This is a genomic window from Serratia sp. HMSC15F11 (genome assembly GCF_001808215.1).
Classification (GTDB): domain Bacteria; phylum Pseudomonadota; class Gammaproteobacteria; order Enterobacterales; family Enterobacteriaceae; genus Serratia; species Serratia nevei.
The window spans coordinates 88,580-145,584 of the sequence record NZ_KV792503.1 but is presented as its reverse complement, the minus strand read 5'-3'; the positions used below and the strand labels follow the sequence as shown (position 1 = coordinate 145,584).

General features: G+C 60.7%; 49 protein-coding genes (2 of these 49 running past the window's edge). 26 read left to right on the top strand and 23 right to left on the bottom strand.

Features of this window, described 5'->3' with window-relative positions:
• Nucleotides 1–1,719 carry the 5' portion of a carbon starvation CstA family protein gene (locus HMPREF3138_RS22625; RefSeq protein WP_070559346.1) on the bottom strand. Its footprint begins 348 nt before the window's first position, so the window shows 1,719 of its 2,067 coding nt (coding positions 1–1,719); the start codon lies at nt 1,717–1,719; the stop codon falls past the left edge of the window.
• Nucleotides 1,720–2,104: 385 nt separating this feature from the next.
• Here HMPREF3138_RS22625 and HMPREF3138_RS22620 point away from each other — a divergent pair, with 385 nt between their 5' ends.
• Both HMPREF3138_RS22620 and HMPREF3138_RS22615 read left to right on the top strand, forming a co-directional pair.
• Complete coding sequence (locus HMPREF3138_RS22620; protein ID WP_038880419.1) at nt 2,105–3,262, top strand: M20 aminoacylase family protein; 1,158 nt, start codon at nt 2,105–2,107, stop codon at nt 3,260–3,262.
• 30 nt (nt 3,263–3,292) lie between these two features.
• Nucleotides 3,293–4,603, top strand: a complete 1,311-nt coding sequence (locus HMPREF3138_RS22615) for an MFS transporter (protein ID WP_038880415.1) — start codon at nt 3,293–3,295, stop codon at nt 4,601–4,603.
• A gap of 65 nt (nt 4,604–4,668) precedes the next feature.
• On the opposite strand, the gene HMPREF3138_RS22610 is transcribed toward HMPREF3138_RS22615, so the two are convergent.
• Nucleotides 4,669–6,603, bottom strand: a complete 1,935-nt coding sequence (locus HMPREF3138_RS22610) for an exoribonuclease II (RefSeq protein WP_038880413.1) — start codon at nt 6,601–6,603, stop codon at nt 4,669–4,671.
• A 187-nt stretch (nt 6,604–6,790) separates the two neighbouring features.
• On the bottom strand, nt 6,791–7,318 hold the full coding sequence (gloA, locus tag HMPREF3138_RS22605; RefSeq protein ID WP_038880410.1) for a lactoylglutathione lyase: 528 nt from the start codon (nt 7,316–7,318) through the stop codon (nt 6,791–6,793).
• A gap of 99 nt (nt 7,319–7,417) precedes the next feature.
• Here gloA and HMPREF3138_RS22600 point away from each other — a divergent pair, with 99 nt between their 5' ends.
• Nucleotides 7,418–8,272: a LysR family transcriptional regulator gene (locus HMPREF3138_RS22600; RefSeq protein WP_038880407.1), complete on the top strand. Its 855-nt coding sequence runs from the start codon at nt 7,418–7,420 to the stop codon at nt 8,270–8,272.
• Nucleotides 8,273–8,287: 15 nt separating this feature from the next.
• Here the strand turns inward: HMPREF3138_RS22600 and HMPREF3138_RS22595 are convergent, their stop codons facing one another.
• Entirely contained in the window at nt 8,288–10,594 is a 2,307-nt protein-coding gene (locus tag HMPREF3138_RS22595) for an FdhF/YdeP family oxidoreductase (protein WP_038880397.1), read from the bottom strand.
• Nucleotides 10,595–10,876: 282 nt separating this feature from the next.
• Here HMPREF3138_RS22595 and dacD point away from each other — a divergent pair, with 282 nt between their 5' ends.
• The gene (dacD, locus tag HMPREF3138_RS22590) at nt 10,877–12,046 is read left to right on the top strand and encodes a serine-type D-Ala-D-Ala carboxypeptidase DacD (RefSeq protein ID WP_038880393.1); all 1,170 of its coding nucleotides are present in this window, start codon (nt 10,877–10,879) and stop codon (nt 12,044–12,046) included.
• 64 nt (nt 12,047–12,110) lie between these two features.
• Nucleotides 12,111–13,016, top strand: a complete 906-nt coding sequence (locus HMPREF3138_RS22585) for a LysR family transcriptional regulator (RefSeq protein ID WP_025303008.1) — start codon at nt 12,111–12,113, stop codon at nt 13,014–13,016.
• Nucleotides 13,017–13,059: 43 nt separating this feature from the next.
• Here HMPREF3138_RS22585 and HMPREF3138_RS22580 read toward each other — a convergent pair whose 3' ends face one another.
• Nucleotides 13,060–14,244 (bottom strand): CMD domain-containing protein, encoded by a 1,185-nt coding sequence (locus tag HMPREF3138_RS22580; RefSeq protein ID WP_038880391.1) that lies wholly within the window; start codon nt 14,242–14,244, stop codon nt 13,060–13,062.
• Between the two features lie 399 nt (nt 14,245–14,643).
• Complete coding sequence (locus HMPREF3138_RS22570) at nt 14,644–15,636, bottom strand: GlxA family transcriptional regulator (RefSeq protein WP_038880389.1); 993 nt, start codon at nt 15,634–15,636, stop codon at nt 14,644–14,646.
• Between the two features lie 105 nt (nt 15,637–15,741).
• Between HMPREF3138_RS22570 and HMPREF3138_RS22565 the strand changes: the two genes are divergently transcribed.
• Nucleotides 15,742–16,272, top strand: a complete 531-nt coding sequence (locus tag HMPREF3138_RS22565; RefSeq protein ID WP_038880387.1) for a Tautomerase enzyme — start codon at nt 15,742–15,744, stop codon at nt 16,270–16,272.
• A gap of 30 nt (nt 16,273–16,302) precedes the next feature.
• On the opposite strand, the gene sapF is transcribed toward HMPREF3138_RS22565, so the two are convergent.
• From sapF to sapA, 5 genes are read right to left on the bottom strand one after another with little or no spacing between them, the layout of a single operon-like run.
• Nucleotides 16,303–17,115 (bottom strand): putrescine export ABC transporter ATP-binding protein SapF, encoded by an 813-nt coding sequence (gene sapF, locus HMPREF3138_RS22560; RefSeq protein ID WP_038880384.1) that lies wholly within the window; start codon nt 17,113–17,115, stop codon nt 16,303–16,305.
• Between the two features lies 1 nt (nt 17,116).
• A complete protein-coding gene (sapD, locus tag HMPREF3138_RS22555) occupies nt 17,117–18,109 on the bottom strand; it encodes a putrescine export ABC transporter ATP-binding protein SapD (protein WP_019452674.1) in 993 nt (330 codons plus the stop codon).
• Nucleotides 18,109–18,999 (bottom strand): putrescine export ABC transporter permease SapC, encoded by an 891-nt coding sequence (gene sapC / locus HMPREF3138_RS22550; protein ID WP_004930580.1) that lies wholly within the window; start codon nt 18,997–18,999, stop codon nt 18,109–18,111. Before sapC ends, sapD begins: the two co-directional genes overlap by 1 nt.
• On the bottom strand, nt 18,986–19,951 hold the full coding sequence (gene sapB / locus HMPREF3138_RS22545; protein ID WP_038880380.1) for a putrescine export ABC transporter permease SapB: 966 nt from the start codon (nt 19,949–19,951) through the stop codon (nt 18,986–18,988). Before sapB ends, sapC begins: the two co-directional genes overlap by 14 nt.
• The gene (gene sapA, locus HMPREF3138_RS22540) at nt 19,948–21,597 is read right to left on the bottom strand and encodes an ABC transporter substrate-binding protein SapA (RefSeq protein ID WP_038880377.1); all 1,650 of its coding nucleotides are present in this window, start codon (nt 21,595–21,597) and stop codon (nt 19,948–19,950) included. The genes sapB and sapA overlap by 4 nt, the downstream gene beginning before the upstream one ends.
• 204 nt (nt 21,598–21,801) lie before the next feature.
• Between sapA and folE2 the strand changes: the two genes are divergently transcribed.
• The 3 genes from folE2 to zigA are packed head-to-tail and all read left to right on the top strand — an operon-like array spanning nt 21,802 to nt 24,476.
• The gene (folE2, locus tag HMPREF3138_RS22535; RefSeq protein WP_038880374.1) at nt 21,802–22,728 is read left to right on the top strand and encodes a GTP cyclohydrolase FolE2; all 927 of its coding nucleotides are present in this window, start codon (nt 21,802–21,804) and stop codon (nt 22,726–22,728) included.
• Entirely contained in the window at nt 22,718–23,278 is a 561-nt protein-coding gene (locus HMPREF3138_RS22530; RefSeq protein WP_025303003.1) for an LbetaH domain-containing protein, read from the top strand. The genes folE2 and HMPREF3138_RS22530 overlap by 11 nt, the downstream gene beginning before the upstream one ends.
• A gap of 10 nt (nt 23,279–23,288) precedes the next feature.
• Nucleotides 23,289–24,476 (top strand): zinc metallochaperone GTPase ZigA, encoded by a 1,188-nt coding sequence (zigA, locus tag HMPREF3138_RS22525; protein WP_038880371.1) that lies wholly within the window; start codon nt 23,289–23,291, stop codon nt 24,474–24,476.
• 192 nt (nt 24,477–24,668) lie between these two features.
• Here the strand turns inward: zigA and pspF are convergent, their stop codons facing one another.
• Nucleotides 24,669–25,676 carry a phage shock protein operon transcriptional activator gene (pspF, locus tag HMPREF3138_RS22520; RefSeq protein WP_038880368.1) on the bottom strand — a complete coding sequence of 336 codons (1,008 nt, stop codon included), beginning with the start codon at nt 25,674–25,676 and terminating at the stop codon, nt 24,669–24,671.
• Nucleotides 25,677–25,860: 184 nt separating this feature from the next.
• Between pspF and pspA the strand changes: the two genes are divergently transcribed.
• From pspA to tyrR, 7 genes are all read left to right on the top strand, one after another.
• Nucleotides 25,861–26,526 carry a phage shock protein PspA gene (gene pspA / locus HMPREF3138_RS22515; protein WP_025303000.1) on the top strand — a complete coding sequence of 222 codons (666 nt, stop codon included), beginning with the start codon at nt 25,861–25,863 and terminating at the stop codon, nt 26,524–26,526.
• A gap of 63 nt (nt 26,527–26,589) precedes the next feature.
• The gene (gene pspB, locus HMPREF3138_RS22510) at nt 26,590–26,817 is read left to right on the top strand and encodes an envelope stress response membrane protein PspB (RefSeq protein WP_038880365.1); all 228 of its coding nucleotides are present in this window, start codon (nt 26,590–26,592) and stop codon (nt 26,815–26,817) included.
• Nucleotides 26,817–27,176: an envelope stress response membrane protein PspC gene (gene pspC / locus HMPREF3138_RS22505; RefSeq protein WP_004930552.1), complete on the top strand. Its 360-nt coding sequence runs from the start codon at nt 26,817–26,819 to the stop codon at nt 27,174–27,176. The genes pspB and pspC overlap by 1 nt, the downstream gene beginning before the upstream one ends.
• A 96-nt stretch (nt 27,177–27,272) precedes the next feature.
• On the top strand, nt 27,273–27,539 hold the full coding sequence (gene pspD, locus HMPREF3138_RS22500; RefSeq protein WP_071605347.1) for a phage shock protein PspD: 267 nt from the start codon (nt 27,273–27,275) through the stop codon (nt 27,537–27,539).
• A complete protein-coding gene (locus HMPREF3138_RS22495) occupies nt 27,520–28,917 on the top strand; it encodes a YcjX family GTP-binding protein (RefSeq protein ID WP_038880359.1) in 1,398 nt (465 codons plus the stop codon). The genes pspD and HMPREF3138_RS22495 overlap by 20 nt, the downstream gene beginning before the upstream one ends.
• On the top strand, nt 28,914–29,975 hold the full coding sequence (locus tag HMPREF3138_RS22490; protein ID WP_004930545.1) for a YcjF family protein: 1,062 nt from the start codon (nt 28,914–28,916) through the stop codon (nt 29,973–29,975). The genes HMPREF3138_RS22495 and HMPREF3138_RS22490 overlap by 4 nt, the downstream gene beginning before the upstream one ends.
• Nucleotides 29,976–30,289: 314 nt before the next feature.
• Complete coding sequence (gene tyrR / locus HMPREF3138_RS22485) at nt 30,290–31,861, top strand: transcriptional regulator TyrR (protein WP_038880356.1); 1,572 nt, start codon at nt 30,290–30,292, stop codon at nt 31,859–31,861.
• Nucleotides 31,862–31,918: 57 nt separating this feature from the next.
• On the opposite strand, the gene tpx is transcribed toward tyrR, so the two are convergent.
• Nucleotides 31,919–32,422, bottom strand: a complete 504-nt coding sequence (tpx, locus tag HMPREF3138_RS22480; RefSeq protein ID WP_004930536.1) for a thiol peroxidase — start codon at nt 32,420–32,422, stop codon at nt 31,919–31,921.
• A 225-nt stretch (nt 32,423–32,647) separates the two neighbouring features.
• Here tpx and ycjG point away from each other — a divergent pair, with 225 nt between their 5' ends.
• Nucleotides 32,648–33,622 (top strand): L-Ala-D/L-Glu epimerase, encoded by a 975-nt coding sequence (gene ycjG, locus HMPREF3138_RS22475; protein ID WP_038880354.1) that lies wholly within the window; start codon nt 32,648–32,650, stop codon nt 33,620–33,622.
• A gap of 3 nt (nt 33,623–33,625) precedes the next feature.
• Here ycjG and mpaA read toward each other — a convergent pair whose 3' ends face one another.
• Nucleotides 33,626–34,333, bottom strand: coding sequence for a murein tripeptide amidase MpaA (gene mpaA / locus HMPREF3138_RS22470; RefSeq protein ID WP_038880352.1), 708 nt, complete (start codon nt 34,331–34,333; stop codon nt 33,626–33,628).
• 206 nt (nt 34,334–34,539) lie between these two features.
• On the opposite strand from mpaA, the gene HMPREF3138_RS22465 reads away from it, so the two are divergent.
• Nucleotides 34,540–34,890, top strand: coding sequence for a hypothetical protein (locus HMPREF3138_RS22465; protein ID WP_038880349.1), 351 nt, complete (start codon nt 34,540–34,542; stop codon nt 34,888–34,890).
• A gap of 159 nt (nt 34,891–35,049) precedes the next feature.
• Nucleotides 35,050–36,684, top strand: coding sequence for a peptide ABC transporter substrate-binding protein (locus HMPREF3138_RS22460; protein WP_070559344.1), 1,635 nt, complete (start codon nt 35,050–35,052; stop codon nt 36,682–36,684).
• Between the two features lie 159 nt (nt 36,685–36,843).
• Here HMPREF3138_RS22460 and HMPREF3138_RS22455 read toward each other — a convergent pair whose 3' ends face one another.
• Together HMPREF3138_RS22455 and HMPREF3138_RS22450 are read right to left on the bottom strand one after the other, a co-directional pair.
• Entirely contained in the window at nt 36,844–37,092 is a 249-nt protein-coding gene (locus HMPREF3138_RS22455; protein WP_004930507.1) for a hypothetical protein, read from the bottom strand.
• 194 nt (nt 37,093–37,286) lie between these two features.
• A complete protein-coding gene (locus HMPREF3138_RS22450) occupies nt 37,287–38,309 on the bottom strand; it encodes a hypothetical protein (RefSeq protein ID WP_038880456.1) in 1,023 nt (340 codons plus the stop codon).
• A gap of 228 nt (nt 38,310–38,537) precedes the next feature.
• Between HMPREF3138_RS22450 and zntB the strand changes: the two genes are divergently transcribed.
• Complete coding sequence (gene zntB, locus HMPREF3138_RS22445; protein WP_038880345.1) at nt 38,538–39,521, top strand: zinc transporter ZntB; 984 nt, start codon at nt 38,538–38,540, stop codon at nt 39,519–39,521.
• Nucleotides 39,522–39,739: 218 nt separating this feature from the next.
• Here the strand turns inward: zntB and HMPREF3138_RS22440 are convergent, their stop codons facing one another.
• The 4 genes from HMPREF3138_RS22440 to nifJ all read right to left on the bottom strand — a co-directional run bounded on the left by HMPREF3138_RS22440 (nt 39,740) and on the right by nifJ (nt 46,170).
• A complete protein-coding gene (locus HMPREF3138_RS22440) occupies nt 39,740–40,138 on the bottom strand; it encodes a VOC family protein (protein WP_038880343.1) in 399 nt (132 codons plus the stop codon).
• Nucleotides 40,139–40,284: 146 nt separating this feature from the next.
• Nucleotides 40,285–41,223: a tRNA 2-thiocytidine(32) synthetase TtcA gene (gene ttcA / locus HMPREF3138_RS22435; protein WP_038880341.1), complete on the bottom strand. Its 939-nt coding sequence runs from the start codon at nt 41,221–41,223 to the stop codon at nt 40,285–40,287.
• 250 nt (nt 41,224–41,473) lie between these two features.
• Nucleotides 41,474–42,394, bottom strand: coding sequence for a GNAT family N-acetyltransferase (locus tag HMPREF3138_RS22430; RefSeq protein ID WP_038880339.1), 921 nt, complete (start codon nt 42,392–42,394; stop codon nt 41,474–41,476).
• 242 nt (nt 42,395–42,636) lie between these two features.
• Nucleotides 42,637–46,170: a pyruvate:ferredoxin (flavodoxin) oxidoreductase gene (gene nifJ / locus HMPREF3138_RS22425; protein WP_038880337.1), complete on the bottom strand. Its 3,534-nt coding sequence runs from the start codon at nt 46,168–46,170 to the stop codon at nt 42,637–42,639.
• A 237-nt stretch (nt 46,171–46,407) separates the two neighbouring features.
• On the opposite strand from nifJ, the gene ssmE reads away from it, so the two are divergent.
• Nucleotides 46,408–46,740, top strand: a complete 333-nt coding sequence (ssmE, locus tag HMPREF3138_RS22420; protein ID WP_004930487.1) for a multidrug efflux SMR transporter SsmE — start codon at nt 46,408–46,410, stop codon at nt 46,738–46,740.
• A gap of 499 nt (nt 46,741–47,239) precedes the next feature.
• The gene (locus tag HMPREF3138_RS22415) at nt 47,240–47,494 is read left to right on the top strand and encodes a DUF333 domain-containing protein (protein ID WP_015377999.1); all 255 of its coding nucleotides are present in this window, start codon (nt 47,240–47,242) and stop codon (nt 47,492–47,494) included.
• 29 nt (nt 47,495–47,523) lie between these two features.
• Here the strand turns inward: HMPREF3138_RS22415 and hslJ are convergent, their stop codons facing one another.
• Nucleotides 47,524–47,952, bottom strand: coding sequence for a heat shock protein HslJ (hslJ, locus tag HMPREF3138_RS22410; protein ID WP_038880335.1), 429 nt, complete (start codon nt 47,950–47,952; stop codon nt 47,524–47,526).
• A 50-nt stretch (nt 47,953–48,002) separates the two neighbouring features.
• On the bottom strand, nt 48,003–48,995 hold the full coding sequence (locus HMPREF3138_RS22405) for a 2-hydroxyacid dehydrogenase (RefSeq protein WP_038880333.1): 993 nt from the start codon (nt 48,993–48,995) through the stop codon (nt 48,003–48,005).
• Nucleotides 48,996–49,463: 468 nt separating this feature from the next.
• On the opposite strand from HMPREF3138_RS22405, the gene HMPREF3138_RS22400 reads away from it, so the two are divergent.
• From HMPREF3138_RS22400 to HMPREF3138_RS22390, 3 genes are read left to right on the top strand one after another with little or no spacing between them, the layout of a single operon-like run.
• Nucleotides 49,464–52,076: a YdbH family protein gene (locus HMPREF3138_RS22400; protein WP_038880330.1), complete on the top strand. Its 2,613-nt coding sequence runs from the start codon at nt 49,464–49,466 to the stop codon at nt 52,074–52,076.
• Complete coding sequence (locus HMPREF3138_RS22395; RefSeq protein WP_038880327.1) at nt 52,073–52,270, top strand: YnbE family lipoprotein; 198 nt, start codon at nt 52,073–52,075, stop codon at nt 52,268–52,270. Before HMPREF3138_RS22400 ends, HMPREF3138_RS22395 begins: the two co-directional genes overlap by 4 nt.
• A gap of 8 nt (nt 52,271–52,278) precedes the next feature.
• Entirely contained in the window at nt 52,279–52,602 is a 324-nt protein-coding gene (locus HMPREF3138_RS22390; protein WP_038880325.1) for a YdbL family probable chaperone protein, read from the top strand.
• Between the two features lie 118 nt (nt 52,603–52,720).
• Here HMPREF3138_RS22390 and azoR read toward each other — a convergent pair whose 3' ends face one another.
• Nucleotides 52,721–53,326, bottom strand: a complete 606-nt coding sequence (azoR, locus tag HMPREF3138_RS22385; RefSeq protein WP_015377994.1) for an FMN-dependent NADH-azoreductase — start codon at nt 53,324–53,326, stop codon at nt 52,721–52,723.
• Nucleotides 53,327–53,595: 269 nt separating this feature from the next.
• On the opposite strand from azoR, the gene hrpA reads away from it, so the two are divergent.
• Nucleotides 53,596–57,005, top strand: partial view of an ATP-dependent RNA helicase HrpA gene (hrpA, locus tag HMPREF3138_RS22380; RefSeq protein ID WP_071605346.1) — the 5' portion only. Its footprint extends 478 nt past the window's final position; only the first 3,410 of its 3,888 coding nucleotides appear in the window; its start codon is at nt 53,596–53,598; its stop codon lies off the right edge, out of view.

The window sequence follows — 57,005 nt, the reverse complement described above, 5'->3', positions numbered from 1 at the left end:
GTAACGCTGTTTTTTCATCTTGAACAGCACCACGGTGCCGAGGATCAGCGCCATTGACGCCAGCATCTGGTTGCCGATGCCGAACAGCGGCCACAGGGTATTGATGCCGCCGAGCGGATCGACCACGCCTTGATACACGAAGAAGCCCCAGCCGGCCACCGCCACCGTGGTGCCCGCCAGATTGCCGAACCAGGAACGGTTGTTGGCCAGCTGCGGCACCGCCACGCCCACCAGATCCTGCACCATAAAGCGGCAGGCGCGGGTGCCGGCGTCGACGGCGGTCAGAATGAACAGCGCTTCGAACAGAATGGCGAAGTGATACCAGAAGGCCATCATCGCCCGGCTGTTGAACACCTCGCTGATGATGTGCGCCATGCCCACGGCGAAGGTTGGGGCACCGCCAGCGCGCGACAGGATGGAGTTCTCACCTACCTCTTTGGCGATCAGCGCCAGCGTTTCCGGCGTGACGATAAAGCCCCAGCTGTTAATGACCTGCGAAGCATTTTCCACCGTGGTGCCGATTAGCGCCGCCGGCGAGTTCATGGCGAAGTAAACGCCCGGATCCAGCACCGAGGCGCAGATCAACGCCATGATGGCGACGAAAGACTCCATCAGCATGGCGCCGTAACCGATAAAGCGGATGTGGCTTTCACGTTCCACCAGCTTGGGCGTGGTGCCGCTGGAGACCAGCGCGTGGAAGCCGGAAATGGCGCCGCAGGCGATGGTGATGACCAGGAACGGGAACAGGGCGCCGGCGAACACCGGGCCGCTGCCGTCGATGAAGCGCGAGACCGCCGGCATTTTCATCTCCGGCATGGCGAAGACGATGCCGATGGCCAGGCCGATGATGACGCCGATTTTCATAAAGGTGGAAAGGTAGTCGCGCGGCGCCAGCAGCAGCCATACCGGCAGCACCGAAGCGACGAAGCCGTAGATCACCAGCACCCAGGTCAGGGTGGTGCCGTGCAGCGTGAAGAACGGCCCCCAGTAAGGATCTTGCGCCACGTTGCCACCGTAAATGATCGCCAGCAGCATCAGCACGAAGCCAATCACCGAAATTTCAGCGATCTTGCCCGGGCGGATAAAGCGCATGTAGATGCCCATGAACAGGGCGATCGGGATGGTGGCGGCGATGGTGAACAGCCCCCACGGGCTGTCGGCCAAGGCTTTTACCACCACCAGCGCCAGCGCCGACAGGATGATGATCATCACCCCCAGCGCGCCGAGCATGGTGATCACCCCGGCGAATGCACCCAGCTCTTGCTTGGCCATTTCCCCCAGCGAACGTCCGTCGCGGCGTGTGGAGATGAACAGCACCAGGAAATCCTGCACCGCGCCGGCCAGCATAACGCCGACCAGGATCCAGATGGTTCCCGGCAGGAAGCCCATCTGCGCGGCCAGAATCGGCCCCACCAGCGGCCCGGCGCCGGCGATGGCGGCAAAGTGGTGGCCGAACAGCACCCATTTGTTGGTGGGCACATAGTCCAGGCCGTCGTTGTGACGTTCTGCCGGGGTCAGACGGCGGTCGTCCAGTTCAAAGACCTTGTCGGCAATGAACCTGCTGTAGAAGCGATAGGCGATGCTGTAGCAGGCGACGGCGGCGACCACCAGCCAAACGGCGTTGACATGTTCGCTGCGGCTGAGCGCCAGCATGGCGAAGGCGAAGGCGCCGACCAACGCCACCAGCAGCCAGATAAGTCCTGACCTGATGTTTTTCATGAAACAACTCCTTGGCGTACAGAGGTAAAAATCGACGTTGTTATTAGGAATGACGTTTTAACAGTAGAAGTTTTGCCGCCGAACTGCGGCAGGTCGGATGAGAAATGTGAAGCAGGTGGGGTTTTAGTGTAAAAACAACGTGATGAAACCGCGTTGGCGCAGGCTGCCGCCCACGCAATCCCCGGCAGTTATTCATTCTGCATTTTCACGGCGCGTACAGCGAATCATCGTCGTTTTTTATCAGGGTACGGCGTCTGGCGAATTATTATTTTATCTGTCGAGGCGTGCCGAAATAAAATCATCCGTGCCGTGTTATACCTTTATTTCAACCCGCAGGTTTAATCATTCATAAAATAAATAATAAAGTCACGAAAGGAATTTAATTATGATAAATGAAATCATCGAAGGGTATTTACCGCAGCTCACGGCCATTCGGCACGATATTCATCAACACCCTGAACTGGGTTTCGAAGAGTTTCGCACCAGCGATCTGGTGGCGGATTATCTGAATGCGTGGGGCTATGAGGTGCACCGCGGATTGGCGGGCACCGGCGTGGTGGGCACGCTGCGGGTGGGCGATGGCGTTAAACGCCTCGGGCTGCGCGCCGATATGGACGCCTTGCCGATCGAGGAGAACAACGGCAAGCCCTGGAGCAGCAGCGTGGCCAACCGCATGCACGCCTGTGGCCATGACGGTCACACCACCATGCTGCTCGGTGCCGCTCGTTACCTGGCGCAAACGCGCAACTTCAACGGCACGCTGCATCTGATTTTCCAGCCGGCGGAAGAGATGCTGAACGGCGGCGCGCGCATGGTGGAACAGGGGCTGTTCGAGCGTTTCCCCTGCGACGCCATCTTCGCCATGCACAACATGCCGGGGATGCCGCTCGGCGAATTCTTCTTCCAGCACGGCCCGTTTATGGCCTCGATGGATCAGTTCAACGTGCGGGTGCAGGGGCGCGGCGGCCACGGTGCCATTCCGCAGCTGACGGTCGATCCGGTGCTGGTGGCTTCGCATATCACCGTCGCGCTGCAGAGCATCGTTTCGCGCAATATCGATCCGCTGGAGGCGGCGGTGATCACCGTCGGTAGCATCAAGGCCGGTGAGGCGGCCAACGTGATCCCGGACAGCGCGGAGATGAAGCTCAGCGTGCGCTCGCTGGATCGCCAGGCGCGCGCCACCTTGCTGGCACGCATTCCGGCGCTGATCGAGACGCAGGCGGCAAGCTTCGGCGCTCACGCGGTGGTGGAACACGTTAACGGCACGCCGGTGCTGGTCAACGACGAAGCGATGACCCGTTTCGCCCACCGCGTGGCGGAACAGCAGTTCGGCGATGACCGCGCGCACTACGGCGCCCGGCCGCTGATGGGCAGTGAAGATTTCGCCTTCATGCTCGATGCGCATCCGCAGGGCTGCTACCTGATCGTTGGCAACGGCGATGGCAGCTGCATGGTGCATAACCCGGGATATGACTTCAATGACGGCTGCCTGGCGGCCGGTAGCCAGTATTGGGGAGCCTTGGCGGAAGCGTATTTAAAATAAACACCAAAAATAATAACAGGGAAGGTAATGATGAGTGAAAATACGGCTGAAACCCAGGCGGCAATAATATCGACCCCGAAGGCCGGCGGCAAAAAGGTCATATTCGCCGCCTCCTTCGGCAATGCGCTGGAGTTTTTCGATTTCGGTATTTATAACTTCTTCGTTATTTACATCAGCGTATTGTTCTTTCCGCCGTCCAGCGATCCGCATCTGGCGTTGCTGTTGGCGTTTGCCACGTTCGGCGTCAGCTTCTTCATGCGGCCGCTGGGCGGCATTCTGATTGGCGCCTATGCCGATCGCCATGGCCGCAAGCCGGCGATGATCCTGACGATTTCCTTGATGAGCCTGGGCACGGCGATGATCGGCTTTGCGCCGACCTACGCCAGCGCCGGCTACTGGGGGACCGTCACGCTGGTGGTGGCGCGCCTGATCCAGGGCGTGGCGGCGGGCGGCGAGGTGGGGGCATCGATGTCGTTGCTGGTGGAGTCGGCGCCGCCCAACCGGCGCGGCTTCTATTCCAGCTGGTCGCTGGCGACGCAGGGCATCGCCACCGTGGTTGGCGGCGTCACTGCGCTGGCGCTCAGCGCGGCCTTGCCGGTGCTTTCCGGTGAGCCGAACGCCATGGCCGAGTGGGGATGGCGCATTCCTTTCTTTATCGGCGTGGCGCTGGCGCCGCTCGGTTGCTGGCTGCGCCTCGGGTTGGAGAGCGATCGGCCGTCTGCGGCGCGGGCTCACGAGCCGCCTGCGCAGTTGCGCAAGCACTCGCGGGCGGTGGTGCTCGGCGTGATGTTGACCATCGGCGCCACCGTCGCCACTTACATCTCGATGTATTATCTCGGCACCTACGCGGTGAAATACCTGGGGATGGCGCAGGCTTACGGCTATGCCGCGATGCTGCTGGCGGGGCTCGTCACCTTCGGCGGCAGTCTGCTGGTCGGGCACTGGTGCGATCGTTACGGCCGTCTGCCGCTGATCCGCGGGTCGCGGATCGCGATTCTGATCGTGGCCCTGCCGGCATTTTGGTGGCTGAGCGCGGTACCGCATCCGGCGGTGCTGCTGCTGATTGTCGCGGTGCTGGTCGGGTTGACCACGCTCGGTTCGGTGCCGACCATGCTGATGATTTCGGAGCTGTTCCCGCAGCGCATTCGGGCGCTGGGGTTTGCCTTGGTCTACAGCCTCGGGGTGGCGATTTTCGGCGGCTTCGCTCAGTACATCGCTTCGCAGTCGATCGCGCTGAGCGGTTCGCTGCTGGCGCCCGCCGTCTATCTGATGCTGGCGACGCTGGCTTCGCTGGCGGTGCTGCCGCTGCTGCGTGAAACCGGCGGCGAGCCGCTGCGCTAGCCGAAAAAAAACGCCGGCGGTTTTCACCGTCGGCGCTTTGCGTTGCGGCCGTTTCAGACGGGCGTTCAGGCCGCCGGACGGGCGATCACGCTGCGGGTTTCCATGCGCACTTCGGCGATGGTGACCTGCAAGGTGTCGCTCTGGCGGTAAACCACTTCACCCTTGATCTGCACGGTGCCGGTTTCCTGGCTGCACTGCATCTCGTCGCGCACCGCGTGAATAAACGGTGCCGGGATGAAGGCAACGGCGCCGTTGTCCAGCAGGCGCACGCGCAGGCCGCCGCGGGTCACGTCGATGATCTCGGCGTTGAAGCGGGTATCGGTACCGGCCTTGTCCTGCAGGAAGCGGGCGTACAGCCAGTCGCCGACGTCGCGCTCCGCCATGCGGTTCAGGCGGCGGCGTTCCGCCAGCTGCACCGTGACGTCATCCTGCGGCTTTTCTGCCGGCTGCTGGTTGATGATCGCCTTCAGCAAGCGATGGTTGACCATATCGCCGTATTTACGGATCGGCGATGTCCAGGTGGCGTAAGCCTCCAGACCCAGACCGAAGTGTGGCCCCGGCGTGGTGCTGATCTCGGCGAAGGTCTGGAAGCGGCGGATGCGGCTGTCGAGGAACTGGGTCGGCTGCGCATCCAGGTGGCGGCGCAGTTCGCAGAAACCGTCGAGGGTCAGCAGCTTCTCGGCTTCGGCTTCCACACCGTTGGCCTGCAATACGGTGACCGCTTGCTCGACGAGAGCAGGATCGAAACCGGTGTGCACGTTGTACACGCCGAAGCCCAGGCGATCGCGCAGCACGACGGCGGCGCAGACGTTGGCGGCGATCATGCACTCTTCAACGATGCGGTTGGCGCTGCGGCGCTGCTCGGTAACGATCTCGAGTACGTCGCCTTTTTCACCCAGCACGAAGCGGTAGTCCGGGCGGTCTTTGAACACCAGCGCATGCCGGTGGCGCCAGGCGTTGCGCGCGTCGCAAACGCGCTTCAGCAGGGTGATTTGTTGCGCGATGGCATCGCTCGGCGGCTGCCAGCCGGCAATGCCTTCCAGCCAGTCGGAGACTTCGTCGTATACCAGCTTGGCTTTGGATTCGATCTCGGCGGCGAAGAACTGAATATCCTCGCCCAGCGCGCCGTCGGCGGCGATGGTTACGCGGCAAGCCAGCACCTGGCGGCGCTCGTTAGGGCGCAGCGAGCACAGGTTGTCCGACAGATCGCGCGGCAGCATCGGGATGTTGAAGCCCGGCAGGTAGTTGGTGAAGGCGCGCACGTGGGCGATATCGTCCAGCTTGCTACCTTGCTCAACGTAGGCGGTCGGATCGGCGATGGCGATGGTCAGCTGCAGCGAACCGTCACCGTTGTCAGTCACATACAGCGCATCGTCCATGTCTTCGGTGCTGGCGCTGTCGATGGTGACGAATTCGAGTGCGGTCAGGTCTTCACGCATCAGCGCAGCGGCCGGCTCGCTGAGGGCCTGCATCTCCGGCGCCTCTTTCTCCAGGTTGTGACGCGCCAGCGTCACCCACCACGGGGCGAAATGGTCTTCACCTTCGGTGATAAAATGGGTCAGATCGGCGTTAAAGCCGCGATCGCCTTTCAGCGGGTGACGGCGCATTTCCGCCACCGCCCAGTCACCGGCCTGGAAGTTGTGGGTCAATTCACGCACCGGGCGGCACGGAATCGCATCTTTCAGCAACGGATGATCGGGCACGATGGACAAGCGATCGTCGCGTTTTTGCACGCGGCCGACAAAGCGCGACAGGAACGGCTCGATCAGGGTTTCCGGTTCGGCGATTTCGCGCTCTTTCTCGGTGTGCAGGGTGGCGATAATGCGATCCCCGTGCATGACTTTCTTCATGTACGGCGGCGGAATGAAGTAACTTTTTTGACCGTCTACTTCAAGAAAGCCAAAGCCTTTCTCAGTCCCTTTCACTACGCCTTCAACGCGCGGGGTCTGAGAGTGAAGTTGCTGTTTAAGCTGCGCCAGCAGCGGGTTATCTTGAAACATATCGTCCAGTGAATGGGTTGTGAGTGGCAAGATTTGCGGCTGACAGTTTTACGCGAATCACCCGCTGCGAGCAAGCCTAACGTCACGGAACCCCGCGTTGCCACGCGATTTTGCGCAAGAATGGTCAATCGGAGTGCTATCGAGGGAAAACCCCGGCGCGAAGGCCGAGGTGAAGGGCGGGTGGCGATCAGTCCCGCAGCGGCATCGGCTGCAGAATTTCAATCCAGTAATCGTCCGGATCGCGAATGAACGCCACGTAGTTCATGCGGCCTTCATGCAGGCGCTTTTGGAAGGTGACGCCGAGGCGCTCAAACCGCTCGCAGGCGGCGCGCACGTCCGGCACCGTGACGCACAGGTGGCCAAAGCCGCGCGGTTCACCGTTGCCGTTGTGGTAGTGGAAATCCGCCTGATTTTCGGTGCCGTGGTTATGGGTCAGTTCGAGAATGCCCGGCTGGCTCAGCGCCCAGCGTTTGCGCTCGTCGTCGTCCTGCGGGATCTGTTCACGCGGGCTGCGCGTCAGGTAGCAGATGGTAAAAGCGGCTTCTTCGAACCTTTCCCGATAGACCGGGGTAAAGCCCAGCACGCGGGTGTAGAAATCCAGCGCTTTGGTCAGATCCTTCACGCGGATCATGGTGTGGTTGAACACGTAACCGTCGGTTACCGCCTCCGGTTGGGCCGCCACGCCGGGCAGCGTCAGTAGATCATTCAGTGGCATCAGAGATCCTCCTCAGGGTGTCGGCAGACTGTAGGTGAAATCGATGCTAATCTAAAGTGATTGTTTTTAACTAAAACACTAACTAAAAGTGAATGATAGATGAAGCTGAGCCAGCTGAAGTTTTTCTGTACCGTGGTGGAGTGCAAAACCATCGCCGCCGCCGCGCGCGAGCTGCACTGCGTGCCTTCCAACGTCACGCTGCGGCTGCGCGAACTGGAGGAGTCGCTGGGCGGCGAGCTGTTTTTCCGCGACAAGAACCGGCTGTACGTCAATCCCAAAGGGCGACTGTTCTATCAGCAGGCGCGCGACATTGTGGCGCAGGCGGAGCGCAGCAAGCAGCTGTTCGCCGGCGAGCATCAGCATGGGCTGCTGAACCTCGGGGCGCTGGATTTCTCGCTGGTCAGCCATTTACCGGCGCGCATTGCCCGGCTGCGCCGTTTACAGCCTCATCTGCACATCAACGTGCTGAGCCGCGACTCGCTGGTGCTGGAACGCATGCTGATCGACAGCGATCTCGACCTGGCGATCACCGACGGCCCGATTGAACATCCGCTGCTGGCCAGCCAAAAGGCATTCGATGAACGGCTGGTATTGCTGATGCCGGCCGATGCCGGGGAACCCGACGCCGCCACGCTGGCGCCGCTGGAGTTTTACACGTTCAGCCGCGAATGTTCGTTTCGCCTGAAGGTGGATCACTGGCTGGCCTCGCGCGGGCTGAAACCGCGCATGACGCTGGAAATGGAATCTTATGCCGCGATGGCGGCCTGCGTACAGGCCGGTTGTGGTGTCGCCTGCGTCCCCGGTTCGTTGCTGCCGCTGATCATGCCGGCACCGGGGCTGAAGGTGGTGGAAATGGGCGAAGAGGGGCTGAGCGACCTGTACTTCGTCTGGCGACGGCATCAGCTGTCGGACGAGTTGCAGACCATCCTGGGGATATTGGCGCACCCGGCGTGAACCGGGCGCGCGTTTTCAGGCGATGCGCAGCGAAGGTTGCCGTTCGCTGCGGCGGATCGCCACCGGGATCGACTTCGAGGTCGGGGTACCGGTACCGTCGCCGAAGCTGGCCAGCGGCACCAGCGGGTTGGTTTCCGGGTAGTAGGCCGCCAGGTTGCCACGCGGAATGTCGTAACTCACCAGCTTGAACCCGTCCACTTTACGCACCACGCCGTCGTTCCACAGGGTTTCTATCTCTACCCGTTCGCCATCCTGCAGGCCCAGCGCCGCCAGATCCTCCGGATGGATGAACAACACTTCACGCTGACCGTAAACGCCGCGGTAGCGGTCATCCAGACCATAGATGGTGGTGTTGTACTGATCGTGCGAGCGCAGCGTTTGCAGGGTGAACGGCGCTTTTTCGCTGCCCAGCTGTGGGAACAGGGTGGTCGGCAGCGCGGCGGCGCTGAACTCAGCCTTGCCGCTCGGCGTGGCGAAGCGCAGTTCGGCGGCGGCATTGCCGAGGTAGAAACCGCCGGGCTGGTCGCAGCGCCGGTTGAAATCTTCGAAGCCGGGAATGGTGGCGGCGATGTGATCGCGGATCAGCGAATAGTCGTCGGCCAATTCCAGCCAGTCCAGCTGCTGGGTGCCCAGCACCGCGTCGGCGATGCCGCAGACGATCGCCGTCTCCGAACGTTGGGTCTCCGCCAGCGGCTTGCCGATGCCTTCCGAGGCGTGGACCATGCTGAACGAATCCTCGACCGTAATGTACTGCGAGCCGCTGGCCTGCATGTCCAGCTCGGTGCGGCCGAGCGTTGGCAGGATCAGCGCATCTTTGCCGGTCACCAGGTGGCTGCGGTTAAGCTTGGTGCTGATATGCACCGTCAAATCGCAGTTACGCAGGGCGCGGGCGGTGCGTTCGGTGTCCGGCGCCGCGGCGGCCAGGTTGCCGCCCAGCGCGATCAGCACTTTCACTTCGCCGCGCAGCATCGCTTCGATCGCTTCCACCGTGTTGTGGCCCAGCGCGCGATTGGCGGTGAAGTTAAAGTGGCGCTCCAGGCTGTCGAGCAGCGCCTTCGGCGACTTCTCGTCGATCCCCATGGTGCGGTTACCCTGGACGTTGCTGTGGCCGCGTACCGGGCACAGGCCGGCGCCCGGTTTGCCCAACTGCCCGAACAGCAGCTGCAGGTTGGTGATTTCACGTACCGTCGCAATAGAGTGTTTATGCTGAGTCACGCCCATCGCCCAGGTGCAGATCACCCGTTCGGCGCCCTGATAGGTGGCCGCCGCCTGGCGCAGCTGCGCTTCGCTCAGGCCCGACTGCGCGGTAATGGTCTGCCACTCGGTGGCGTCTACCTGCGCCAGGTAAGCCTCTACGCCGACGCTGTGCCGCTCGATAAACGCCAGGTCGAACAGGGCGGGCTCGCCGGCGGCCAGGCGCTGACGGTGGGTTTCCAGCAGGGCTTTCACCATGCCGCGCACCGCCGCCATATCGCCGCCCAGATTCGGCTGGTAATAGGAAGAGCTGATCGGCGAGGATTTTGGCGTCAGCATCTGTACCGGATCCTGCGGATCGGCGAACCTTTCCAGCCCGCGCTCGCGCAGGGTGTTGAAGCTGACGATACGCGCGCCGCGTCGGGCGGCGTTCTTCAGGCTGTGCAGCATGCGCGGGTGGTTGGTGCCTGGGTTTTGGCCAAACACGAAGATGGCGTCGGCCTTTTCGAAGTCATCGATGCGGATGGTGCCTTTGCCGACGCCGATGCTCTGCTTCAGCCCAACGCCGCTCGCCTCGTGGCACATATTGGAGCAGTCGGGGAAGTTGCTGGTGCCGAGCATGCGGCCGAACAGCTGATAAAGGTACGACGCTTCGTTGCTGGCACGGCCCGAGGTATACAGCTCGATCTGGTTCGGGTTGTCCATGTCGTTGATGTGTTTGGCGATCAGCGCCAGCGCGTCCGGCCAATGGATAGGTTCATAGTGGTCGGTTTCGGCGTTGTAGCGCATCGGATGGGTGAGGCGACCCTGATACTCGAGGAAATAGTCGCTCTGCTGCTGCAGCGTGCTGACGCTGTGGGCGGCGAAAAACTCAGGCTCCACGGCGCTGCGCGTCGCTTCCCAACTGACCGCTTTGGCGCCGTTTTCGCAGAAGCTGAAGGTGCTGTGATTGTCGTCGCCCCAGGCGCAACCGGGGCAGTCGAAGCCGCGAGCCTTGTTGACGCGCATCAGGTTGCGCATGTTTTTTAGCGTTTGTTTACTGTCGAGGACAAAGCGGGTGGTGGCTTCAAGTGAACCCCAGCCGCCCGCCGGGCCGGTATAAGGCTTGATTGACGGTTTGAATTTCATGGTGACACTTCGCAGGTGGTTGTAGCTAAAAAGTAAACGCTTTTTTATGCGTCTTGCGTATTTATGTCACAAGTTTAGGGGCGCTGCGGGGTGGCGTCTAATCGAATGGGACAATGGCGGCATAGAGCGCATCTATCGCCGGCGGGCGGTGCCGTAAACAAATGGTTGCATAAAGACACCCGCTGCAAAAGAGTAATGGTTTCGTATGAAAGTGAATTCATGCAGTCTATCTCGCGGATTATATTGGCATTTTATTCAGCCTGCGGGCCTGAGGAACACAGCGTGAAGCGTTCAGTATCAGTGGTAATCGGTGGCATATTGCTGCCTTTAGCGGCGCAGGCGGCGGAAACGACGCCTAATTTTCCTACCATGACCCCGCCGGCGATAGACGCCGCCTCTTACGTTTTGATGGATTACACCACCGGCCAGGTGTTGGCCGCCGGCAATGCCGACGAACGGCGCAACCCGGCCAGCCTGACTAAACTCATGACCGGGTTGGTGATCGACCACGCGCTCGACCAGCACAAGATTGGCCTCGACGATGTCGTCACCGTGGGGAAAGACGCCTGGGCGCAGGGCAACCCAGTGTTCAAAGGATCTTCGTTGATGTTCCTGAAGCCAGGTGACAGGGTCACGGTACGCGATCTCAGCCGAGGTATCATCATCGATTCCGGCAACGACGCCTGCGTGGCGATGGCGGACTATGTGGCGGGCAGCCAGGCCAACTTCGTCAAGCTGATGAACGAGAAGAGCGCGCAGCTGGGCCTGCAGAACACCCATTTCGAAACGGTACACGGGCTGGATGCGCCGGGGCAGTTCACCACCGCCGGCGATCTGGCGGTGATTGCGCGCGCCATCATCATGAGTGAACCGGCGGAATACCATATGTACAGCGAGAAGTCGCTGACCTGGAATGGCATCACGCAGCAGAACCGCAACGGCCTACTGTGGGATAAGACGCTGCACGTCGATGGGCTGAAAACCGGGCACACCGCCTCGGCCGGCTTCAACATCATTGCCTCCGCTACCGAAGGGGATCGCCGCCTGATCGCCGTGGTGATGGGCGGCAAAAGCTCTAAAGGGCGTGAGGAGCAGGCGCGTAAGCTGTTGACTTGGGGGCTGCGTGACTTTGCCACCGTACACCTGTTCAGCGCCGGCCAAAGCCTGGGGGAAGAGCCGGTTTGGTACGGCGAGAATCACCGGTTACCGGTCGGTAGCGCGCAAGAGCAGTCGCTCAGCCTGCCGAGAAGCGAGGCGGACAAGCTGAAGGCGCAGTACGTGATCAATACCGCACGACTGGAAGCGCCAATTGGCAAAGGGCAGACCGTTGGCGAGATCCGCATCAGCGACAATGGCCAGGTGGTGAAAACCTTGCCGCTGGTGGCGCTGCAGGCGGTGCCGCAGGGCGGCGTGTTCTCGCGCCTGGTGGATTACGTGAAGCTGAAGCTCTGACTCGCCGGGCGGATGACGGTGCCCGGTGGTATACTGGTGCGAATGCCGATCATTGAGCCGCGCTATGGATATTAAACAACTGATTTATTTGTGTAATTTAGAACGAGAACGTCACTTCGGCCGGGCGGCGGAGGCCAGCTTCGTTAGCCAGCCGACGCTATCCATGCGATTGAAAAATCTGGAAAAAGAGCTGGGCGTTTCGCTGATTAACCGCGGAAACCATTTCGGCGGTTTTACCGCCGAAGGCGAGCGGGTGCTGGCGTGGGCCCGTGAGATCGTCTCGGTTTACCAGGGGCTGAAGCTGGAGGTGGAGTCGCTCAAGCACGGCTTGCACGGCACGCTGCGCCTTGGTGTGGTGCCGCAGTGCAGTATCTCGGTATCGGAAATGCTCAAGGCGGTCAGCGAGCGTTACCCGCATCTCGATTACCGGCTGGCGGTGCTGAGCGCCGATCAACTGCTGGAGGCGCTGACGGCGCATACCGTCGACATCGGCATCGGCTTTTTCGAGCTGTCGACCTTAAAGGAGCTGCATTTCCAATCGCAACCGCTGGTGGAAACCGGCGTCGAGCTGGTATTTCATCCACAACACTTCCCGAAGCTGGTGGGCGATACGCCGTTGCCGCTGGAGGCGGTTGCCGCTTTGCCGCTGTGCCTGGCCGAGCCGACGCGTTATTTCCGCCGCTATCTCGATCAACACTTCCGCGACGCCGGGTTGACGTTGCACACGCGGCTTGAGACTGCCTCGATCTTCCAACTGCTGGAGGGGATTTTCGTCGGCCTGGGCTGCGGGCTGTTTCCGCGCGGCCAGCTGCAATCGCCGCTGATGCCGGCGTTGCAGCGCCGTCCGGTGGCCATCGGCGCCATGCCGCGTCATGCGGCGGTGGTGGTCGATATGGCAGAGCGCGCCACGCCGTTGGCGCAAAAATTCTTCGACGCCGCCAGCGAGTGGCTGCGTCAGCAGAATGTCTAAAACGCGGCGTATCGCGGCCGGTAATCAGGCCGCGTAGCGGTCTTCAGTCGGCGGCGATGAAAGATTCGGCATCGCCCAGCGTTTGGCGCAGGCGATTTTCCCAGGCGTAGAGCGCGGTGGTGAGGATCACTTCCAGCGCCTGTGCCTGATTCAGGCCGCTGTTGAACAAGGGCTGCACGCTCTGCGGGGTGAATTTCTCCGGTGCGCGCGTCAGCTCGGCGGCGGTGTGGATCACCGCGCGTTTGACCGTGTCCTCGGTAAACGCCAATCCCTGAGGCAGCCCGGCGAACAGCGCCTGCGCCAGTCCGTCATCCTGTAGCTCTTGTGCCACCGTAGCCGCGCAGTAGCGGCTGCCGTTGATGCGCGAGACCGCCAGCGTCGCCAGCGCTTTCAATCGGCTCGACAACCCGTACCCTTCGGCATTGATGCCGTTAAACACGCCGTTGCGCTCACGCAGTGCGGCGGCATCGTGCGCCAGCAGCAGGTAATAAGATTCGGCGCGCGCCTGCGGGTGGCTTTGATCCAGCACGTCAAGCTGTTCGGCGGCGGCGGCTTCCGTGTCGATTGGCGGCAGGCGTGCAGTCCAGCTTAACTCTTCGGTGCTGAAGGTGACGCCATCGGCGTCTTCGACATTCGGGAAGCCGGGCACCACTACCGCCGGTCGGCCGGCCAACGCCGCTATGCCCGCCACCACGCGCGCTTGGTAGCTGACAAAACCGATGATTTGCGAAAAGGTGACGATATCCGCCGGGCTTAGCCCGACGTCGCCAAGCTGCTGCAGCGCTCTGCGGCAAATCAGCGTGGGCTGGCTGGCGAGCTGGCGGGCGTATTGGGTGATCTGGGCGAGGCGGATATTGCTTTCACGGGAGGCGTCCGGGCTGTGCAGCGGGGCGAGGCGGGCGGCGTAGTGGCTACAGAGCGACTGCACGCCGGTCACCTGAGCGACGGTCAGCGCGGTACTGAGGCGATCATAGGGTGACAGTGTCACGTATCGTGATAGCGACACCTGGTCGGGAAACAGGGCGTGGTAACCGGCCAGCGAGGCGTTGAATACCCCGGCGCGGGCGCCGAGCGCAGCGTTTAACGCTTCATCGGCGAAGGCGCCCAGCCCCAGCAGAAAACGATCGCGCAGGGTAGCCGCCTGCGGCTCCAGCGGCGCATCGCCCCGCACGCTGCTTTGGGTTTCGTGATACCACTGGGCATTATGTTGTCGACGGAGTCGTTCCATAGGGTCAATCCTTAATCATGAGCAACAGCCACCGGTGCGTGCGGCAGCGGCGGCTGGACAAAGAGTCAACATGCCCGCAGGCGGGGCGAAGGCGGATTTAGCGCAGCTCATCGCAGCACAGCGCGTGGCCGTAAACAGAGAAACCGGCGGCCAGCGTGAGCAGAAACTGCGTGAGGCGGCGATGGCGAAGGCTGTTCATCAGTGCGATATCCTGTCGTATGAGAGGCTCAACGTAGGGGATATCCTCACCGATCGCCCTGGCGAGATAAAATAATGTTACGGACTAATCAATAACTGAAAGGAATAAAATATAAGGATATATAACAAGAATGTAATTTGTATGTGCGCTTTCTGGCTAAGCGCGGCGAGCAGCCGGGAGTAAGGTCGGCCGCACTTCGTTTAGCGAGATGCCGGTGGCGAAAGGGCAAAACGCTGCTGATAGGCGCGCGGTGATAATCCGGTTTTACGTTTGAAAAGTTGTCTGAAGGTGCTGAGATCATGGTAACCGATGCGCTGCCCGATAGCGGCGAGCGAAAGGTGGCCCGATTCCAGCAGGCGTTTGGCGACCTCCACGCGCAGCGTCTGCAGATAACCAAGGGGAGACAAACCGGTCGCCTGCTTGAAATGCCGGTTTAACGTTCTTTCGCTGACGGCGAGATGGGCGGCGAGGTCCGGCAAGCTGAAGCGTTGTGGCAACGTGTTCTGCATGCGCTGTTGCGCCCGCGCCACCAGACGATCGGCGTGTTCGTTTTCTGCTACCAGCGTAGCATAGGCGCTCTGGGCGATACGCTGGGTATCGATCAGAAGCAGCCTGGCGGTTTTCACCGCCCGCGCCGTACCTAAGCAATGTTCGACCAGCCGCACGGCGAGCGTCAGGCAAGACGTCACCGCACCGCCGCACAGAATGCCGTCTTGCTCCGTTAACACTTCATTGGCCCGCAGTTCTACCCGGGGATAACGGCGGGCGAAATCCGCTGCTTTGTTCCAATGGGTCGTGGCGATCCGCCCGTCGAGTAAGCCGGCTTCGGCGAGCAGGTAGCTGCCGGTGCAATAGGCAGCCAACAGCGCGCCATCGGCATGTCGGCTTTGCAAGGCGCGGGAGATCGCCAGAATCCGTTCGCGCTGGGCGATAAACGCTTCCATATCGCCGACAAAGGGCGCGGTTAACAGAATGATGTCACCGTGCCCACGAGCGGCGATTTTGCCGTCCACCGCGATCGTTTGGCCGGATGCGGCGCGCACCGGTTGGCCGTCGAGGGACTCCACGCGCCAATGTAGCTTTGGGCCGTCGCTGCCTTCGAGCTTGACGCTATTGGCCGCGTGAAAAACGTCTATCGCCCCGGCGACGCCGGAGGCCAGCACGCCATCGTAGACCCAAATCCGAATCATCATCTTGTCCGTTTATCCTCTGATAATGGCGATACTGCCACTTTCAGCGCCGGCTGTTAAGGCTGATGATGCGCCTGTCGATAAACTGAATTTGACAGGAGATGAACGATGCCGATGATAGATGCCTATATTCCGGAAGGCGCGTTGCAACCGGAGGCGGAAGCGATGTTGTGCAAATCGCTGACGGATATTCTGTTACGAGCGGAAGGTTTCGACCCCTCCAACCCGATCGCCCAGAGCGTTTCCGTGATTTTTCTCCATCGCCCGGCGGCGATTTTCGTCGGAGGCGTCCGCTCTAGCGTGCCTTACTACCGAATCGTTCCTTCGGTGCCGGAAGGACAATACGATAATCTTTCAAGACAGACGCTGGTGAAAGCCGTGACCGAGGCCGTTGCTCAGGCCGAAGGTAGCGTCTTCGAGGAGGTAGCGGCGCGTGTTTGGGTGTTCCCGACGGAAGTCACGGACGGCGAGTGGGGTAGCCGCGGCGTGATCCGCCACCTGCCCGATATTCAGGCGTTTATCGCCGGTGAACACCAGCGGCAGGTGGGTAACGACCGGCTCGCCAAACGACGTCGCGACAAGGCCTTGCTGATGTTAGCAGCGATGCTGGACGCTACAGGGTGCACTCGCGGGTCATGACCCGCCACCCCGTACTTGCCGGGATGGCCTTCAAAAACGGCCGCCGTCGCGTCGCCAGGCGTCGGCGGTCAGCGCCTCGCCGAAGTGGCTGGCGATAAGCCGCTTGGTCAATTCGTGCAGCGGCGCTGCCAATACCTCGGCGGTGCTGCCGCGTTCGACGATTTCCCCTTCGTGCATCACCAACACCTGGTCGCTGATATGCTTCATCATGCCGAGGTGCTGGGTGACATAGATATAGGCAATACCGTGTTTTTCCTGCAATTCCAGCATCAGGTTGATGATTTGCGAGCGCATCGACATGTCCAGCGAAGCCAGCGCCTCATCGGCGACGATCACTTTCGGCTGCAGGATCAGCGCACGCGCCAGCGCGACGCGCTGTTTCTGCCCGGAAGCCAGCATGTGCGGATAATAGTAGGCGTGATCCGGCAGCATGCCGACCTGGCGCAGCGTCTGGTTGATGCGCTGCTCGCGCTCGGCGGGTTCCAGACTGGTGTTCAGCCGCAGCGGCGCGTCCAGCAGTTGGCCGATGCGCTGGCGCGGGTTGAGCGAGGTGCTCGGATCCTGAAAAATCATGCGAATGCGCTGGCTACGGTAGCGATAATCGCCAAATTCCAGCGGGTGATCGTCGATCAGCAGTTCGCCGGCGGTCGGTTCCACCATGCCGGAGAGCATCTTCGCCAGCGTGGATTTGCCGGAACCGTTCTCGCCGATCACCGCCAGCGTCTGGCCTTCGCGCAGGGTAAAGCTGACCGATTTCACCGCCTCGACGTGCTGGCGGCGGAACAGCCCGGTGCGGTAGCGGTAGGTTTTGCTCAGGTTGCGCACTTCCAACAGCGTTTCCATGTTATTGCTCCTCCATGTTCAGCGGGAAGTGGCAGGCGAAGAAGTGGTTTTTGACCGGGCGCAGGCGCGGCGTTTCGATGCACTTCTTCTGTGCGTAAGGGCAGCGCGGCCCCAGGCGGCAGCCGATCGGCAGGTGTTCCAGCGAAGGAATGGCACCCGGCAGCGTGTTCAACCGGCTCTTGTGCGGCAGCGAGCGGCCGAAGTCCGGCATAGCGCGGATCAGCGCCTGGGTGTAAGGGTGGTGCGGCGCCGCCAGCAGCTCTTCGCACTGGGCGCTTTCCACCGTTTGCCCACAGTACAGCACGTTCACCCGGTCGGCCCACTTGCTCATCATCTGCAAATCGTGGCTGATCAGCAAAATGGTGGTGTTGTTGTTCTGGTTGAGGCGCGCCAACAGGCGGAAAATCTGCGCCTGGGTGGTCGGCTCCATGGCGTTGGTCGGCTCATCGGCGATCAGCAGGCGCGGCTGGTTGGCCAGCGCGATGGCGATCATCACTTTCTGGCACTCGCCTTCGGTCAGCTCGTACGGGAAGCTGCCCATGATGTCGTCGTGATCCTTGATGCCGACGCGGTGCAGCAGTTCGATGGCGCGGCGTTTGCGCCAGTTGAAGCGCTGCCACCAGCGGCCCTTGTAGGTCCAGCCCGGAATGGCCTGCGCCAGCTGGCGGCCGATGCTTTCGGAAGGATCGAGACAGGACTGCGGCTCCTGGAAAATCATCGAGACGTTGTGGCCCACCAGCCTGCGCCGCTCACGCGGGCTCAGCTGCAGCAGATCGATGTCGTCGAAGCGGAAGCGATCGGCGGTGACGCGCCAGTTGTCTTTGGTCACGCCGCAGATGGCTTTGGCGATCAGGCTCTTGCCGGAGCCCGATTCGCCCACCAGGCCGCGCACCTCGCCCTCGGTCAGCGTCATGCTGACGCGATCGACCGCCTTGACCGGCCCTTCGGCGGTCATAAATTCAATCGTCAGATTGCGGATATCGAGTAACGGCATTATTCCACCCCGGCATTGATTGCGCGGCGCATACCGTCGCCTAACAGGTTAACCAGCAGCACGCTGACGAGGATGGCCGCGCCGGGCAGCATCACCGTCCAGGGCGCGACGTACACCAGCTCGAGCGAATCGCCGAGCATCGCTCCCCATTCCGGCGAAGGCAGCTGCGCGCCGAGATCGAGGAAGCCGAGCGCGGCGATATCCAAAATGGCCATCGACAGCGCGCGGGTGAACTCGGTCACCAGCACCGCCGCAATGTTCGGCATCACTGCGTACCACAGGATCTGCAGCGTGGAAGCGCCGTCGAGCCGCGCTGCCACCACGTACTCTTTCTCCAGCTCGTCGTGCACCGCGCTGTAGATGGTGCGCACCATGCGCGGCAGCAAGGCGAGCCACACCGCCAGCATGGCGTGTTCAAGTTTGGGGCCGATAAACGCCACCACCACGATCGCCAGCAGCAGCGACGGGATGGACAGCAGGGTATCGAGAATGTGGTTGAGCACCGCCGAGCGCAGCCCGTGGGTGACGCCGGCGAACACGCCGAGGATCACCCCGCAGAACGCCGCGGCCAGCGTCACCGCCAACGCAGAGCCGAAGGTGGCGGCGGTACCGGTCAACAGACGGCTGAGGATGTCGCGCCCGAGATCGTCGGTGCCGAGAAAGAACGACACGTTGCCGTAGCGCGACCAGGACGGCGGCAGCAGCTGATAGCCGAGGAACTGCTGATCCAGCGCATAGGGCGCCAGCAGGCTGCCGAACAGCGACAGCAGCAGCAGGGCGATCACCCCGTAAAAACCGATCATCGCCAGCGCGTCGCCATAGAAAATCCGCCAGGTGTAGCGCAGCGGGCTTGGCATCTTTTTCTCGCGGTATACGTTATCGAAGGGCATACCATTCCTTATGTTTCAGCGGGTTGGTTGCCGCACCCAGAATGTCGGCCAAGACGTTAATGGTGATCACCAGCGTGCCGACCACCATGACGCCGGCGGAGATCGCCGCATAGTCCTGTTGGCGAATGGCGTTGATCAGCCACCGTCCGAGGCCCGGCCAGCTGAACACCACTTCAGTGATCATCGCCAGCGTGAGCATGGTGGAGAACTGCAGCCCCAGTTTGGGGATGATCGGCGGCAGCGCATTGTGCAACACGTGGCGGCGAATGATGGTGAAGCGCGACAGGCCGCGGGTGGCGGCGGCCTTGATGTAGTTTTGGCTCAGCACGTCGTCGGTGCTGATGCGCATCAGGCGCACCACTTCGGTGGTGGGCGCCACCGCCAGCGCGGCGATCGGCAGGATCATGTGGCGCAGGGCGCTGCCGATCATCTCGGCGCGGTACGGCGAGTCCGACAGCCAGGCGTCAATCAGCGCGAAACCGGTGATCGGCTTCACCTGATACAGCAGGTCGAAACGGCCGGAAACCGGCAGCCAGCCCAGGTGCAGCGAGAAGAACAGCATCAGCAGCAGCGCCAGCCAGAACACCGGCATCGAAAAGCCCAGCAGCGCGAAGGTGCTGATGGCGGTGTCCTGCCACTTGCCGCGCAGCACGCCGGCGATGATGCCCAGCGGAATGCCGATAAACAGCGCCAGAGCGAAGGCCAGCAGGCACAGTTCCATGGTGGCCGGGAACACTTCGCGCAGCTGTTCGCTGATCGCCTGACCGTTGATGCTGGAGACGCCGAAGTCCCAGTGCAGCAGGCTGACGAAGTAGAACTGATAGGCGTCCAGCAGGGCGGCGCCGTTCAGCGGCGCGCGCGGCGTGAAATAACTCAGACTGAAGCTGACCAGCGTCAGGAAGAACAGCGTGATCAGCAGCAGCAGAATGCGGCGCAGGGTAAAGATAATCACTTTTTCACCTCCGGCGCGGATTCACGGTACACCCCGGCGAACGAGGCGTTGCCGAACGGGCTCAGCACCAATCCCTTGATGTCGTAGCGGTAGGCCTGCAGCCGCAGGGAAGAGGCCAGCGGCAGCACCGGCAGTTGCTGCTCGAGGATTTTCTGCGCCTTGCGGTAATTGTCGATGCGCTGAGACAGCTGCTGCGACAGCAGCGCGTTCTGCAGCACCTCATCGAAGCCCGGGTCACACCAGTGAGCATAGTTGGTTTGCGAACGGATTGCCGCGCAGCTCAGCAGCGGCCGGAAGAAGCTGTCCGGGTCGTTGCTGTCGGTGGCCCAGCCGGTCAGGGTCAGATCGTGGCTCATCTCCATCAGGCGCGCCTCCTGGAAGCGGCCCTCTACCGGCACGATGGTGACGTTGATGCCCACCTGGCCGAGATCGGCCTGGATCAGCTCGGCGGTTTTCAGCGGGCTCGGGTTGTAAGACTGCGAGGCGGTCGGCACCCACAGCTTCAGGTTCAGCTGGCCGACGCCGGCCTGCCGCAGCATCTCGCGCGATTTGGCCGGATCGTACTCGGTGACGTGCGCGTCGTTGTCATAGGCCCAGGAGGCGCGCGGCAGGATCGAGGCAGCGGTTTCCGCCGTGCCGTAGTAGATCGACTGCATCAACCGCTGGTTGTTGATCGCCAGCGAGATCGCCTGGCGCACGTTGAGGTTGTCGAGTGGCGGTTTGCGGGTGTTGAACGCCAGGTAGGCGATGTTCATCCCCGGGCGCAGCGTCAGGCGCAGGCGCGGATCGTCGCGCAGGATAGACAGCTGGCTGGCCGCCGGATAGGCCAGCACGTCGCATTCGCCGGTCAGCAGCTTGGAGAGGCGGCCGGTACCGCCGGCGCCCAGGTCGATCACCACCTGCGGCATGCGCGGCAGCCCTTTCCAGTAGGCGGCGTTGCGCGCCAGGCGAATATATTGCCCCGAGCGGTATTCGTTGAGCAGGAACGGGCCGCTGCCGACCGGCTCGCGGTCGATCAGCTCCTGATGGCCCTCACGCGTCAGCAGATCGGCGTACTCGGCGGACAGCACCGGCGCATAGTGGGTCGCCAGGTGCCACAGGAAAGAGGCGTCCGGCGACTGCAGGCGAATCTCCACCGTATAGTCGTCGAGCTTTCTCACGCTCTGCACCGAATCGCCGAACTGCAGGCTGTCGAAATAGGGGTATTCGCCGCCGTTCACGTCGTGATAAGGGTGTTTCTGATCGAATACGCGGGCGAAGCTGAATACCACGTCGTCGGCGTTCATCTTGCGGGTAGGCGTGAACCAGGCGGTGGTCTGGAACGGCACGTCCTTGCGCAGATGGAAGCGGTAGGTGGCGCCGTTGTCCAGCACCTCCCAGCTTTGCGCCAGCTCGGGGATCAGCCGGTAGGTGTAGGGATCGACGTCCAGCAGGCGATCGTACAGCTGGGCGGCCAGGGTATCCACCGTCAGGCCGCTGCTGGCCATTTGCGGGTTAAAGGTATTCAGTATGCCGCTGACGCAATAGACAAAGCCGCTCTGGCGAATGTCCGGCAGCGGCGCCGCGGCGGGCGCGGGCGGTGTTGTCGCGGCCAGGGCAGAGCCCGTCAGGCACAACGACAGTATCCAAAAGGGTAAACCACGCATAGAGGCTCATGGGTTAATCAGCAATAGCGTTAGTGTATCGCACTCTGACCGGCAGCCCAATCCATTGAGCAAAATCGCTGAGTTTTCTGCGACTTGATTAATCATCCCTTTCAGGGGCAAGAAAAAAGTTTTTCATGTTATGTTATAATATAACAAAATCATGTTACCGTTCCCCGGCAAAGTCACAATAACGCAAGGGGATGTATGAACGAAGTTGCACTTCCACCACGCCGTTCGCTGCCGGACGCTCAGGCATGGCGCGGCGAAATGAGTGATGTCGGGCTCGATTGGGTCGGGATGCAAGGGATCGCACTGCCGCTGGAGCTGGCCGGCAAGCCACTGATGGCCAAAGTCGACGCCTGCATCAACCTGCGCGCCGAAGCGGCGGGCGAACGTGGTATTCACATGTCGCGCCTGTATCTGGCGCTGGATGAATTGACGCAGGGCGAGCTGACGCCGCAGCGCATCGGCCGAACGCTGCAGGCCTTTCTGGATTCGCAGCCGGAACACAGCGATCGCGGCAAACTGGCGATCGGCGGCGAGCTGCTGCTGTCGCGCCCGGCGTTGCTGTCGCCGCAGCGCGGCTGGAAGGCTTACCCGCTGCGCATCGAGGCAACCCTGACGAACAGGCTGACGCTGGCGCTGACCGTCGGCGTGCCTTACTCCTCTACCTGCCCGAGTTCGGCGGCGCTCAGCCGTCAGTTGGCGCAGCAACAGTTTCAGTTTGATTTTGAACAGGCGGCGGAGCGGGTCAGCCAACGGCAGGTGAGCGAGTGGCTGTTGGAGCAGGGAATGCCGGCCACCCCTCACAGCCAGCGCAGCTGGGCCTGGGTCACCGTGACACCCGAGAATGAACGGGCGTTCGAACCGGTGAAATTGATCGACCGCATCGAACACGCGCTGGGCACGCCGGTACAAACGCTGGTGAAACGCCGCGACGAGCAGGCCTTCGCGCTGGCCAACGGTCAGAACCTGATGTTTTGCGAAGATGCGGCGCGTCGTTTGTATCGCATGCTGCGCAGCCAGTGCGATTACCGCGCCTTCTCGCTGCGCGTCGAGCATCAGGAGAGCCTGCATGCCCACAATGCGGTGGCTGAGCTGAGCTGGCGGGGAGAAAATCATGCTGCGTAAAAATCCCAGCGGCCATCTGCCGCAGGTCTCGCCGCTGGCCTACATCGACCCCACCGCCATTATTTGCGGCCGGGTGATCGTCGAAGATTTCGTCTACGTCGGCCCTTATGCGGTGATCCGCGCCGACGAGTTGAACGCCGCCGGCGACATGGAGCCGATCGTCATCGGCTCGCACTCCAATATTCAGGACGGCGTGGTGATCCACTCCAAGAGCGGGGCGGCGGTCACCATTGGCCGTTACAGCTCGATCGCCCACCGCGCCATCGTCCACGGCCCGTGTCGCATCGACGATCGGGTGTTTATCGGTTTCAACAGCGTGCTGTTCAACTGCCACATCCAGTCCGGCTGCGTGGTGCGCTACAACGCGGTGGTGGACGGCGTGACGCTGCCGGAAAACCGCTATATCCCCTCGACCGAGCGCGTAGGGCCGGACAGCGACCTGTCGCGCTATCGCCAGGTCGATCGCGGCGCGCTGCAGTTTTCGGAAGAAGTGGCCGCCACTAACGTCGAGTTGGTGCGCGGTTACCAGGCATTACGCAATGAATTTTAATGAGGCTCCCATGAAACAACTTCCCGTGACCGTGCTTTCCGGCTTTCTCGGCGCCGGCAAAACCACGGTGCTGAACCACATCCTGAACAACCGGCAGGGCATGCGCGTGGCGGTGATCGTCAACGACATGAGCGAAGTGAACATCGACGCCGCGCTGGTGGAAAATGCCGTGCATCTCGATCGCCAGGAAGAGAAGCTGGTGGAGATGAGCAACGGCTGCATTTGCTGCACGCTGCGCGAAGACCTGCTGGTATCGGTGCGTGAGCTGGCGCAGGACGGGCGTTTCGATTACCTGCTGATCGAATCGAGCGGCATCTCCGAGCCGCTGCCGGTGGCGGAAACCTTTACCTTTGAGGATGAAAAGGGCGAAAGCCTGTCGCAGTTCGCCCGGCTGGATACCCTGGTGACGGTGGTCGACGGGGTGAATTTCATCCAGCAGTACCAGCAGGCGCAAAGCCTGCAGGAGGCCGGCCAAAGCCTGGGCGAGGACGATCTGCGCAGCGTGGCGGATCTGCTGATTGAGCAAATTGAGTTCTGCGACGTGATCCTGGTCAGTAAGACCGATCTGTTGACGCCATCCCAGCAAGGCGAAGTGATGGCGCTGCTGGCCAGCCTGAACCCCGATGCCCGCATTATGCCGATCGCGCCGGGCAAACTGCCGCTGGAGGCGGTGCTGAATACCGGCAGCTTCAGCTTTGAAAAGGCGCAGCAGGCGCCCGGCTGGCTGAAAGAGCTGCGCGGCGAACACGTGCCGGAAACGGAAAACTACGGCATCAGCAGCTTCGTCTATCAGGCGCGGCGGCCGTTTGCGCCGGACAAGTTTTACCGCGTGATCAACGGCGACTGGGGCGGCGGCAAGCTGCTGCGCTCGAAAGGCTTTTTCTGGCTGGCGACGCGGCCGCGGCAGGCCGGGCAGTGGAGCCAGGCAGGGGGCATCGCCCACTACGGCCTCGCGGGCACCTTTTGGCGCGCCATCCCGCAAGATAATTGGCCGCAGGATCCCGAAGCGCGGGCGCACATTCAGGAAAAATGGGTGGAGCCGTTTGGCGATATGCGCCAGGAACTGGTGTTTATCGGCCAGCATCTGCAGCAGGCGACGATCGTGCGTTTGCTGGACGACTGCCTGCTGAGCGACGATGAAATGGCCGCCGGCGTGGATTATTGGCTGGACATGGCAGACCCGTTCCCTGAGTGGTAATTGCGCAATCTTCGTGTGGTAATGAGAAAAATTCTCAACAAAGTGCTTTACAGACGATACTGATAACTATTATCATCGCCTGGCAGTTCACGGAAGGCCACAGTTTGCGGCTCTGATGTGGAAGGCACGACATTGCTCACATTGCTTCCAGTGTTTTTTAAGCCAGCTCGGGTGCTGGCTTTTTTTTGCCTGTTATTCCTCGTCCGCTTCGCCGTTTTGCAGCAGCGCATGCTTTTTCAGCATGCCGCGCAGCTGGTGATAGGTGAGCCCCAGCAGCTGCGCCGCCTTGCGCTGATTGAAGCGCCCCTGCTGCAGCGCCGCTTCGATCAATGCCTTCTCCTGCTCAAGCTGCCAGTGTTTCAAATCCAGCGGCAGCGGTGGTAACGCGCCGGCGCCTTCAGGAACGGGCGTGACCGGCGTGGCCTCGCGTGGCGCAAACGGGTTGATGACGATGTCGTCCAGCGGGCTGTCGCTGTCGCCGTGGCGATAAACCGAGCGCTCCACCACGTTTTTCAGTTCGCGCACGTTGCCCGGCCAGCCATACTCGAGCAACGTTCTCCTGGCATGCTCGGTAAAGCCGGGAAACAGCGGCAGCGCCAGCTCGCGGCACATTTGAATGGCGAAATGCTCGGCCAACAGCATGATATCGGGCCGCCGTTGGCGCAGCGGCGGCAGCTGCACCACGTCGAACGCCAGCCGATCCAGCAGATCGGCGCGGAACTTGCCCGCCGCCGCCAGCGCCGGCAGATCGTCGTTGGTGGCGCACACCAGGCGCACATCCACCCGCAGCGGCTGGCTGCCGCCCACGCGCTCCAGCTGGCCGTATTCGATCACCCGCAGCAATTTCTCCTGCACCAGCATCGGCGCGGTCGCCAGCTCATCGAGAAACAGCGTGCCGCCGTCGGCGCGCTCGAAGCGCCCCAGATGGCGCTTTTGCGCGCCGGTAAACGCGCCGGCCTCGTGGCCGAACAGCTCGGAATCCAGCAGGTTTTCATTCAGCGCCGCGCAGTTAAGCGAGATGAACGGCCCTTGCCAGCGGTTGGAGAGGTAGTGCAGACGGTGGGCGATCAGCTCCTTGCCGGTGCCGCGCTCGCCGATCACCAGCACCGGCTTGTTCAGCTTGGCGACCTGGGAGACTTGCTCCAAGACTTCGACAAAGGCGTTTGCCTCGCCCAACAAATTCTCTGGCTGTTCGTTCATGATGAAATTCGCCAATGTTTGGTGAAAATAATCACTCTACAGCAAGCGTGCAGAGAGTCAAAAAATAATATTCGTTATTTTTCAGTGATATAAAAGTTGGCACGGGTTTTGATTATATCTTTGGGCAAGCTGTACGACTTAACGCGGCGCTTCAGACGCCATCAGAACCAAGAGGAAGTGAATTATGGGTATTTTTTCTCGTTTTGCCGACATCGTGAACGCCAACATCAACACCCTGCTGGACAAGGCGGAAGATCCGCAGAAGCTGGTGCGGTTGATGATCCAAGAGATGGAAGACACGCTGGTTGAGGTTCGCTCTACGTCGGCGCGCGCGCTGGCTGAGAAAAAGCAGCTGCTGCGTCGCATTGAGCAGGGTGAAAACCAGGTAAGCGACTGGCAGGAAAAAGCCGAACTGGCGCTGCGCAAAGATAAAGAAGACTTGGCCCGTGCGGCGCTGATCGAAAAACAAAAGGTGGCCGATCTGATCGCCACGCTGACGCAGGAAGTGGCGACCGTAGAAGAAACGCTGGCGCGCATGAAGAGCGAAATCGGCGAGCTGGAAAACAAGCTGACCGAAACCCGCGCGCGGCAGCAGGCGCTGGCGCTGCGTCATCAGGCCGCGTCTTCTTCCCGTGACGTGCGCCGCCAGCTCGACAGCGGCAAGCTGGATGAGGCGATGGCGCGTTTCGAACAGTTCGAGCGCCGCATCGACCACATGGAAGCCGAGGCGGAAAGCATCAGCATCGGTAAAAAGAAGTCGCTGGACCAAGAGTTTGCCGAACTGAAGGCCGACGACGCCATCAGTGAGCAACTGGCGGCGCTGAAAGCCAAGATGAACCGCTCAGAGTAAGGCGAACCGCGGCCACACGCCGGAGGTGGCCGCCTATCCAGGACCCGATAAGAAGGAATAACAATGAGTGCTTTATTACTTGCCATTCCGCTGACAATTTTCGTGCTGTTTGTCGCGCCGATTTGGCTTTGGCTGCATTACAGCAATCGGCAACAGGCCGGCATCCAGCTGAGTCAGCAAGAAATGCAGCGCCTGGCGCAGCTGGCGGAAGACGCCAAACGCATGCGTGAACGCATTCAGGCGTTGGAAGAGATCCTCGATACGGAACACCCGAACTGGAGACAGTCCTGATGAGCACGACGCTGGGCAGTAAAAAGCTTTATCGCGTTCCCGAAGAAGGCATGGTGAAAGGCGTCTGCGCCGGTTTGGCCCACTATTTCGACGTGCCGGTGCGCCTGATTCGCGTGATGGTGGTGCTGTCGCTGTTCTTCGGGCTGTTCTTCTTCACGCTGGTGGCCTATATCGCGCTGGTGTTCGTGTTGGACGAAGCGCCGGCCAGCCGCTTCGAAGGCGAGCATCAGAAGACGCCGCGCCAGCTGCTCGATCAGCTGGAGTATGAGCTGGGCAGCGGCGAGCAGCAGCTGCGTCAGGTCGAGCGCTACGTGACGTCCGATACCTTCGGCGTACAGAGCCGTTTCCGCAAGCTGTAACCCTTCTTGCGATACCTGGCCTGCATAGGCCGGGTATCTTCGCCGCCGTTATCCCGTGAATGTAACCTTAATCGTCTTGTGCCGGAGGGCATTGTCATGAATAAAATCGATGTCGCAAACACCGCCAGAACGGGTGGATTTAAACGAGGAGCGGCGGCAATGTTGAAGACATTGGCTAAAGTCATCATCATAGCGTTATTGAACTATGGCCCGGCGGGCGCCGCCGGCTGGCTGTTGAAGACCGTCGGCCGCAAACCGGTGCGCTTCGTGCTGGCGCTGGTGCTGGAACCGCTGTTCCGTAAAGGCCTGAACAAGGCATTCGGGCGTTACATCAAGGAGAGCAATGAAACGACTGCAAAATGAGTTAACCTCGCTGGTTAACCGCGGAATGGATCGCCATCTGCGCCTGGCGGTGACCGGCCTGAGCCGCAGCGGCAAAACCGCCTTTATCACCGCCTTCGTCAACCAACTGCTGCATGTGCACAGCGGCGCGCGCATGCCGCTGTTTTCACCGGTGCGCGAAGAACGCCTGCTGGGCGTCAAACGCATCCCGCAGCGCGATCTCGGCATCCAGCGTTTCACCTATGATGAAGGGCTGGCGCAGCTATACGGCACGCCGCCGGCCTGGCCGACGCCGACGCGCGGCGTCAGCGAAATTCGTCTGGCGCTGCGTTACCGCTCCAACGACTCGCTGCTGCGCCACTTTAAAGACACCTCCACGCTGTACCTGGAGATCGTCGATTATCCCGGCGAATGGTTGCTGGATCTGCCGATGCTCGAGCAGGACTACCTGGCCTGGTCGCGCCAGATGACCGGGCTGCTGCAGGGCGAACGCGCCGAATGGGCCAAGCCCTGGCTTGAGCTGTGCAAGGCCTGCGATCCGCTGGCCCCGGCCGATGAAAACCGCCTGGCGGCGATCGCCCAGGCCTACACCGATTATCTGCTGCGCTGCAAAAGCGAAGGGCTGCACTTTATTCAGCCGGGCCGCTTCGTGCTGCCGGGCGATATGGCCGGCGCGCCGGCGCTGCAGTTTTTCCCGTGGCCCGACGTGGCTGCGATCGGTGAATCGAAGTTGGCGCAGGCCGACAAACACACCAACATCGGCATGTTGCGCGCTCGCTTCAACTACTACTGCCAGTCGATCGTCAAAAACTTCTACAAAGAACATTTCGTCCGTTTCGATCGGCAAATCGTGCTGGTCGACTGCCTGCAGCCGCTCAACAGCGGCCCGCAGGCGTTCAACGATATGCGTCTGGCGTTGACCCAGCTGATGCAGAGCTTCCATTACGGCAAGCGCACGCTGTTCCGCCGCTTGTTCTCGCCGACCATCGACAAACTGATGTTCGCCGCCACCAAGGCGGACCATATCACCGCCGATCAGCACGCCAATCTGGTGTCGTTGCTGCAACAGCTGGTGCAAGAGGCGTGGCAGAATGCGGCGTTCGAGGGCATCAGCATGGATTGCGTCGGCCTGGCCTCGGTGCAGGCGACCGAGAGCGGTATCGTCGATCATCAGGGGCAACGCATTCCGGCGCTGAAGGGCAACCGCCTGAGCGACGGCGCGCCGCTGACGGTGTTCCCCGGCGAAGTGCCCGCCCGCCTGCCGGGGCCGGCGTTCTGGCAGAGCCAGGGGTTCCACTTCGATGAGTTTCGACCGCGCGCCATGAGCGTGGACAGCCCGTTGCCGCACATCCGTCTGGATGCGGTGATGGAGTTTTTATTGGGAGACAAATTGCGATGAGCGAGCCGATCAAACCGCGTATCGATTTTGACGAGCCGCTGCAGCCGCCGCAGGAGCCGGCGTTGCGCGCCGGCGTCGCTTTCGATGCCGAACAGGCAGAAAGCTTTTTCCCGGCGGCGCCGGAGCTGCAGCAGGAAGAGGAAGAAGGGCGCGCCGAAGGCATCATCAACGCCGCGCTGAAACCTAAACGCAGCCTGTGGCGCAAAATGGTCACCGCCGGCCTGGCGCTGTTCGGCGTCAGCGTGGTGGCGCAGGGCGTGCAGTGGGTGCATACCGCCTGGGTGCAGCAGGACTGGATCGCCATGGGCGGCGGCGTGGCCGGCGGCCTGATCGTGTTCGCTGGCGTCGGTTCGGTGGTCACCGAGTGGCGGCGTTTGTATCGGCTGCGCCAGCGCGCGGAAGAGCGCGACGTGGCGCGCGAGCTGCTGCACAGCCACGGGCTGGGGCAAGGGCGCGAATTCTGCGAGAAGCTAGCGCGTCAGGCCGGGCTGGATCAGGGGCATCCGGCGTTGCAGCGCTGGCAGGCGTCGCTGCATGAAACGCAAAACGATCGTGAAGTGGTGGAGCTGTACGCCAAACTGGTGCAGCCGGTGCTCGATAACCAGGCGCGGCGCGAAATCAGCCGCTCCGCCGCCGAGTCGACGCTGATGATCGCCGTCAGCCCGTTGGCGCTGGTGGATATGGCGTTTATCGCCTGGCGCAACATCCGTTTGATCAACCGCATCGCCGCGCTGTACGGCATCGAGCTGGGCTACTTCAGCCGCATTCGTCTGTTCCGGCTGGTGCTGTTGAACATCGCCTTCGCCGGCGCTTCCGAGCTGGTGCGCGAAGTGGGCATGGACTGGATGTCGCAGGATCTGGCGGCGCGGCTGTCGGCGCGTGCGGCGCAGGGCATCGGCGCCGGGTTGTTGACCGCGCGGCTGGGCATCAAGGCGATGGAACTGTGCCGCCCGCTGCCGTGGCTGGAAGGGGAAAAGCCGAAGCTTGGCGATTTCCGCAGCCAGCTGATCGGCCAGTTGAAAGACACGCTGAAAAAGAGCGACGGCAAGGCCAAATAACCCCCACGACGGCGCTCTCAGGAGCGCCGTTTTCTCAACGGCGCCGACGCCGAACGTACTCGAGACTTGACGACAGTCGATCCCCCTGTGAGTGCGTGATAAATCTCTGAAAAATTAATTTTGGTTGTGATAACTCTCTGTTTGTAGGCTAAAATGACGCCGATGCTGTTATCCGCTTGCGTTTAAAATCGGCAACCACGGCAATAAATCAGAGTTCTGTCAACTTTTGCTGACAGATCGCTTCTACCGCCCGGTGCGAGGGAGTATCATCATCGTCAACGATCCCCGCACCTGCAGAGATAAGGCCAACACTGATGCGTTTGGAAGTATTTTGCGAAGACCGCCTCGGTCTCACTCGAGAATTACTCGATCTTTTGGTATCGCGCAGCATTGACTTACGTGGCATCGAGATCGATCCCATCGGCCGCATTTACCTCAATTTCTCCCAGCTGGATTTCGATACTTTCCGCGCGCTGATGGCGGAGATCCGCCGCATCGCCGGCGTAACCGACGTGCGCACCGTCAGCTTTATGCCTTCCGAACGCGAGCATCGCGCGCTGCGTGCGCTGCTGGAATCGATGCCGGAACCGGTGTTCTCTATCGATATGAAGGGCAAGGTCGAGCTGGCCAACCCGGCGGCGCAGGCGCTGTTCAGCCTGAACGAAGACAAGATCCGCAACCAGACCGCCGGGGCGCTGATCGGCGGCTATAACTTCAGCCGCTGGCTGGAGAGCGAGCATACGGCGCCGCACTCCGAGCGGGTGGTGATCCGCAGCCAGGACTTCCTGATGGACATCACGCCCATCTATCTGGAAGACGAACAGCAGCAGCCGGCCGCGGTCGGTGCGGTGGTGATGCTGAAGTCCACCGCGCGCATGGGCCGCCAGCTGCAAAATCTGTCGGTGAACGACGATACCGAATTCGACCACATCGTCGCGGTAAGCGCCAAGATGCGTCACGTGCTGGAGCAGGCGCGCAAGTTGGCGATGCTCGATGCGCCGCTGCTGATCGTCGGCGATACCGGTACCGGCAAGGATATTCTGGCCCGCGCCTGCCATTTGCGCAGCCCGCGCGGCAAACAACCGTTCCTGGCGCTGAACTGCGCCGCACTGCCGGATGACGTGGTGGAGAGCGAGCTGTTCGGCCATGCGCCGGGCGCTTATCCCAACGCGCTGGAAGGCAAGAAAGGCTTCTTCGAGCAGGCCAACGGCGGTTCGGTGCTGTTGGATGAGATCGGCGAAATGTCGCCGCGTATGCAGACCAAACTGCTGCGTTTCCTCAACGACGGCACCTTCCGCCGCGTTGGCGAAGAGCATGAGGTGCACGTCGACGTGCGCGTTATCTGTGCCACCCAGAAAAACCTCACCGAGCTGGTGCAGCGCGGCGAATTCCGCGAAGACCTCTATTACCGCCTCAACGTGCTGACCATCACCATCCCGCCGCTGCGCGAGCGTCCGCAGGACATCATGCCGCTGACAGAGCTGTTCGTGGCGCGCTTCGCCGATGAACAGGGTGTGGCGCGGCCCAAACTGGCGAGCGATCTGGGCGGCTTCCTCAGCAAGTACGGCTGGCCGGGCAACGTGCGCCAGCTGAAAAACGCCATCTACCGCGCGTTGACGCAAACCGAAGGCTACGAGCTACGGCCGCAGGATATCGTGTTGCCGGAGTTCGAGGTGGAGATGTCGCTGGGCGACGAGGTGCTGGACGGCTCGCTGGACGACATCAGCAAGCGTTTCGAGCGCTCGGTGCTGACGCGCCTGTATCGCACTTATCCCAGCACCCGCAAGCTGGCGAAGCGCCTGGGCGTTTCCCATACCGCCATCGCCAACAAGCTGCGCGAGTATGGCCTGAGCAGCCGTAAAGGCGGTGCCGAGGGCGAGGAATAAGAAAGGCGCCTTGCGGCGCCTTTAACGGGTTTCCAAAGCCGGCGTTCGCCGGCTTTGTTATTTCAGCGCAGCCAGCGCGGCGTCGTAGTCCGGCTCGGTGGTGATTTCGTTCACCAGCTCGCTGTACAGCACGTTGTCCTGGCCATCCAGCACCACGACCGCACGCGCGGTCAGGCCTGCCAACGGGCCTTCGGCGATTTCGACGCCGTATGCCTGCTTGAACTCGGCGCCGCGCAGGGTGGACAGGGTGACCACGTTGCTCAGGCCTTCCGCGCCGCAGAAGCGAGACTGCGCGAACGGCAGATCGGCGGAGATGCACAGCACCACGGTGTTATCCAGGCCGCTGGCCAGCTGGTTGAATTTACGCACCGACGTCGCGCAGACGCCGGTATCGATGCTTGGGAAGATGTTCAGGACTTTGCGTTTACCCGCGAAGCTGCTCAGCGCCACGTCTGACAGGTCTTTGGCAACCAGTGAGAAGGCCTTGGCCTGTTCGCCCTGCTGTGGCAGTTTGCCCGCTACGCTGACCGGATTGCCTTGAAAATGTACTGTCTGAGTCATTGCTAGATTCCTTTTACAGGTGTTTATACAAAGGGTATGAACCTGATGAAACGGCGCACCGGCAACGGCATTTAACATCAGGTTCACACTCTGGCGCCAGTTTATGACAACCGGGGCGGATTGGATATCAAAGTTTGCTAAATAGTTGTATATATTAGGCTGTTCTATAAAACATCACCGGCGCATCAGCCTGGCTGAATGCGCAGTTTTCGCTCAGGAGCCGTTATGAGAGACATGCGTTTTTACCCGGAAGCCTGGCCGCTGCATACCGCCTTCGTGATTGCGCGCGGCAGCCGCACCGAAGCCCGGGTGGTGGTGGTCGAAATCGAACAGCAGGACGTGCGCGGCATCGGTGAGTGTACGCCGTACCCGCGCTACGGCGAAAGCGAGGAGTCGGTGATGGCACAGCTGGCAGAGATGGCGCCGGCGATCGCACAAGGCATGACCCGCGAACAGCTGCTGGTACAGATGCCGGCGGGCGCCGCCCGCAACGCGCTGGATTCGGCGCTGTGGGATCTCGAGTGCCGCCTGCACGGGCAGAGCCTGTGGCATCTCAGCGGCGTGACGGCCCCGGCGCATATCCGTATGGCGCAGACCGTCAGCATCGGCACGCCGGAAGCGATGGCCTTCGCCGCGCGTGAACTGGAGCAGCAGGGCGCTACGCTGCTGAAGATCAAACTCGACGATCACTATATCAGCGAACGATTGGTCGCGATCCGCGCCGCGGTACCCCAGGCGACGCTGATCGTCGACGCCAATGAATCCTGGCAGGCGGAAGGGCTGGCGGCGCGCTGCCAACTGCTGGCCGATCTCGGCGTGGCGATGCTGGAGCAGCCGCTGCCGGCCGGTGACGACGCCGCGCTGGAGCACTTTATTCATCCGCTGCCGATCTGCGCCGATGAAAGCTGCCACACCCGCGCCGATCTACCTCGGCTGGCGCAGCGCTATCAGATGGTCAACATCAAACTGGACAAAGCCGGCGGTTTGACCGAGGCGTTGGCGCTGGCGCAGGCCGCGCGCGAACAAGGGTTCGCCATCATGCTCGGCTGCATGTTATGCACGTCGCGGGCGATATCCGCCGCCTTGCCGCTGGCGCCGGCGGCGCGCTTCGTCGATCTGGACGGCCCAACCTGGCTGGCGCGGGACGTCGAACCGGGCCTGACGTTCGAATGCGGGGCGATCGTCGATATCGCCCCGTAGGGATTAATTCGGGTAGGTCAGCAGCTCGGTCATCGCGTCGATGTAGCGCTCGCTGGCGGCATCGGCGGAGATCGGCGGGAATTCGGCGGTGATGCACGGCAGTGACAGATCCGCGCACCAGCTGCCGAACGAACCGGGCGTTTCATAACCGACGCTGGTCACCAGCGGCAGCTCGAACTTGTGCGCCAGCCAAACGCCGAGCCGCGAGCTGGCGGGATCTTCGATGCAGGCCAGCGGCTCATGGAACGACACCACCCAGTGCGGCTTCAGGCGATGGATCAGGTGACACAGCGCCTGAGTTTCCGGTTCGGAACCGGGGCGCCCGCCGGTGGAGAGCTTGACGTCGCGCACCGGCGCCGCGCTGTTCCAGCGGTAGACGGTGTCGCCGGAGCGCCAGTTGGCGGCCGGGAAGTTGCGGTTCAGATCGACGCCGTTGGCATTGGCGCGCAGCCCCAGTTGGCAGCCGTCGGGGTTGACCGCCAGCACCACGTGGTGCCGCAACCGATCGGGGGCGATGCTGCGCAGCGCGCAGGACAGGGTCACGATGGCGGCGCTCTCATCGCCGTGGGTGCCGGCGATGATAAGCCCGGTCTCCGGGCCGCTGACCGCCGCCGGGAAATAGAGCAGCGGCGCGCCCAGCAGCGAGCTGCCGTAGTTCTCTCCTGCGACGGCCAACTGGCCACGTTCACTGCGCGGTCGATGTTCGGTCATGGTGTTGTCCCTGAGTAAAAGGCCGAGAGTCATTGTCATTTTATTCAGTGTATTACGCTTTGAGGCATCTTTCCCATCGCAATTGTGCGGCGTTTGCGCGATCTGTGACGCGGCGGCGGCGAAAACGCCAATTAAACCGCACCTGGCCTGACGCTGTTGTTATACTAACGGCAGTGCTAAGCCAATCACCCGCAAGAGGATTTAACATGCCAGTAGCCAGAATTATCGCCAGCTATAGCGAAAATGAAAATGACACCATCACGCTGCTGTGCGGCGTGGACGCTGAAAACCAGATCCGTCAGGGAGAGTGGTTCGGCGTGGTGAAAAATGACGACGGGCGCGGGGACGAATCGAACTATCCGTTCACCCTGCATATCGATTACCAGAAAGATGTCTTCTACCTTGATTACGGCTACGACGACGCCGACGCGCGCCAGCTGCAAAAAACCGATATTTCGGCCCGTCCGCTGGTCGAGAAAGGCTTTTTCACCGTGTTCGATGAAGAAGAAGGCGAAGAGTTCAGCTACCGCATCAACAGCATCCACCTGTACGACTGACGGTCGCTGCTGCAAACACCGCCCGTGCCGCCCTGCGCCGCACGGGTTTTTTTATCGCCTGAATCCCACTTTTTGCAACTTCTCGGCCGTGAGCGCTAGGCCGGACGGATCTTGTGCTATATGATAAAAAATTCAGATGGTTAACGGGGGAACATCATAATGACGGGAAGAAAAATGCAACGAGGTTTTCGTTTGGCGCTTTGCGCGGCGGCGATCGGCGCCTGTATGAGCAGCGCCATGGCGGCGCAGGTTCCCCCGGGCACCGCGCTGGCGGCCAAACAGGAAATCGTGCGCCACATTAAAGACGAACCGGCCTCGCTCGATCCGATCAAAGCGGTTGGCCTGCCGGAGGCCCAGCTGGCGCGCGATCTGTTCGAAGGGCTGGTCAATCAGGACGCCAACGGGAAAGTGATCCCCGGCGTCGCCACGCGCTGGCAGACCAGCGACAATCAGACTTACATTTTCCATCTGCGTAAAGACGCGCGGTGGTCAAACGGTGACCCTGTCACGGCGAAGGATTTCGTCTACAGCTGGCAGCGGCTGGTAGAGCCGAAAAACCTGTCGCCGTTCGCCTGGTTCGCGCAGCTGGCGGGGATCCAGAACGCCGAGCAGATCATCAGCGGCAAATTACCGGCCGAGCGTTTGGGTGTGTCGGCGCCGGACGACTACACCCTCAAAGTGCAGCTGGACAAGCCGGTGCCTTATTTCGTCAGCCTGACGGCCAACTTCAGCCTGTTCCCGGTGAATAAGGCGGTGGTGGAAAAATACGGCAACGACTGGACCAAGGTCGGCAATCTGGTGGGCAACGGCGCGTTCAAACTGCAGGAGCGGGTGGTGAACGAGAAGCTGGTGCTGACGCCTAACGATCATTACTGGGATCATGCGCATACCGTGCTGACCAAAGTGACCTTCGTACCCATCAACCAGGAATCCAACGCCACCAAGCGTTACCTGGCGGGTGACATCGATATCACCGAATCCTTCCCGAAAAACATGTATCAGAAGCTGCTGAAAGACATTCCGGGGCAGGTGTACACACCGGATCAGCTCGGCACCTATTACTACGCGTTCAACACCCAGCGCGCGCCGACTAACGACGTGCGGGTGCGCCAGGCCTTGTCCTACGCCATCGATCGCAAGATTATCGCGGAAAAAGTGCTGGGCACCGGCGAAAAACCGGCCTATCACTTCACGCCGGACGTGACCGCCGGCTTCAAACCGGAGGCGAGTTTGCTGCAACAGCAATCGCAGGCGGAGCTGGACGCGCAGGCCAAGGCGTTGCTGCAGGCGGCCGGCTACGGCCCGACCAACCCGCTGAAGCTGACGTTGCTTTATAACACCTCGGAAAGCCACCAGAAGATCGCCATCGCCGTGGCCTCGATGTGGAAGAAGAAGCTCGGCATTGACGTCAAGCTGCAAAACCAGGAGTGGAAAACCTATATCGACAGCCGCAACACCGGCAATTTCGACGTGATCCGCGCCTCCTGGGTGGGTGACTATAACGAAGCGTCGACCTTCCTGTCGCTGCTGACCTCGACCCACAGCGGCAACATCGCCAAGTTCAAGAACGCGGACTACGACAAGCTGCTGGCGCAGGCGGGGCGGGAAACCAATCCTGCGGCGGTGACCGCCGATTACAACAAGATGGAGCAGATCATTGCCGACCAGGCGCCGATCGCGCCGATTTACCAGTACACCAACGGCCGCCTGATCAAACCGTGGGTAAAAGGCTATCCGATCACCAACCCTGAAGACGTGGCCTACAGCCAGACGATGTATATCATCAAACACTGAGTCGATTTATTTATCGCCCCCGCCTAATGCGGGGGCTTTATTTTATCGACGATGCAACGAAGAAGGTAATTAATTTTCCCACGCGATAAACCCCGTTTAATAATAAACAGGGTTGCCATCATCACATGATTATTTCGTTATTTCAGAGAGAGGTTACGCTTATAGACAGTCCCGCATGGCATCCACCACCACGCGGCCGCTCATGTCGGTCTGGGTGATGCGGTAGCTGGTGGGGTACGAGCGTCGGGTGCTGAAACGATCGTGGACGGAGACCTTGCCAATCTGCAGGCCGGCGGCGTTCTTCACCACAAACTCACTGATCTCTTCCTGGCCCTGGTTTTGCAAATGGATATTACTGATTTTTTCCAGCGTATCGCTGGCGTTTATTTTTAAATGGTCGCGTAACATAACTACCTCCTCGTAGTGAGAAAAGTATATGCCCCTAAAATTTGCGCTGAAACAGCTTTGTGTTGATTTATTATTATCATTTTGAATTAAAAATGATAGCAATATGTTAAGTCATAATAATAACGGCATTGCCAGCGTTTTATCGGCGATATTGCCTGATTTGTCGGCAAAGGTTTATTTCATTGCCGTTATTATTAGTCTGCATTAATGGGGAAAAGCGCCTGCCTGGCCGCCGGGGCGGGAAAGACGCAGGCGACGTTGTGCCCGCAGCCGGGAACGATCGTTAACCGATGCGGCTTATCCGGCGCCAGATAACGCCGGTCATAGTCGGCATAGGCCAGGGCACGTTGCAATCGATAGGGGCCCTGCAGCTGGGCAGCGCAGGATTTGTCGAGTATCCGATAGTAGGCGCCCGGCGCGGTGCCGGTATCATCGGCGGCGGCCAGGTAGGAGATATCCGCAGCGGCATAGCGCCGGCGTGCCGCATCGGCAGTGCGATGCAGGTGAGCGGGAAGCGATTCCAGGCCGTATTTCCACCGGTTGGCCTGTGGGCACTGGCCGGCGTTCAGCGTTTGCCAATGGAAGCGGCAGGCTGTTTCACTGCCACAGCTCCCCCCGTTTATTGGTTGGGGGCGCAGATGATCAAAATAGAGCCAGCTGCCGGGATCGGCCACCACATAGCGCAGCCGCACCCCGCCTGGCGGATGGGCAAAGCCGACATAATGTTGCACGAACTGGGCGCCGGCAGAGAAACCGGCCACGGTTATCGTCTGCAGCGACGGCCAGCGCCGTTTCATATCGGCCAGCAGGTTATCCATGGCGTTGAACGAACCGGTCTTCCCGGCATTATCCAAACCGCCCTCGATCCAGGAGCCGCAGCGCCACAGGGCGTCGCCGTCTTGCGGCTGGTGCAGACCGGCGGAATGGCAGTGGACGGCGAGTTTTTCCGGCACCTGGAACAGCGGGGCGGCCAGTAAAGTATCGCCTCCCGCTCCTGCCGCCTGCGCGGCGTCGATCGCCGCTTGCAGCGTTTTAACGGCGTCGCGCGGATGACCGTGCATCACCACCAGTGCGTTACGCGGCTGGGCGCTGTGCTCATGGGCGACATAGTAAGAAAAATTGCCGCCGGGCGTCGCGACCCGTAAAGGGTTGGACATGCGTTCCAGCGCCGGCTCCGCGCGCAGCGGTTGGCTGGCGAACAGCAGCAGGGCCGCCATGGTACAGAACAGGCGCCGCAGCACAGCCAGGTTCAATGCAAAATGTCTTGCGCCTGATTCACTGCTTCCCGCCATCGTCGTTCCTCACCCGTTCGCAAATGTGGCTTCGCCTGAAGTATAGAGCACGCTTTTAGCCCGGCGTGAAAACTGGCGTTACAGCTTGGCCTTTGATCTCCAAGGTGTTAACGCTAGACTCAGCAACATAAGCAAGACTGAGGGGATAAATGAATGGATGTGATTGAGGGGAGCGAGCTGCAGGTCGCTGATGCGGTTTATGCTTATCAGCTGGACGGCAAGGGGGGCGTAACGCCGATCGAGCAGGATGACAAGATCACCTGCGACGCGCCGTGCTGGCTGCATCTCGATTATGCGCACCCAGCCAGCGCCGAATGGCTGAGCACCACGCCGCTGCTGTCGGACTCGGTGCGTGAGGCGCTCTCAGGCGAAAGCTCACGGCCGCGCGTCAGCCGCCAGGGTGAAGGCACCATGATCACCCTGCGCAGCATTAACTTCAACGCCAACTCCCGGCCGGATCAGCTGGTCACCATCCGCGTGTACATCACCGATAAACTGATTATCTCCACCCGGCACCGCAAGGTGTATTCCATCGATCAGGTGGTGAACGATCTGCAGAGCGGCGCCGGGCCGACCAACAGCGGTAGCTGGCTGGTGGAGATTTCCGATGCGTTGACCGATCACACCAGTGAATTTATCGAGGATCTGCACGACAAGATTATCGATCTGGAGGATGCCTTGCTGGAGCAGCAGGTGCCGGAGCGTGGCCAGCTGGCGTTGATCCGTAAACAGCTGATCGTGCTGCGCCGTTACATGGCGCCGCAGCGCGACGTCTTCGCTCGGCTGGCCAGCGATCGCCTGCCGTGGATGAGCGACGACGATCGCCGCCGCATGCAGGACATCGCCGATCGCCTGGGGCGGGGATTGGACGATCTGGACGGCAGCATCGCACGCACCGCCATCTTGTCCGACGAAATTACCACGGTGATGGCCGACGCGATGAACCGCCGCACTTACACCATGTCATTATTAGCAATGGTATTCTTACCTACCACCTTCCTGACCGGGCTGTTTGGGGTCAACCTCGGCGGCATTCCGGGCAACAGTGCACCGTTTGGTTTCGTCACCTTTTGCCTGATGCTGCTGGCCCTGGTGGGCGGCGTCGCCTGGTGGCTGAAGCGCAGCCGCTGGCTGTAGGCAAAAATGACGAAAACCCGGTTAACATTGAGCAATATCAACATTTAGCCGGGGGAAATGGGGCATGATCTCTCTCGCAGGTGAATGCAACGTCAAGCGATGGGCGTTGCGCTCCATAATTGTCTTACTTTCTTATTTTTGAATTACTGCATAGCACATTTGATTCGTACAATGCCGGTTTAATCACCGGCATTTTTTTATTCGGCTTGCCCACTTCTTCAGGCCGCGCTTTCATCCCAGAAGCTGGCTTCAATCTTGTGCCCATCCAAATCCCGAACAAAGCAGCCGTAGTAAGCCTCACCGTAGTGCGGCCGCGAACCGGGCGCGCCTTCATCGACGGCGCCGGCCAGCAGCGCCTGCCGATGGAATTCATCCACCTGTTGCTTGCTGGTCGCGAAAAAGCCGACGTGCGTGCCGTTGCCGGGGGAGGCAGGCAGGCCGTCAATCGGCACCTGCAGCCAAAACTCCGGGTAGTCGCGGCCGTAACCGATGGCGCCGGGATGTTCCAACACGCGTCGGCAACCCAAGGCGGCCAGCGCACGATCGTAAAAGGCCGCGGCGGCCTCGAAATCGTTGGAGCCTAGCGAGACGTGGGACAGGCAGGGGGTAATATTCATTGCGCGCTCTCCAATTGACTGTATAAATAAACAGTATAGGGTAAAAACGGCACTGCCCAGTAAATTTTGCGCAAACTGTGAACAGGATCGAGATCGTCGAGAGCGGGGAATGTCGCCGCTTGCAGAGGGCAAGCGGCGAGAGGGGCTTATTTGATTTCCAGCACGTTCAACCGCTCTGGCGCTGGCACCGCGTCGTCCGAGTCTTCCGGCTGCCAACCGACCGGTTGCATCGGGACGTCTTCGCGATCGAAGGCCAAATCGCCGCCGTCCACCACGGCGCTACCGTGGTGAATGCCTTTGAAATCGAACAGATTGATATCGCTCAGGTGCGAAGGCACCACGTTTTGCATGGCGCTGAACATGGTTTCCAATCGGCCAGGGTAACGCTTGTCCCAGTCGCGCAGCATGTCGCCGATCACCTGGCGCTGCAAATTAGGCTGCGAGCCGCACAGGTTGCACGGAATGATCGGGAAGGCTTTGGCGATCGAGAAACGCTCGATGTCTTTCTCGCGGCAATAGGCCAGCGGGCGAATGACCACGTGTTTGCCGTCGTCGCTCATCAGCTTGGGCGGCATGCCTTTCATCTTGCCGCCGTAGAACATGTTGAGGAACAGCGTTTGCAAAATGTCGTCGCGGTGGTGGCCCAGCGCGATCTTGGTGGCACCCAGTTCGGTGGCGGTGCGGTACAGAATGCCGCGGCGCAGGCGCGAGCACAGTGAACAGGTGGTTTTGCCTTCCGGGATCTTGTCTTTGACGATGCTGTAGGTGTTCTCTTCGACGATCTTGTACTCCACCCCCAGGCTTTCCAGGTAGGCGGGCAGAATATGCTCCGGGAAGCCGGGCTGTTTCTGATCGAGATTCACCGCGACTAACGAGAAGTTAATCGGCGCGCTCTGCTGCAGGTTGCGCAGGATCTCAAGCATGGTGTAGCTGTCTTTACCGCCGGACAGGCAGACCATGATGCGGTCGCCTTCTTCAATCATATTGAAATCGGCGATCGCTTCGCCCACGTTGCGGCGCAGGCGCTTTTGCAATTTATTCAGGTTGTACTGCTCTTTTTGGCTAACGGATTGCTTTTCTGACATTTAAATCGTGCTCATTCTCAATGGGGGGCACTAGGGGCATGGCGTTGTAGACCGCGAGTTTACCATTCAACCGGCCAATTTTGATCATTATTCATCATCCAGCTTCCACGCGCCCGACGCGAGGCCTGTATGGTACGGATTGCGCGCAGGAATGCCAGCAGGTTTTAGCGACAGATTCGTCCAGACGGAGACTGCAGGAGCGGAATAACGTTTGGGGCAGGGGCGTGCAGAGCTAAAAACGGCTGGCGGTTTACACCGCCAGCGTGCGTCCCAGCGGTGCGCGCTCGCACCAGCGGTCTTTATACGGCGCCGTTGGTTTGCCGAAGGAATAGCGCATTTCCTTACCTTCTCGCTCGCATAGCTCATAGGCGGCCCGCACGTTTAACCAGGTGACGATGGTTCCAGGACAAAAACCATCCTGTTCGCGATCATACCCCCCGTTGACATAGTCAAAGCAAATCCATTTGGGGCTGTCCGCCCTGGTTATGAACTGGAATGCACAGGGCTGGCCGTTATAAAACAACACATAGCCGAATATCATGTCACGCAGCGACGTAATCATATCAACCATTTGTTGCTTGTTATCGGGTTTGACTCCCCAACGCCTCTCAAACAGCTCCAAATAAATGTCCGCTAGCTGGTTCGGCGTTAATAGCGCCTGATCCACGACATCGCCTCCGGAATTTAGGAATTTTTTTAATTCGCGGTTTCTGCTGTTCTTGGTCGATGATGAATAGCCGCCCTTGCCGCAGGTTTTTGCGAGGCATATCTCTCTTTGACTATTCAGCGAAAACGTTGAGTTAATAACGGAATGGCCATTGATGGAAGAAAGGATTTTAGACCGATAGGGAATAAGCGTTTTAATCCGACGATTGATCGGTAAAATCATTTCGTCTTTATTAAACATGAAGCTATCGATGCCGATTTTTTTAGAAGCTCGGCCAACGATGGCGATTTCTTTATTAGCATTGGTGCAGAAACCACCGAGGAGTGCACCATTGGGGGCGTGCATGACGTAGTACTTATGACGCAGATTTAACTGACGTTGCATGAAGTTTAAAACGTCAGGATGAGTGACAAAACTGCCGCCATAAAGGTTGTAACATGCTCTATATTCTTCTGCTGTGCCTTTACGCCACCCCCCGGCGAAAGAAAGTAATTTTCGTATCATGATTATTTTTTATCGTCAGTATTCAGCGGCAGGGGGTATACACGCCATCAACACAAAAATTAAGGGGCACAGCTCGCATTTTTATGCTTATTGTCGTTTTGGTTAAATATTAGCATTCAGAATGTCAATTCTTGAAAACGATAACCATCACTGTTGATTATTTGTTGATAAGTAAGTTTTGCTGTTAACGTTTCACGGGCGGTAAGAGAACAGGGCGCGAATCGCTCGCGCCCTGAAGGGGATTACTCAGTGGCGGATTTTTCCGGCTTGCCGGCCAGCAGGCTGAGGAAGTCGTATTTCTCCTTCAGCTCTTTCTCAGCGGCCTGATACAGCGCGCTGGCCACTTCCGGCTGCTGCGAGTTCAGGCGGCGGAAACGCTGTTCTTTCAGCAGCGTTTCCGACAGGCTGCTGTTCGGTGGCCGGGAGTCCAGCGCCAATGCGGCCTTGCCCTCGGCGCTACGGCGCGGATCGAAGCGGTACAGCGGCCAGAAGCCGGTGGCGGTCAGCTGTTTCATCTGATCGTGGCTGAACGCCAGATCGTAGCCGTGCTCTTCGCACGGGCTGTAGGCGATGATCAGCGACGGGCCCGGATAGGCTTCGGCCTCCTGAATCGCTTTCACCGTTTGGTTAAGCTGCGCTCCCAGAGAGATCTGCGCGACGTAGACATGGCCGTACATCATCATGCTGACGCCCAAATCCTTGCGCGCCTTGCGCTTGCCGTGTTCACCGAACTTGGTCACCGCGCCGAGCGGCGTGGCCTTCGACTGCTGGCCGCCGGTGTTGGAGTAACACTGGGTGTCGAGCACCAGCACGTTGACGTTTTCCGTTAGGCTGAGCACGTGATCCAAACCGCCGAAGCCGATGTCGTAGGCCCAACCGTCACCGCCGATGAGCCAGATGGATTTATCCACCAGGTAGTCGGCGTCGGCCGCCAGCTGGCGTGCGTCTGCGCCTTCGAGACTCGCCAGCAGCGCGCGCAGTTCGGCGATCTGCTTACGGCGCGGCTCCGGCGCCACATCCTCCATCTGCAGGGCATTGACCAACCGATCCGGCAGCTGCGGCGCCAGCGAATTCAGCAGGCGCAGCACCCGCGCGCGATGTTGATCGACCGTCAGGCGGAAGCCCAGGCCAAATTCGGCGTTGTCTTCGAACAGCGAGTTGGCCCACGCCGGCCCGCGCCCTTCGGCGTTGGTGGTGTACGGCGTGGTCGGCAGGTTGCCGCCGTAGATCGACGAACAGCCGGTGGCGTTGGCGATCAGCAAACGGTCGCCATAGAGCTGGGTCAACAGCTTGATGTACGGCGTTTCGCCGCAGCCGGAACAGGCGCCGGAATACTCGAACAGCGGCGTGATCAGCTGCGAAGTGCGAATGTCGATGCGCTCCAGCTGCGCCGGATCGATTTCCGGCAGCTGCAGGAAGAAGTCGTAGTTGTCTTTCTCCGCCGTCAGATTATCGAGGCGCGAAGCCATGTTGATGGCCTTGATCTCCGGGTTCTGGCGATCTTTCGCCGGGCAGACCTCAACGCACAGGTTACAGCCGGTGCAATCTTCCGGCGCTACCTGCAGCACGTATTTCTGGCCGCGCATATCGCGCGCTTTGACATCCAGTGATTGCAGGGAGGCGGGGGCGTGTTCCATCTCCGCCGGCTGAACCACCTTGGCGCGAATGGCGGAGTGCGGGCAGGCGGCGACGCAGTGGTTGCACTGGGTGCACAGGTCGGGCTGCCAGACCGGGATCTCTTCGGCGATGTTGCGCTTTTCCCATTGGGTAGTGCCCACCGGCCAGGTGCCGTCCGGCGGGAAGGCGGAAACCGGCAGCGCATCGCCCAGCCCGGCGAGCATCGCGGCGGTGACGGTTTTGACGAAGTCCGGCGCGGCGTCCGAGACCACCGGCGGGCGCATTGGGCTGCTGGCGTCGACCGGCTGCAGCGGGATCTCGGTCAGCGCGGCGCGGGTGGCACCCAGCGCCTGCCAGTTGCGCTCGACGATCTCCTGGCCCTTGCTGCTGTAGCTGCGGGCGATGGCGTCCTGCAGCTGTTGCAGCGCCACGTCACTCGGCAGGATCTGCGTCAGGTGGAAAAACGCCATCTGCATGACGGTGTTGATGCGCGCGCCGAGCCGGCATTCGCGCGCCAGCTTGGCGGCGTTGATGATATAGAAACGCGCCTGGCGTTGGTGCAACAGCGCCTGGACCTCCTGCGGCAGGCGCGACCAGACCTCGTCGGCGCCGTAAGGGGTATTGAGCAGGAAGGTGCCACCTGGCTTCAGGCGTTCAACCATTTGGTACTTATCGATAAATTGCAGCTGGTGGCAGCCGACGAAGTCCGCGCGGCTGACCAGGTAGGCCGAGTTGATCGGCTGCTCGCTGACGCGCAGGTGCGACACCGTCAGGCCGCCGGCCTTTTTGGAGTCGTAGACGAAATAGCCCTGGGCATACAGCGGCGTGGCGTTGCCGATGATTTTGATGTTGTTCTTGGTGGCCGAGACCGAGCCGTCGCTGCCCAAACCGTAGAACAGCGCTTCCAGCGAGGCGCGCTGTGGCAGGATTTCGTCGCTCAGCGGCAGCGAAAGCCCGGTGACATCATCGAAGATGCCGACGGTAAAGCGCGGGCGCGGCTGCGGCTGGGCCAGCTCGCGGAACACCGCCAGCGCGCAGTCCGGGCCGAACTCTTTCGACGACAGGCCGTAACGGCCGCCGATCACCCGCGGCAGCGTGGCGCGCTCACCCCGGCTGTAGGCTTCCGCCAGCGCGGTCATCACGTCCAGATACAGCGGTTCGGCCAGCGCGCCCGGCTCTTTGGTGCGATCGAGCACCGCGACGCTGCGCACGCTGTCCGGCAGGGCGTCGAGCAGATACTGGGCGGAAAACGGCCGGAACAGCCGCACCTTCAGGACGCCGACTTTCTCGCCGCGGGCCTGCAGGGTGTCGATCACCTCTTCGCAGGTGCCGGCGGCGGACCCCATCACCACCACCAGGCGCTCGGCCTGCGGGTGGCCGTAATAGTCGAACGGCCGATAGTGGCGGCCGGTAAGGGCGGCGAAGGCCGCCATGGCGTCGATCACGTGCTGGCCGGTGGCGTCATACCACGGGTTGGTGGCTTCGCGCGATTGGAAATAGGTGTCCGGGTTGGCGGAAGTGCCGCGCACCACCGGATGATCCGGCGACAGCGCTCGGCTGCGGTGAGCGTCGATCGCCGCCTGCGGCAGCATTTGCCGCAGCGTATCGTTGCTGAGCGGCACGATCTTGTTGATTTCGTGCGAGGTGCGGAAGCCGTCGAAGAAATGGATAAACGGCACGCGTGCGTTGAGGGTGGCGGTCTGCGAGATCAGCGCGAAGTCCTGCGCTTCCTGCACGCTGCCGGCGCACAGCATGGCGCAGCCGGTCTGGCGCACCGCCATCACGTCCGAATGGTCGCCGAAGATAGACAGCGCGTGCGTGGCTACGGTACGCGCGGCGACGTGCAGCACAAACGGCGTCAGCTCGCCGGCCAGTTTGTACAGCGTCGGGATCATCAACAGCAGGCCCTGCGATGAAGTGAACGAGGTCGACAGCGCGCCGGTTTGCAAGGCGCCGTGCACGGTGGCGATCGCGCCGCCTTCCGACTGCATTTCCACCACCCGGGGGATGTCGCCCCAGATGTTTTGCCGGCCATCGCCGGACCAGGCATCCGCCTGTTCCGCCATGGTGGAACTCGGCGTGATAGGGTAGATGGCAATCACTTCGTTGGTGCGATAGGCCACGGAGGCGACTGCATTATTACCATCTGTAGTTATCATCGACGTTACCTTTTCATTGCTCACAAAGCCGCGAAAGCGCACTTCCGCAGTAATGGAAAAAAGTCTAACAGAGGGTTTGAACGTGGCTTTATCGTGTTTGTGTGGCGGGTGATAAATCGTCAAAGTTGTATTTCCTCGCCGATTGGGGGCCGGCGGCAATAAATTGTTTTCACCGTTTAAAGACAATTTATTTCCGGCACGTCATAATTGCGCATAGGCAAATTGAAGAAGAAAACCATGAGCGCATTTATGTATTTGACGATGGCGATAGTCGCGGAAGTGATCGCCACCACCATGTTGAAAGCCTCCGAAGGCTTTACCCGCCTGTGGCCGTCGCTGCTGGTGGTGCTGGGCTACGGCGTGGCATTTTGGGGGCTGTCGATGGTGGTCAAGAGCATGCCGCTGGGCATCGTATATGCGATCTGGTCGGGCATGGGCATCGTGCTGGTGTCGGTCGCGGCGGTATTCGTTTATCAGCAAAAATTAGATTGGCCGGCGATCGTCGGTATGGGATTAATTATTGCCGGCGTGCTGGTGATTAATTTACTGTCCAAAGCCTCGGTGCACTGAGTGTTATTTTAATGTGAAAAAAGGCCGGCGTGACAGCAAGTCGCGCCGGTTGAAGAACTCAGCCATCATTCACTGAAAATAGTGGAATGCTAATTACTTAGCGCCGCCAGCATAGACGCAAATATCCTCCTCTCCGGTAGCAAAAAATGCGCCGTCATACTGAAAGCACGCGAAGATAATGAATGCCGATATTGCGGGAGAAATCTCCCCGTCGGCAACAGTGACGTTATCACTTTCTGCATGCGGCCGGGGCCGGGTAGCGGGTGGCGCCGTCACGTTTGGCACCGCGCGCCGGTGTGGAAATATTCTGCAAACAAAATAAATGCCCTGCCGACGTAAAAAAACGACAAATAATGGCTGGAATATATTTTCATTATTTATATATCGAGCTAGATTAAACAAGTTTGCATCAAAGATAGCGAAACGTGTCCGCCAAGTGACGCGCGTTATCAGCAATGGCGATTTTACACAGCGCAGTTCCGGGTTCAGGAGTGGGATAATGACGACATCAAAATGGCTGCTTGCCAGCGCCGTGCTGCTTTTAGCCGCCTGCAGCAGCAATAACGAAGAGCCAGTACAGCAGGGCAACAGTGCCAGAATCAATACGTTGCAGACCAGCGCCGGCTGCGCGGCGGTCGGCGGCGTCACCACCATCGCGCACAACCTGAACGGTGAAGCGCTGCGCATGTGCCAAATGCCGAACGGCAAGCAGTGCGAAGAACGCACGCTGGGCCTGGGCAGCTGCGCCGGGTAAGCCCGCGGCGCCAGGCCTGGCGTGCAGGATCAATACACCCAATCGCGCAGGGTATAGATAAGCGTGTGGCCGCTGCCGTTGAGCGTCAGCTGCTGGGCGTTTAGCGTCACTTCGGCGCCGTTTTCCAGCACGCTGCCGATCACCCGATCCCAGCGGTTGCGCTGTTCATCAGGGCACAGCCTGCGCGTCGTGGCCAGCGGTTTTACCGTCAGCACGCCGTCGCGTAATTGCCCCTGGCCGAAGAAGCGGTTGCACATCGCGCCGGAGACATGCAGGCTCTCGCCGAACTCCAGATTGAGCAGGCCGCCACCCGCCGGTGATTTCGCCGTTTCGCCATCCACGCTCTGCAACACAAAGTTGTGATGTAACAGATCGCCTGGCGTGACGGCCGTGTGTGGTTTCATGCTGCACCCCGCTAAGGCCAGCGCCGCAAGGGCGGTTGCCGTGGTTTTTCTCATCGCGTTCTCTCAAATAAACAGGGCGCCGCAAGGGCGCCCCGAGGTTACGCTCAGGCGTTCAACTGGTTCGGGCAGGCTTCGCCGCGTTCCAGCTGGCTGATGTTCTGCAGCGTGGTTTGCGAAATGCTGGTCAGCGCCTCTTCGGTCAGGAAGGCCTGATGGCCGGTAAACAGCACGTTGTGGCAGGCCGAGAGGCGGCGGAACACGTCGTCCTGAATCACGTCGTTCGACTTGTCTTCGAAGAACAGATCGCGTTCGTTCTCGTAAACGTCCATCCCCAGTGCGCCGATTTTCTGCTGCTTCAACGCGTCGATGGCGGCGGTGGAGTCGATCAGCGCGCCACGGCTGGTGTTGATCACCATCACGCCGTTTTTCATCATCGCGAAGGCATCGGCATTCAGCAGATGGTGGTTTTCCGGCGTCAGCGGGCAGTGCAGGGTGATCACGTCGGACTGCGCGTACAGCGTTTTCAGATCGACATACTCCGCGCCCAGTTCCAGCGCCTGTTCGCTCGGGAAGGGATCGTAGGCCAGCAGCTTCATGCCGAAGCCTTTCAGAATACGCATCGTCGCCACGCCGATTTTACCGGTGCCGATCACGCCGGCGGTGCGGTTATGCATGTTAAAGCCGATCAGCCCTTCCAGCGAGAAGTTGGCGTCGCGGGTGCGTTGATAGGCGCGGTGAATACGGCGGTTCAGGCACATCATCATGCCTACCGCATGCTCTGCCACGGCCTCCGGCGAATAGGCCGGCACGCGCACCACTTTGATGCCCAGTTCCTGGGCGGCGTCCAGATCGACGTTATTAAAACCGGCACAGCGCAAGGCGAGAATTTCGACGCCCAGCGCCGCCAGTTCTTCGAGCACTTCACGGCTGCCGTCGTCGTTAACGAAGAGGCACACTGCCTTGCAACCGGCGGCCGTTTTGGCGGTTTTTTTACTGAGTAAAAAGTCGAAGAATTCCAGCTCGTAGCCAAATTGCTGATTCACCAGTTCGAGATATTTACGGTCATACTGTTTAGTACTGTATATCGCCAATTTCATCGTGGTTTCTCCACCGTGATTTTGTGATCAATTTAACAGATTTTAGTAAATTCGACAATTAGTTAGCCCTTTGCGACGCGGGCGATATGGCCGCTGCCGGGCAGTTGCGGAGGCGTGATACGGTGGAGGGAAGGCGACGGTGGCGGCAGGCGGCAAAAAAATCCCCACGGGGGTGTGGGGAATGGCTTCTCTAGTACACAGTTAGCTAGCAGCTAAACTTTTATTAGAATGGTTGCAAGACTATTAATCATCAACGGTAACGACAATAACAAAAGTCTGAAAACTGTCCTATTTATGTGATGTATATGTAACGAAAATCTACAACCCCGCACACGTTTGCGCCAAAAAGGTGCAAATCGCTTCTGGAACCGCACTCAGCTTCACCCTATGTCAAATTCGTGCCATCATTATTGTCAATTCAGGCATAGACTTAACGAATGCCTAACTCAGGAACGAAGCAATCATTTAATGACCAGGCGATTGAAAGTATTCATAGGGACGGTGGCGGGCTGTGCAATTCTGGTGTTGGCGTTGTGGCAAACCCTGCCGCGCTGGCTGCCGGGAGTGCTATCGCATTGGTTACCGGCGGGGAGCCGGCTGGAATTGCAGGGCAATTTGCACTGGCGTCAGGGCGGCCTGGCGTTGGCGGGGGCGCGTTTCACCGCGCAAGATTGCCTGCTGGCCAACGTCGGGCCGACGCGGTTGGCTTATCACCAGGGCCGCTGGCAGCTGTCGAGCGATAAGGTCAGCGTCGACAGCGCCTGTTTGTCAAAACTGCCGGGCGGCGACGCCAACAGCGCGCCGCTGGCGCTCGATCAACTGCAGCGGGAGCTGCCGTCGCTGGATCTCACCCTTAATGACCTGACGCTCATTCCCTGGCAGCGCTATGCCGGCAAGCTGCAGCTTTCCTCCGGCCCTGACGGGCAACGCCTGCATTATCAGGGGCCGAATCTCAGCGCCGAGGCGCAGCTGGATGAAAAACAGCAGCTGACGTTGCAAAGTTTGACCATTGTCCCGCCCAACAGCGCGCAACCGCTGCACCTCGCCGGCAAGATAACCATTCCGCTGGATTTGGCCAGCCTGCCGACGCAGGGCGCGTTGCAGGGGGAAATGCAGACCGCCTATCTGGAAAAGCCGGTGTTGCTGGACATGCGCTGGCAACAGCAGCAGGGCGTGTTGACGGTGAGCGAAAAAGGCGACGATCGCCCGCTGGCGGTGTTGCCGTGGGAAGTCGCGCCGCAGCGGCTCAGCATCAAGCAGGGCGAGTGGCGTTGGCCGTACAGCGGGCAGCCGTTGAACGGCGGCCTGAACATCGCGCTGCATGACTGGAGCAAAGGGTGGGATGAAACGGAGATCAGCGCGCGGCTGAACGTGATCACCGCCGGCCACAACGGCAAGGGCAATGCGGTGCTCACTCTCGGGCCGGGCAAGGTAGGGTTGACCGACAGCGATCTGCGCTTCCAGCTGACCGGCCAGGCCAATCTGGCCGATTTCTCCACCACCGCGTCGATCCCGGGCGTGATTGGCGGCAGCATTCTTAATCCGACGCTGGTGCTGCAGCCGGGGTCGCTCCTGCGCCTGTGGGGCAAGGTGACGCCGGAAATGAAGCTGGAGGAGGCGCGTTTACCGCTGGCAGGCGTGAAGGTGACCGCCGCCGGTATCACCGGCCGCCTGCAGGCGATTTTGAGCGCCAGCGACAGTTATTGGGGGCGCTTCAAGCTGCACCTGGACGGCCAGGCGCAGGATTTCTGGCCGGACAAGGGTGACTGGCAGTGGCGCTACTGGGGCAACGGCCGGTTGCCGCCGCTGCAGGCCGCCTGGGACGTTGCCGGCAGCGGCCGCTGGCAGGACAGCGAGCTGGTGCTCGACAAACTCTCCACCGGCTTCGACAAATTAAAGTACGGTCTGGTGACGGTCGCCGCGCCGCGCCTGAGCCTCAACCAACCGCTGCGCTGGCGGCGCGATGAACAAAACCCGCAGTTCAACGGCGAGCTGCAGCTGGCGGCGGATAAGGTCAGCTTCAGCGACGGCGGCCATCTGCCGGCGCCGGTGCTGGCGCTGCAGCTGAACGGCCGTTCGCCGGACAATTTCCAGCTGCAGGGCAAACTGCAGGCGCAGCAGATCGGGCCGATCGCGCTGCGCGGCCGCTGGGACGGCGAACGCCTGCGTGGCGAAGGCTGGTGGCCGAAACAGTCGCTGAAGGTCTTCCAGCCGCTGCTCGCGCCGGATCTCAATTTCACGCTGCGCGACGGCGAGTTTTATGCGCAGTCGGCGTTTTCCGCTGCCCGCGAGCAGGGCTTCGAAGCCGGCGGCCACTGGGTGGTGAAAAACGGCGGCATGTGGCTGAAGGACGGCGAAATGAGCGGCCTGGATTTCATCCTGTCGTACCGGTTCAAGCAGCATCAGTGGTTGCTGGGTGCCAAACGGCCGGTATCGCTGCGCATCAAGTCCTTCACCAACCTGTTCGAGATGCAGAACATTTCCGCCGATCTGCAGGGCACTTATCCCTACAGTGAAAGGCAGCCGCTGACGTTGAGCAACGTCGGCGTGGACATGCTCAACGGGCATATCAGCCTGTCGGCGCTGCGGTTGCCGCAGCATGACGCCGCGGTGTTGAAGCTGGACAAGGTCGATCTCAGCGCGCTGTTCACCGCCCTGAAACCGAAGCAGTTCGCCATGTCCGGCCGCGTCGACGGCGAGCTGCCGCTGTTCCTGAACCACCCGAAATGGCTGGTGCAGAACGGCTGGATCGCCAACGCCGGCACGCTGACGCTGCGGCTGGACAAAGACATGGCCGACGCCATCGGCAGCAACAACCTGGCGACCGGCGCGGCGATCGACTGGCTGCGCTACATGGAAATCAACCGTTCGCACGCCCGGGTCGATCTCGACAACCTGGGCGAGCTGACGCTGAGCGCGCGCATCGACGGCATCAACCCGCAGAAGAGCGCCAAGCGCGAGGTGATCCTGAACTATCGCCATCAGGAAAACGTGTTTCAGCTGTGGCGCAGTTTGCGCTTCGGCGACAATTTACAGGAGTGGCTGGAGCAGGCCCTCTCACAACCTGGGGAACAACAATGAAAATCATGAGTGTGCCGGCGCTGGCAGCGGTGCTGTGCGTTTCGCTGCTGAGCGGCTGCGTGCCGCGCATCGAGGTGGCGACGCCGAAGGATCCGATCACCATCAATATGAACGTCAAGATCGAGCATGAAATTCATATCAAGGTGGATAAGGACGTCGAGAACCTGCTGAAAACCCAAAGCGGTCTGTTCTAGGAGCCGACATGAAAAAACGTTATTTGTGGCTGGCCGGCGCCGCCTGGTTGTTCAGCGCCGTGGCGATGGCGCTGACGCTGGATGAGGCGAAGCAGCAAGGGCGGGTAGGCGAAACCCTGAGCGGCTACATCGCGCCGGTGAAGCAGGACGCGGAAACGCTGGCGCTGGTGAAGCGCATCAACGCCGGCCGCGCCGAGAAGTATCAGGAAGTGGCGGACGGCAACCACATCGCCGTCGACGAAGTGGCGCGCATGGCCGGGCAGAAGCTGGTGACGCGGGCGCAGAGCGGCGAGTACGTGCGCGGCATCAACGGCCAGTGGCTGCAGAAATAAAAAAAGCGCGCCGTCTGGCGCGCCAAGAGATACGGATAGATGATTATTATGAGGGTAGTGCAGGTTTGACAGGACGTGCGTCTTGTCCGGCAGGGGGGGGGCACCCCTGCGCAGGGTCTTAGGCAGCAACCACCTGAGACAGGGCTGCCTTGGCGTCTTCCTGGGCTTTGGTCGCCACTTCCGGGCCGTAGGCGATGCCTTCCGCGAAGACGAACTCCACGTCGGTGATGCCGATGAAGCCCAGGAACAGACGCAGGTAAGGTTCTACCAGGTCGGTTGGAGTGCCTTTGTGGATGCCGCCGCGGCTGGTCAGGATCACGGCGCGTTTGTTTTTCACCAGGCCTTCCGGACCGTTTTCGGTATAGCGGAAGGTTACGCCGGCGCGGGCAACCAGATCGAAATAGTTTTTCAGCTGGGTTGGGATGTTAAAGTTGTACATCGGCGCGGCAATCACGATGACGTCATTGGCCTGCAGCTCGGCGATCAGCTCGTCCGACAGGGCCAGCGCTTCTTGTTGACGCGGGGTCAACGGAGCATCGGAAGGACGCAGCGCGCCGACCAGCTCACCGTCCAGCACCGGGATTGGCTGCGCGGCCAGATCGCGTACGGTGATGGTGTCGCCGCTGTGGGCGTTGCTCCATTGCTCTACGAAGAAATCGGCCAGTTGGTTAGACTGAGAGTAGGTCGCCAGGATGCTTGATTTCAGAACCAATACGTTGCTCATCGATAATTCCTTACGTTGTGACAGTGACATCAGGACTCAGCGTCCCTTGCATGAAGTACATGCTATTCACATTCCCCCAACAGTGATAGCGCAATATTTCGAGATCTTCGTTCGATTTTATTGAATGACATGGCGACGCTTTACTCGCGGAAGTAGGGGGAAAAAGCCGTTTGTGATAGGCTGTGCGGCTAAAGTAAAAAAATCGCTAAAAAAACATCAAACCGTTGCTAAGCCTGGCCTTGGCGGCGAAGAAACAAGGAACACCGAACGTGAAATCTCCGCTCGAGGCACTGCCGGCCCAACTGGGTGAGCTGATGCTCCGCGATCAACAACGCCTGCGTCGTCGCCTGCAGGGCGCACGAAAAATCAAAAATCCCGATGCCCAGCTGGCGGTTGCCGCCGAAGTAGAAAGCGACATCGCGGCGGCGCGGCAAAAAGTGCAGGCGCGCGCCGCGTCTTGCCCGCGCATTACCTATCCGGAAAGCCTGCCGGTCAGCCAAAAAAAGCAGGACATTTTAAACGCCATTCGCGATCACCAGGTGGTGATCGTCGCCGGGGAAACCGGCTCGGGGAAAACCACCCAGCTGCCGAAGATCTGTCTGGAACTGGGGCGCGGGGTGAAAGGCCTGATCGGCCATACCCAGCCGCGCCGCCTGGCGGCGCGCACCGTTGCCAACCGCATCGCCGACGAGCTGGAAACCCCGCTCGGCGGCAGCGTCGGCTATAAGGTGCGCTTCAACGATCAGGTGGGGGACAATACCCTGGTCAAGCTGATGACCGACGGTATCTTGCTGGCGGAAATTCAGCAGGACCGCCTGCTGATGCAGTACGACACGCTGATCATCGATGAAGCGCACGAGCGCAGCCTCAATATCGACTTTATTCTCGGCTACCTGCGCGAACTGTTGCCGAAGCGCCCGGATCTCAAGGTGATCATCACCTCGGCGACCATCGATCCGCAGCGCTTCTCGCGCCATTTCAACAATGCGCCAATCATCGAGGTTTCCGGCCGCACCTACCCGGTGGAGGTGCGCTACCGCCCGGTGGTCGACGACGGCGACGATACCGATCGCGACCAGCTGCAGGCGATTTTCGATGCGGTGGACGAGCTTGGGCGCGAAGGACCGGGCGACATTCTGATCTTCATGAGCGGCGAGCGCGAGATCCGCGATACCGCCGACGCCCTGAACCGCCTCAATCTGCCGCATACCGAGGTGCTGCCGCTGTATGCGCGCCTGTCGAACAGCGAGCAGAACCGGGTGTTCCAGTCGCACCACGGCCGCCGCATCGTGCTGGCCACCAACGTGGCGGAAACCTCGCTGACGGTGCCGGGCATCAAGTACGTCATCGATCCGGGCACCGCGCGCATCAGCCGCTACAGTTTCCGCACCAAGGTGCAGCGCCTGCCGATTGAACCGGTGTCGCAGGCCTCCGCCAACCAGCGTAAAGGGCGCTGCGGCCGCGTGTCGGAAGGGGTGTGCATCCGTCTGTACTCCGAGCAGGATTTCCTGTCTCGGCCGGCGTTTACCGATCCGGAAATTCTGCGCACCAACCTGGCGTCGGTCATTCTGCAGATGACCTCGCTGGGGCTGGGCGACATCGCAGCGTTTCCGTTCGTCGAGGCGCCGGACAAGCGCAACATTCAGGATGGCGTGCGCCTGCTGGAAGAGCTGGGGGCGATCGCCACCGCCGAAAACGGCCACTATCAGCTGACGCCACAGGGCCGGCAGCTGGCGCAGTTGCCGATTGACCCGCGTCTGGCGCGCATGGTGCTGGAGGCGCAGAAGAGCGGCAGCGTGCGCGAGGTGATGATCATCACCGCCGCGCTGTCGATTCAGGATCCGCGTGAGCGCCCGATGGACAAGCAGCAGGCCTCGGATGAAAAACACCGCCGCTTTGCCGACAAGGACTCGGACTTCCTGGCGTTCGTCAACCTGTGGGATTATCTGCAGGAGCAGCAAAAAGCGAACTCTTCCAGCCAGTTCCGCCGCCTGTGCCGCAACGATTTCCTCAACTACCTGCGGGTGCGCGAGTGGCAGGATATCTATACCCAGCTGCGCCAGGTGGTGAAAGAGCTGGGGCTGCCGATCAACAGCACGCCTTCCGACTACCGCAGCGTGCACACCGCGCTGCTGACCGGCTTGCTGTCGCACATTGGCCAGAAGGATGCGGACAAGCAGGAATTTACCGGCGCGCGCAACGCCCGTTTCTCGATCTTCCCCGGCTCCGGCCTGTTCAAGAAGCCGCCGAAGTGGACCATGGTGGCCGAACTGGTGGAAACCAGCCGCCTGTGGGGGCGCATCGCCGCGCGCATTGAACCGGAATGGATTGAGCCGCTGGCTCAGCACCTGGTGAAACACAGCTACAGCGAGCCGCACTGGTCGAAATCGCAGGGGGCGGTGATGGCCAGCGAAAAAGTCACGCTGTTCGGTCTGCCGATCGTCGCGGCGCGCCAGGTCAATTACGGCTCCATCGATCCGCTGCTGTGCCGCGAGCTGTTTATCCGCCATGCGCTGGTGGAGGGCGACTGGCAGACGCGCCACGCCTTCTTCCGCGAAAACCAAAAGCTGCGCGCCGAGGTAGAGGAGCTGGAGCATAAATCGCGCCGCCGCGACATTTTGGTGGACGACGAAACGCTGTTCGGCTTCTACGATCGCCGTATTCCCAACGACGTGGTTTCCGGCCGTCATTTCGACAGCTGGTGGAAGAGCGCGGCCAAACAGCAGCCGGACCTGCTGAACTTCGAAAAAGAGATGCTGATCAAAGACGGCGCCAACAAGATCAGCGCGCTCGACTACCCGAACTTCTGGCATCAGGGCAACCTCAAGCTGCGGCTGAGCTACCAGTTCGAACCGGGCACCGACGCCGACGGCGTGACGGTGCACATTCCGCTGCCGATCCTCAACCAGGTGGAGGAGCAGGGCTTCGAATGGCAGATCCCCGGCATCCGCCGCGAGCTGGTGATTGCGCTGATCAAGTCGCTGCCGAAGCCGGTGCGCCGCAACTTCGTGCCGGCACCGAACTACGCCGAGGCGTTCCTTGGCCGCGTCACCGCGCTGGAATTGCCGCTGCTGGACGCGCTGGAGCGCGAGCTGCGGCGCATGACCGGTGTGACCGTGTCACGTGATGATTGGCAGTGGGATCAGGTGCCCGATCACCTGAAGATGACCTTCCGCGTGGTGGGCGAGAAAAACCAGACGCTGCGCGAAGGCAAAGACCTGGCCGCGTTGCGCCTGCAGCTGAAAGAGAAGGTGCAGGAGACGCTGTCGGCGGTGGCCGACGACGGGCTGGAGCAGAGCAATCTGCATGTCTGGAGCTTTGGCCAACTGCCGGCGTTTTACGAGCAGAAGCGCGGCGGCTATTCGATGAAGGCTTACCCGGCGCTGGTGGATGAAAAGGACAGCGTGGCGATCCGCCTGTTCGACAGCGAAAGCGAGCAGCAACAGGCGATGTGGCAGGGCACGCGCCGCCTGCTGTTGCTGAATATTCCTTCGCCGATCAAATACCTGCATGAAAAGCTGCCGAACAAGGCCAAGCTGGGGCTCTATTTCAACCCGTACGGCAAGGTGCTGGAGCTGATCGACGACTGTATTTCGTGTGGCATCGACAAGCTGATCGCCGAACACGGCGGCCCGGTCTGGCATGAGGAAGGCTTTGCCCGCCTGCAGGAGCAGATCCG

Bases quoted from the DNA above. Each gene is read 5' to 3' on its own strand.
- HMPREF3138_RS22620 (WP_038880419.1), top strand. From the start codon at position 2,105: ATGATAAATGAAATCATCGAAGGGTATTTACCGCAGCTCACGGCCATT.
- HMPREF3138_RS22615 (WP_038880415.1), top strand. From the start codon at position 3,293: ATGAGTGAAAATACGGCTGAAACCCAGGCGGCAATAATATCGACCCCG.
- HMPREF3138_RS22610 (WP_038880413.1), bottom strand. From the start codon at position 6,603: ATGTTTCAAGATAACCCGCTGCTGGCGCAGCTTAAACAGCAACTTCAC.
- gloA (WP_038880410.1), bottom strand. From the start codon at position 7,318: ATGCCACTGAATGATCTACTGACGCTGCCCGGCGTGGCGGCCCAACCG.
- HMPREF3138_RS22600 (WP_038880407.1), top strand. From the start codon at position 7,418: ATGAAGCTGAGCCAGCTGAAGTTTTTCTGTACCGTGGTGGAGTGCAAA.
- HMPREF3138_RS22595 (WP_038880397.1), bottom strand. From the start codon at position 10,594: ATGAAATTCAAACCGTCAATCAAGCCTTATACCGGCCCGGCGGGCGGC.
- HMPREF3138_RS22585 (WP_025303008.1), top strand. From the start codon at position 12,111: ATGGATATTAAACAACTGATTTATTTGTGTAATTTAGAACGAGAACGT.
- HMPREF3138_RS22580 (WP_038880391.1), bottom strand. From the start codon at position 14,244: ATGGAACGACTCCGTCGACAACATAATGCCCAGTGGTATCACGAAACC.
- HMPREF3138_RS22570 (WP_038880389.1), bottom strand. From the start codon at position 15,636: ATGATGATTCGGATTTGGGTCTACGATGGCGTGCTGGCCTCCGGCGTC.
- HMPREF3138_RS22565 (WP_038880387.1), top strand. From the start codon at position 15,742: ATGCCGATGATAGATGCCTATATTCCGGAAGGCGCGTTGCAACCGGAG.
- sapF (WP_038880384.1), bottom strand. From the start codon at position 17,115: ATGGAAACGCTGTTGGAAGTGCGCAACCTGAGCAAAACCTACCGCTAC.
- sapD (WP_019452674.1), bottom strand. From the start codon at position 18,109: ATGCCGTTACTCGATATCCGCAATCTGACGATTGAATTTATGACCGCC.
- sapC (WP_004930580.1), bottom strand. From the start codon at position 18,999: ATGCCCTTCGATAACGTATACCGCGAGAAAAAGATGCCAAGCCCGCTG.
- sapA (WP_038880377.1), bottom strand. From the start codon at position 21,597: ATGCGTGGTTTACCCTTTTGGATACTGTCGTTGTGCCTGACGGGCTCT.
- folE2 (WP_038880374.1), top strand. From the start codon at position 21,802: ATGAACGAAGTTGCACTTCCACCACGCCGTTCGCTGCCGGACGCTCAG.
- HMPREF3138_RS22530 (WP_025303003.1), top strand. From the start codon at position 22,718: ATGCTGCGTAAAAATCCCAGCGGCCATCTGCCGCAGGTCTCGCCGCTG.
- zigA (WP_038880371.1), top strand. From the start codon at position 23,289: ATGAAACAACTTCCCGTGACCGTGCTTTCCGGCTTTCTCGGCGCCGGC.
- pspF (WP_038880368.1), bottom strand. From the start codon at position 25,676: ATGAACGAACAGCCAGAGAATTTGTTGGGCGAGGCAAACGCCTTTGTC.
- pspA (WP_025303000.1), top strand. From the start codon at position 25,861: ATGGGTATTTTTTCTCGTTTTGCCGACATCGTGAACGCCAACATCAAC.
- pspB (WP_038880365.1), top strand. From the start codon at position 26,590: ATGAGTGCTTTATTACTTGCCATTCCGCTGACAATTTTCGTGCTGTTT.
- pspC (WP_004930552.1), top strand. From the start codon at position 26,817: ATGAGCACGACGCTGGGCAGTAAAAAGCTTTATCGCGTTCCCGAAGAA.
- pspD (WP_071605347.1), top strand. From the start codon at position 27,273: ATGAATAAAATCGATGTCGCAAACACCGCCAGAACGGGTGGATTTAAA.
- HMPREF3138_RS22495 (WP_038880359.1), top strand. From the start codon at position 27,520: ATGAAACGACTGCAAAATGAGTTAACCTCGCTGGTTAACCGCGGAATG.
- HMPREF3138_RS22490 (WP_004930545.1), top strand. From the start codon at position 28,914: ATGAGCGAGCCGATCAAACCGCGTATCGATTTTGACGAGCCGCTGCAG.
- tyrR (WP_038880356.1), top strand. From the start codon at position 30,290: ATGCGTTTGGAAGTATTTTGCGAAGACCGCCTCGGTCTCACTCGAGAA.
- tpx (WP_004930536.1), bottom strand. From the start codon at position 32,422: ATGACTCAGACAGTACATTTTCAAGGCAATCCGGTCAGCGTAGCGGGC.
- ycjG (WP_038880354.1), top strand. From the start codon at position 32,648: ATGAGAGACATGCGTTTTTACCCGGAAGCCTGGCCGCTGCATACCGCC.
- mpaA (WP_038880352.1), bottom strand. From the start codon at position 34,333: ATGACCGAACATCGACCGCGCAGTGAACGTGGCCAGTTGGCCGTCGCA.
- HMPREF3138_RS22465 (WP_038880349.1), top strand. From the start codon at position 34,540: ATGCCAGTAGCCAGAATTATCGCCAGCTATAGCGAAAATGAAAATGAC.
- HMPREF3138_RS22460 (WP_070559344.1), top strand. From the start codon at position 35,050: ATGACGGGAAGAAAAATGCAACGAGGTTTTCGTTTGGCGCTTTGCGCG.
- HMPREF3138_RS22455 (WP_004930507.1), bottom strand. From the start codon at position 37,092: ATGTTACGCGACCATTTAAAAATAAACGCCAGCGATACGCTGGAAAAA.
- HMPREF3138_RS22450 (WP_038880456.1), bottom strand. From the start codon at position 38,309: ATGGCGGCCCTGCTGCTGTTCGCCAGCCAACCGCTGCGCGCGGAGCCG.
- zntB (WP_038880345.1), top strand. From the start codon at position 38,538: ATGGATGTGATTGAGGGGAGCGAGCTGCAGGTCGCTGATGCGGTTTAT.
- HMPREF3138_RS22440 (WP_038880343.1), bottom strand. From the start codon at position 40,138: ATGAATATTACCCCCTGCCTGTCCCACGTCTCGCTAGGCTCCAACGAT.
- ttcA (WP_038880341.1), bottom strand. From the start codon at position 41,223: ATGTCAGAAAAGCAATCCGTTAGCCAAAAAGAGCAGTACAACCTGAAT.
- HMPREF3138_RS22430 (WP_038880339.1), bottom strand. From the start codon at position 42,394: ATGATACGAAAATTACTTTCTTTCGCCGGGGGGTGGCGTAAAGGCACA.
- nifJ (WP_038880337.1), bottom strand. From the start codon at position 46,170: ATGATAACTACAGATGGTAATAATGCAGTCGCCTCCGTGGCCTATCGC.
- ssmE (WP_004930487.1), top strand. From the start codon at position 46,408: ATGAGCGCATTTATGTATTTGACGATGGCGATAGTCGCGGAAGTGATC.
- HMPREF3138_RS22415 (WP_015377999.1), top strand. From the start codon at position 47,240: ATGACGACATCAAAATGGCTGCTTGCCAGCGCCGTGCTGCTTTTAGCC.
- hslJ (WP_038880335.1), bottom strand. From the start codon at position 47,952: ATGAGAAAAACCACGGCAACCGCCCTTGCGGCGCTGGCCTTAGCGGGG.
- HMPREF3138_RS22405 (WP_038880333.1), bottom strand. From the start codon at position 48,995: ATGAAATTGGCGATATACAGTACTAAACAGTATGACCGTAAATATCTC.
- HMPREF3138_RS22400 (WP_038880330.1), top strand. From the start codon at position 49,464: ATGACCAGGCGATTGAAAGTATTCATAGGGACGGTGGCGGGCTGTGCA.
- HMPREF3138_RS22395 (WP_038880327.1), top strand. From the start codon at position 52,073: ATGAAAATCATGAGTGTGCCGGCGCTGGCAGCGGTGCTGTGCGTTTCG.
- HMPREF3138_RS22390 (WP_038880325.1), top strand. From the start codon at position 52,279: ATGAAAAAACGTTATTTGTGGCTGGCCGGCGCCGCCTGGTTGTTCAGC.
- azoR (WP_015377994.1), bottom strand. From the start codon at position 53,326: ATGAGCAACGTATTGGTTCTGAAATCAAGCATCCTGGCGACCTACTCT.